This window comes from Pseudomonas sp. DP-17, from assembly GCF_022380625.1.
GTDB lineage: Bacteria > Pseudomonadota > Gammaproteobacteria > Pseudomonadales > Pseudomonadaceae > Pseudomonas > Pseudomonas nitroreducens_A.
Map to the genome: position 1 here is coordinate 110797 of NZ_JAKSXG010000002.1, position 57671 is coordinate 168467.

The 57671-nt window shown below is 64.7% G+C and carries 49 protein-coding genes and 2 pseudogenes (2 of these 51 only partly in view); 35 read left to right on the plus strand and 16 right to left on the minus strand.

The genetic code is table 11. From position 1 onward, the window contains the following. From MJ122_RS06225 to MJ122_RS06265, 9 genes are all read left to right on the plus strand, one after another. A protein-coding gene (locus MJ122_RS06225; protein WP_239743014.1) for a spermidine/putrescine ABC transporter substrate-binding protein crosses the window boundary here: on the plus strand, positions 1-40 show its 3' portion. It extends 1010 nt beyond the left edge of the window; 40 of the gene's 1050 nt are visible here — the last part of the coding sequence; the start codon falls outside the window, past its left edge; the stop codon is at positions 38-40. A 91-nt stretch (positions 41-131) separates the two neighbouring features. After that, entirely contained in the window at positions 132-1004 is an 873-nt protein-coding gene (locus tag MJ122_RS06230) for an ABC transporter permease (RefSeq protein WP_239743016.1), read from the plus strand. Continuing rightward, positions 997-1800 carry an ABC transporter permease gene (locus tag MJ122_RS06235; RefSeq protein WP_017519224.1) on the plus strand — a complete coding sequence of 268 codons (804 nt, stop codon included), beginning with the start codon at positions 997-999 and terminating at the stop codon, positions 1798-1800. Before MJ122_RS06230 ends, MJ122_RS06235 begins: the two co-directional genes overlap by 8 nt. Then, entirely contained in the window at positions 1793-2872 is a 1080-nt protein-coding gene (locus MJ122_RS06240) for an ABC transporter ATP-binding protein (RefSeq protein WP_088421105.1), read from the plus strand. The genes MJ122_RS06235 and MJ122_RS06240 overlap by 8 nt, the downstream gene beginning before the upstream one ends. Before the next feature lie 33 nt (positions 2873-2905). Then, positions 2906-4210 (plus strand): glycosyltransferase, encoded by a 1305-nt coding sequence (locus tag MJ122_RS06245; RefSeq protein WP_088421106.1) that lies wholly within the window; start codon positions 2906-2908, stop codon positions 4208-4210. After that, positions 4203-4583, plus strand: coding sequence for a cupin domain-containing protein (locus MJ122_RS06250; protein WP_239743018.1), 381 nt, complete (start codon positions 4203-4205; stop codon positions 4581-4583). Before MJ122_RS06245 ends, MJ122_RS06250 begins: the two co-directional genes overlap by 8 nt. 137 nt (positions 4584-4720) lie before the next feature. Continuing rightward, entirely contained in the window at positions 4721-5065 is a 345-nt protein-coding gene (locus MJ122_RS06255) for a cupin domain-containing protein (RefSeq protein ID WP_081518261.1), read from the plus strand. A gap of 4 nt (positions 5066-5069) precedes the next feature. Continuing rightward, on the plus strand, positions 5070-6122 hold the full coding sequence (locus MJ122_RS06260; RefSeq protein WP_239743020.1) for a phosphotransferase: 1053 nt from the start codon (positions 5070-5072) through the stop codon (positions 6120-6122). Beyond that, complete coding sequence (locus MJ122_RS06265; protein ID WP_239743022.1) at positions 6119-7621, plus strand: aldehyde dehydrogenase family protein; 1503 nt, start codon at positions 6119-6121, stop codon at positions 7619-7621. Before MJ122_RS06260 ends, MJ122_RS06265 begins: the two co-directional genes overlap by 4 nt. 7 nt (positions 7622-7628) lie before the next feature. Here MJ122_RS06265 and MJ122_RS06270 read toward each other — a convergent pair whose 3' ends face one another. From MJ122_RS06270 to MJ122_RS06280, 3 genes are all read right to left on the minus strand, one after another. Beyond that, on the minus strand, positions 7629-8198 hold the full coding sequence (locus MJ122_RS06270; protein WP_239743024.1) for a GNAT family protein: 570 nt from the start codon (positions 8196-8198) through the stop codon (positions 7629-7631). A 253-nt stretch (positions 8199-8451) separates the two neighbouring features. Continuing rightward, the gene (locus MJ122_RS06275; protein WP_239743026.1) at positions 8452-9126 is read right to left on the minus strand and encodes a polysaccharide lyase family 7 protein; all 675 of its coding nucleotides are present in this window, start codon (positions 9124-9126) and stop codon (positions 8452-8454) included. A 242-nt stretch (positions 9127-9368) separates the two neighbouring features. Continuing rightward, positions 9369-10691, minus strand: a complete 1323-nt coding sequence (locus MJ122_RS06280; RefSeq protein ID WP_239743028.1) for a CapA family protein — start codon at positions 10689-10691, stop codon at positions 9369-9371. A gap of 273 nt (positions 10692-10964) precedes the next feature. Here MJ122_RS06280 and MJ122_RS06285 point away from each other — a divergent pair, with 273 nt between their 5' ends. The 6 genes from MJ122_RS06285 to MJ122_RS06310 all read left to right on the plus strand — a co-directional run bounded on the left by MJ122_RS06285 (position 10965) and on the right by MJ122_RS06310 (position 19223). Next, on the plus strand, positions 10965-12818 hold the full coding sequence (locus MJ122_RS06285; protein WP_239743030.1) for a DUF1302 domain-containing protein: 1854 nt from the start codon (positions 10965-10967) through the stop codon (positions 12816-12818). Between the two features lie 26 nt (positions 12819-12844). Further along, positions 12845-14203 (plus strand): DUF1329 domain-containing protein, encoded by a 1359-nt coding sequence (locus tag MJ122_RS06290; protein WP_239743032.1) that lies wholly within the window; start codon positions 12845-12847, stop codon positions 14201-14203. A gap of 334 nt (positions 14204-14537) precedes the next feature. Beyond that, on the plus strand, positions 14538-15443 hold the full coding sequence (locus MJ122_RS06295) for a LysR substrate-binding domain-containing protein (RefSeq protein ID WP_088418276.1): 906 nt from the start codon (positions 14538-14540) through the stop codon (positions 15441-15443). Between the two features lie 132 nt (positions 15444-15575). After that, a complete protein-coding gene (locus tag MJ122_RS06300; RefSeq protein WP_239743034.1) occupies positions 15576-16784 on the plus strand; it encodes a M20 aminoacylase family protein in 1209 nt (402 codons plus the stop codon). Beyond that, the gene (locus tag MJ122_RS06305; protein WP_239743036.1) at positions 16781-18055 is read left to right on the plus strand and encodes an MFS transporter; all 1275 of its coding nucleotides are present in this window, start codon (positions 16781-16783) and stop codon (positions 18053-18055) included. The genes MJ122_RS06300 and MJ122_RS06305 overlap by 4 nt, the downstream gene beginning before the upstream one ends. Positions 18056-18113: 58 nt before the next feature. Next, positions 18114-19223, plus strand: a complete 1110-nt coding sequence (locus tag MJ122_RS06310) for a M14 family metallopeptidase (protein WP_239743037.1) — start codon at positions 18114-18116, stop codon at positions 19221-19223. Positions 19224-19257: 34 nt separating this feature from the next. Here MJ122_RS06310 and MJ122_RS06315 read toward each other — a convergent pair whose 3' ends face one another. The 5 genes and pseudogenes from MJ122_RS06315 to MJ122_RS06335 form a co-directional block, all read right to left on the minus strand. Next, positions 19258-19437 (minus strand): hypothetical protein, encoded by a 180-nt coding sequence (locus tag MJ122_RS06315; RefSeq protein ID WP_024762799.1) that lies wholly within the window; start codon positions 19435-19437, stop codon positions 19258-19260. A gap of 165 nt (positions 19438-19602) precedes the next feature. Then, positions 19603-20049, minus strand: a complete 447-nt coding sequence (locus tag MJ122_RS06320; protein ID WP_017519242.1) for a hypothetical protein — start codon at positions 20047-20049, stop codon at positions 19603-19605. An 847-nt stretch (positions 20050-20896) separates the two neighbouring features. Further along, entirely contained in the window at positions 20897-22690 is a 1794-nt protein-coding gene (locus MJ122_RS06325) for an acyl-CoA dehydrogenase (protein ID WP_239743039.1), read from the minus strand. A 128-nt stretch (positions 22691-22818) separates the two neighbouring features. After that, positions 22819-24178: pseudogene (locus MJ122_RS06330) on the minus strand (DUF1329 domain-containing protein). Positions 24179-24203: 25 nt separating this feature from the next. After that, on the minus strand, positions 24204-26060 hold the full coding sequence (locus tag MJ122_RS06335) for a DUF1302 domain-containing protein (protein WP_239743041.1): 1857 nt from the start codon (positions 26058-26060) through the stop codon (positions 24204-24206). Positions 26061-26320: 260 nt separating this feature from the next. Between MJ122_RS06335 and MJ122_RS06340 the strand changes: the two genes are divergently transcribed. Beyond that, on the plus strand, positions 26321-28738 hold the full coding sequence (locus MJ122_RS06340; protein WP_239743043.1) for a LuxR C-terminal-related transcriptional regulator: 2418 nt from the start codon (positions 26321-26323) through the stop codon (positions 28736-28738). On the opposite strand, the gene MJ122_RS06345 is transcribed toward MJ122_RS06340, so the two are convergent. Beyond that, the gene (locus tag MJ122_RS06345) at positions 28735-31446 is read right to left on the minus strand and encodes a LuxR C-terminal-related transcriptional regulator (protein WP_239743046.1); all 2712 of its coding nucleotides are present in this window, start codon (positions 31444-31446) and stop codon (positions 28735-28737) included. The two genes, MJ122_RS06340 and MJ122_RS06345, sit on opposite strands and share 4 nt — an antisense overlap. Positions 31447-31649: 203 nt before the next feature. Here MJ122_RS06345 and MJ122_RS06350 point away from each other — a divergent pair, with 203 nt between their 5' ends. The 8 genes from MJ122_RS06350 to MJ122_RS06385 all read left to right on the plus strand — a co-directional run bounded on the left by MJ122_RS06350 (position 31650) and on the right by MJ122_RS06385 (position 39286). Next, a complete protein-coding gene (locus tag MJ122_RS06350; RefSeq protein ID WP_239743048.1) occupies positions 31650-32777 on the plus strand; it encodes a CaiB/BaiF CoA-transferase family protein in 1128 nt (375 codons plus the stop codon). A gap of 129 nt (positions 32778-32906) precedes the next feature. Continuing rightward, positions 32907-34094, plus strand: coding sequence for a lipid-transfer protein (locus tag MJ122_RS06355; RefSeq protein WP_239743050.1), 1188 nt, complete (start codon positions 32907-32909; stop codon positions 34092-34094). Positions 34095-34104: 10 nt separating this feature from the next. Next, positions 34105-34545, plus strand: a complete 441-nt coding sequence (locus MJ122_RS06360) for a MaoC family dehydratase N-terminal domain-containing protein (protein ID WP_239743051.1) — start codon at positions 34105-34107, stop codon at positions 34543-34545. A 10-nt stretch (positions 34546-34555) separates the two neighbouring features. Further along, a complete protein-coding gene (locus MJ122_RS06365; RefSeq protein ID WP_239743053.1) occupies positions 34556-34975 on the plus strand; it encodes a MaoC family dehydratase in 420 nt (139 codons plus the stop codon). 33 nt (positions 34976-35008) lie between these two features. Continuing rightward, a complete protein-coding gene (locus tag MJ122_RS06370) occupies positions 35009-35839 on the plus strand; it encodes an SDR family NAD(P)-dependent oxidoreductase (RefSeq protein ID WP_239743055.1) in 831 nt (276 codons plus the stop codon). Between the two features lie 18 nt (positions 35840-35857). Further along, the gene (locus MJ122_RS06375) at positions 35858-37009 is read left to right on the plus strand and encodes an acyl-CoA dehydrogenase family protein (RefSeq protein ID WP_239743057.1); all 1152 of its coding nucleotides are present in this window, start codon (positions 35858-35860) and stop codon (positions 37007-37009) included. An 86-nt stretch (positions 37010-37095) separates the two neighbouring features. Beyond that, positions 37096-37632: a DUF2889 domain-containing protein gene (locus MJ122_RS06380; protein WP_239743059.1), complete on the plus strand. Its 537-nt coding sequence runs from the start codon at positions 37096-37098 to the stop codon at positions 37630-37632. Positions 37633-37717: 85 nt separating this feature from the next. Continuing rightward, positions 37718-39286, plus strand: coding sequence for a long-chain fatty acid--CoA ligase (locus MJ122_RS06385; protein WP_239743061.1), 1569 nt, complete (start codon positions 37718-37720; stop codon positions 39284-39286). A gap of 188 nt (positions 39287-39474) precedes the next feature. Here MJ122_RS06385 and MJ122_RS06390 read toward each other — a convergent pair whose 3' ends face one another. The 4 genes from MJ122_RS06390 to MJ122_RS06405 form a co-directional block, all read right to left on the minus strand. Further along, entirely contained in the window at positions 39475-40071 is a 597-nt protein-coding gene (locus MJ122_RS06390; RefSeq protein ID WP_239743063.1) for a GNAT family N-acetyltransferase, read from the minus strand. Beyond that, positions 40068-41135 (minus strand): alpha/beta fold hydrolase, encoded by a 1068-nt coding sequence (locus MJ122_RS06395; protein WP_239743065.1) that lies wholly within the window; start codon positions 41133-41135, stop codon positions 40068-40070. Before MJ122_RS06395 ends, MJ122_RS06390 begins: the two co-directional genes overlap by 4 nt. Before the next feature lie 3 nt (positions 41136-41138). Next, entirely contained in the window at positions 41139-41552 is a 414-nt protein-coding gene (locus MJ122_RS06400) for a hypothetical protein (protein ID WP_239743067.1), read from the minus strand. A 215-nt stretch (positions 41553-41767) separates the two neighbouring features. Continuing rightward, positions 41768-42835, minus strand: coding sequence for an alpha/beta hydrolase (locus MJ122_RS06405; protein WP_239743069.1), 1068 nt, complete (start codon positions 42833-42835; stop codon positions 41768-41770). A gap of 378 nt (positions 42836-43213) precedes the next feature. Between MJ122_RS06405 and MJ122_RS06410 the strand changes: the two genes are divergently transcribed. The 4 genes from MJ122_RS06410 (at position 43214) to MJ122_RS06425 (ending at position 49827) form a co-directional block, all read left to right on the plus strand. Further along, positions 43214-45859: a LuxR C-terminal-related transcriptional regulator gene (locus tag MJ122_RS06410; protein WP_239743072.1), complete on the plus strand. Its 2646-nt coding sequence runs from the start codon at positions 43214-43216 to the stop codon at positions 45857-45859. A gap of 229 nt (positions 45860-46088) precedes the next feature. Continuing rightward, positions 46089-48068, plus strand: a complete 1980-nt coding sequence (locus MJ122_RS06415; protein WP_239743074.1) for an alkyl sulfatase dimerization domain-containing protein — start codon at positions 46089-46091, stop codon at positions 48066-48068. 176 nt (positions 48069-48244) lie between these two features. After that, entirely contained in the window at positions 48245-49393 is a 1149-nt protein-coding gene (locus MJ122_RS06420) for an iron-containing alcohol dehydrogenase (RefSeq protein WP_239743078.1), read from the plus strand. Continuing rightward, positions 49390-49827 (plus strand): thioesterase family protein, encoded by a 438-nt coding sequence (locus MJ122_RS06425; RefSeq protein WP_239743080.1) that lies wholly within the window; start codon positions 49390-49392, stop codon positions 49825-49827. The genes MJ122_RS06420 and MJ122_RS06425 overlap by 4 nt, the downstream gene beginning before the upstream one ends. Positions 49828-49915: 88 nt before the next feature. Here MJ122_RS06425 and MJ122_RS06430 read toward each other — a convergent pair whose 3' ends face one another. Next, positions 49916-50248: a hypothetical protein gene (locus MJ122_RS06430; RefSeq protein ID WP_017519243.1), complete on the minus strand. Its 333-nt coding sequence runs from the start codon at positions 50246-50248 to the stop codon at positions 49916-49918. A 129-nt stretch (positions 50249-50377) separates the two neighbouring features. Between MJ122_RS06430 and MJ122_RS06435 the strand changes: the two genes are divergently transcribed. Continuing rightward, positions 50378-51151: an ATP-binding cassette domain-containing protein gene (locus MJ122_RS06435; RefSeq protein WP_239743082.1), complete on the plus strand. Its 774-nt coding sequence runs from the start codon at positions 50378-50380 to the stop codon at positions 51149-51151. A gap of 107 nt (positions 51152-51258) precedes the next feature. Here the strand turns inward: MJ122_RS06435 and MJ122_RS06440 are convergent, their stop codons facing one another. Next, positions 51259-52458, minus strand: coding sequence for an MFS transporter (locus MJ122_RS06440; protein WP_239743084.1), 1200 nt, complete (start codon positions 52456-52458; stop codon positions 51259-51261). Positions 52459-53032: 574 nt separating this feature from the next. On the opposite strand from MJ122_RS06440, the gene tssB reads away from it, so the two are divergent. The 6 genes and pseudogenes from tssB (at position 53033) to MJ122_RS06470 (ending at position 57331) form a co-directional block, all read left to right on the plus strand. Continuing rightward, the gene (tssB, locus tag MJ122_RS06445) at positions 53033-53542 is read left to right on the plus strand and encodes a type VI secretion system contractile sheath small subunit (RefSeq protein WP_088418349.1); all 510 of its coding nucleotides are present in this window, start codon (positions 53033-53035) and stop codon (positions 53540-53542) included. Positions 53543-53553: 11 nt separating this feature from the next. Beyond that, positions 53554-55092 (plus strand): type VI secretion system contractile sheath large subunit, encoded by a 1539-nt coding sequence (gene tssC, locus MJ122_RS06450; RefSeq protein WP_088418351.1) that lies wholly within the window; start codon positions 53554-53556, stop codon positions 55090-55092. A gap of 21 nt (positions 55093-55113) precedes the next feature. Further along, a pseudogene (gene tssK / locus MJ122_RS06455) lies at positions 55114-55323 on the plus strand (type VI secretion system baseplate subunit TssK); the annotation flags it as partial. Positions 55324-55327: 4 nt separating this feature from the next. Continuing rightward, the gene (locus MJ122_RS06460) at positions 55328-55621 is read left to right on the plus strand and encodes a DotU family type IV/VI secretion system protein (RefSeq protein ID WP_239743085.1); all 294 of its coding nucleotides are present in this window, start codon (positions 55328-55330) and stop codon (positions 55619-55621) included. Positions 55622-55628: 7 nt separating this feature from the next. Then, a complete protein-coding gene (gene tssE, locus MJ122_RS06465; protein ID WP_239743087.1) occupies positions 55629-56030 on the plus strand; it encodes a type VI secretion system baseplate subunit TssE in 402 nt (133 codons plus the stop codon). A 23-nt stretch (positions 56031-56053) separates the two neighbouring features. Then, the gene (locus MJ122_RS06470; protein WP_239743089.1) at positions 56054-57331 is read left to right on the plus strand and encodes an OmpA family protein; all 1278 of its coding nucleotides are present in this window, start codon (positions 56054-56056) and stop codon (positions 57329-57331) included. Between the two features lie 63 nt (positions 57332-57394). On the opposite strand, the gene MJ122_RS06475 is transcribed toward MJ122_RS06470, so the two are convergent. Beyond that, a protein-coding gene (locus tag MJ122_RS06475) for a gamma-glutamyltransferase family protein (RefSeq protein ID WP_239743091.1) crosses the window boundary here: on the minus strand, positions 57395-57671 show its 3' end. 1340 nt of this gene lie beyond the right edge of the window; the window shows 277 of its 1617 coding nt (coding positions 1341-1617); the start codon falls outside the window, past its right edge; its stop codon occupies positions 57395-57397.

Consider the following 57671-nt stretch of genomic DNA (forward strand, 5'->3'; position numbering starts at 1 on the left):
CTATACCCGCGCCGTGACCGAGATCATGGCGGCCCAGTAAGGCTGCGGAGGGGCGTCGCGCCGGCGCCCCGCAACGCTCTCCGGAATAACCCTGAAGCACCCCGCCTGGCGCGGGGTTGGGGGAACTACGCATGACCGCTTTATCCGCCGACCGCAAATTGTCGGCCTGGCTGCTCGCGCCCGGCCTGGGCTGGCTGGCCCTGTTCCTGTTGCTGCCGTGCCTGCTGGTGCTGGTCTACAGCTTCCTCGAGCGCGGCGCCTATGGCGGCATCGACTACGTGTTCACCTGGGAGAACTATCGCCGCGCGGTGGACCCGCTGTACCTCGACATCCTCCTGCGTTCGGCAAAGATCGCCGGCCTGGCCATGTTGTTCGCGGTGCTCATCGGCTATCCGGCGGCCTACGCGATCACCCGCTGCACGCCGCGTCGGCAGGCGGTGTACCTGTTCCTGGTGATGCTGCCGTTCTGGAGCAACTACCTGATCCGCACCTACGCCTGGATCGTGCTGCTCAACCGCGAGGGCCTGCTCAACCGCCTGTTCAGCCTGCTGGGCTACAGCGGCGAACCGATCAACCTGCTCTACACCGATGCCACCGTGGTGCTGGGGCTGGTCTACAACTACATCCCCTTCGTCATCCTCGCCATCTACAGCTCGCTGTCGCGCATCGACAACGAACTCTGGGAAGCCTCGCGCGACCTCGGCGCCTCCGGCTGGACCACCTTCCGCCGGGTGATACTGCCGCTATCGGTGCCGGGCGTGGCAGCCGGCGCGGTGTTCGTCTTCGTGCTTTCCATCGGCAACTTCATCACCGCCGACCTGCTCGGCGGCAAGCAGGTGCAGATGGTCGGCAACCTGATCTACGCGCAGTTCCTCACCGCGCGGGACTGGCCGTTCGGCGCGGCGCTGAGCTTCTTCCTGATCGGCATCATGATGCTGCTGCTGTTCATCCAGGCCATGGTCTCGCGCCGGGCCCAGGGCGCGGAGGGCGAACGCCATGCGTAACCCGTCCGGACTCGCCCTCGGCACGCACCTGTGGCTGGTGTACGCCTTCCTCTATGTGCCGATCCTGGTACTGATCCTGCTGTCGTTCAACGCCAGCGGCCTGCCCACTGCGTGGGGCGGCGCCTCGCTGAAATGGTACGCCAAGCTGCTGGCCAATGCCTCGATCCAGCACGCGGCGCTGAACACCCTGATCGTCGCACTGACCTCCACCTTCATCGCCTGCGTGCTCGGCACCTTGCTAGCGCTGGGCGTGGAAATGCGCGCACGCAACAGCGGCAAGAAAGGCAGCAACATTGCCGACACCCTGCTGATGGCGCCGATGATCATTCCCGACATCGTCCTGGCCATCGCGCTGCTGAGCTTCTTCAACCTGCTGAAGATGAGCCTGGGACTGCACTCGATCATCCTCAGCCACGTGGTGTTCAACATCGCCTTCGTCTGCGCGGTGGTACGCACGCGGCTCAAGCACTTCGACTACTCGATCCTCGAAGCCAGCATCGACCTGGGTGCCGGCTGGTTCACCACCGCGCGCCGCGTACTGCTGCCGGCGATCTTCCCCGGCGTGCTGGCCGGCGGGCTGCTGGCGTTCACCCTGTCGGTGGACGAATTCATCATCGCCTTCTTCAACGCAGGCTCCGGCAGCGCCTCCACCACCTTGCCGATGCAGATCTATTCGATGATCCGCTTCGGCGTGACCCCGGAAATCAACGCCCTCGCGACCCTGGTGATGCTGGTCAGCTTCACCGCGCTGTTCGCCTCCCAACGTCTGAACAAGGTGCCCAAAGCCCATGACTAAGTCATCCGACCTGCTGGTGCTGGAGCAGGTGAGCAAATCCTACGGCGAGGGCCTGACGGCGGTGGACCAGGTGTCGCTGAGCATCCGCCAGAACGAGTTCTTCGCGCTGCTCGGCCCCTCCGGCTGCGGCAAGACCACCCTGATGCGGATGATCGCCGGCTTCGAGACGCCCAGCGCCGGCGCGATCTACCTGGATGGCCAGGACATCTCGCCGCTGCCACCGAACAAGCGCCCGCTGAACCTGATGTTCCAGTCCTACGCGCTGTTCCCCAACATGACTGTGCGCGGCAACATCGCCTACGGCCTGGAGATGGAGAAGTTGCCGGCCGGCGAAATCCGCCAGCGGGTCGACGCGGTGCTGGAGACCGCGCAGCTCGGTCAGCTCGCCAACCGCCGCCCGGACCAGCTCTCCGGCGGCCAGCGCCAGCGCGTCGCCCTGGCCCGAGCGCTGGTCAAGCGCCCGCGTGTGCTGCTGCTGGACGAACCCCTCGGTGCGCTGGACAAGAAGCTGCGCGAGAAGATGCAGCTGGAACTCAAGCGCCTGCAGCACGAGAGCGGTATCACTTTCATCATGGTCACCCACGACCAGGAAGAAGCCCTGGTCATGTCCGACCGCATGGCCGTGCTGCGCGACGGCAAGGTCTGCCAGTGCGGCAGCCCCAGCGAACTCTATGAGAACCCTGGCAGCCGCTTCGTCGCCGACTTCATCGGCGTCAGCAACCTGATCGAGGGCCGCCGCGTCGGCACCAACCGCCTGCAGGCCGGCGACCAGGTGCTGAACATCGAGACCACCGCCGAGGCGAGCCCGGAGAGCGTGACCCTCGCGCTGCGCCCGGAGCGCCTGCGCGTGCTCACTGACTCGACGCCGGCCACCGACAACCAGATCCAGGGCGAGGTGGCGGAGGTCGCCTACCACGGCCTGGACACCAACCTGCACGTGAACACGGCGTTGTCCAGCAAGCCGCTGATCGTCCGCGTGCCGTCCTCTGACTACGACTTCTTGCGCCTCGCCGCCGGCATGCCGGTGCGCCTGGGCTGGGATGCGCGGCACGGCCGCGTGCTGACTCACTGATTGCTTCAAGAACAAGATCGACAGGAGAGCACCATGAGTAGTGAACGCAAGGTCATCGCATTCTTCCCCGAGGCCGCCTACGGCCCGGCCCTCAATTCGGTCGGCATCGCCCAGGCCTGCGAGGCGCTGGGGCACAAGGCGGTGTTCCTCACCGATCCAGGCATGACCGGCGTGTACGCCGCCTATGGCTTCGAGGAACACTACGTGAACATGTCCGAGCCGATGCCGGCCGAGGAGATGGCGCGCTACTGGACCGACTTCATCAACGGCCACATCCCCAACTTCCGCAAGGCGCCCATCGACCAGCTCGACAACTACGTGAAGGAGTGCTGGGAGGCCATCGTCTCCACCGCCAAGTGGGCGCAGAAGGAGCTGCCGGCGATCCTCGACCGCATCAAGCCGGACCTGATCTGCGTGGACAACGTGATCCTCTTCCCGGCCATCAAGCACTACGGCAAGCCCTGGGTGCGGATCATCTCCTGCTCGGAGAACGAGGTGCACGACCCGGACATCCCGCCGTACCTGTCGGGCATGAGCGTGGACGACAAGGACGGCCACGCGCGCTTCCAGAAGCGCTTCGAGGAAGTGATCGCGCCGATCCATGCCGACTTCAACGACTTCCTCGCGCAATGCGGCGAGCGGCCGTATCCGCTGGGTACCTTCTTCGAAGAGTCGCCCTACATGAACCTGCTGCTGTACCCGGACCCGGTGAAGTTCCAGCGCCGCCACCCGCTGCCGGCGCGGCAGTTCCACTACCTGCAGGGCTGCGTGCGTACCGACAAGCCCTACGAGATCCCGCAGTTCAAGGCGCACAACGACAAGCCGCTGCTGTACGTCAGCTTCGGCAGCCTCGGCTCGGGCGACGTCGAGCTGCTCAAGCGCCTGGTCACCACCATCGGCAAGCTGCCGTACCGCGCGCTGTTCAATGTCGGCGAGCACGTGGAGAAGTACACCGACCTGCCGGACAACGTGATCGTCTCCAACTGGTACCCGCAGCCCTCGGTGATCGCCCAGGTCGACGGGGTGATCCACCATGGCGGCAACAACAGCTTCACCGAGTGCCTGTTCTTCGGTAAGCCGGCCATCGTCATGCCCTACGTCTGGGACGGCCACGACAACGCCATGCGCGCCCAGGAAAGCGGCCACGGCCTGCGCATGGACCGCTACGACTGGAGCGAGGAAGACCTGGCGCGCAACATCGCCCAGCTGCTGGGCGATGAGCTGATGCAGGAGCGCCTGGCGCGCACCAGCGACTACATGCGCTCGCGCAAGGGGCCGGAAGACGCCGCGCGTATCCTCGACCAACTGATGGGCGGCAAGGCGGTGAACCATGCCTGAGTTCAAGGCCGCCTCTTTTAATGGAGAAAGCACTGCGCCGCACATCCGCGGCGCCCGCGACTACGACGACCTGGTGGATTGGGGCGTGCAATCCGATGCGCTGGAGGGTGTGTCGCACTCCAGCGGCCGCCTGTTGTTCAAGGGCCCGAACAACAGCCCCGAAACCGGCCTGTGGGTCTGCACCCCCGGCCGCTGGCGGCTGTCGATCCCGCGTGACGAGCTCTGCCACTTCGTTGCCGGGCGCGCCACCTATCGCTCCGACGAGGGCGAGGTGATCGAGGTCGAGCCCGACACCCTGGTGCTGTTCCCGGCCGGCTGGACCGGCGAGTGCACCGTGCACACCACCATTCGCAACCTCTACATGCTGGCGTGATTTCGTAGGGCGGATAACGCCGCAGGCGTTATCCGCCATCGACCTTGCGCCGAACCCATCGGCGGATAACCGCAAGCGGTCATTCGCCCTATGCCTTACCCGGTCGCCCGTACGGGTTGCCATCGAAGGAGATGTCCATGAAGACCCCCGTTATCTACCGCCCGCTGCAGGTCACCGAACTCAAGGACTGGGGCGTGATCCCGACCATGCTCGAGGGTGAGTCCCACGTCAGCGGCGTGGTCCTGCACAAGGGGCCCGAAGGCCAGTCCGAATGCGGCATCTGGCACTGCACGCCGGGCAAGTGGTTCTGCCACGTGACCAGCGACGAGTTCTGCCATTTCCTCGAAGGCCGCTGCACCTACGTGCACGAGTCCGGCGAGGTGATCGAGATCGAGCCGGACACCGCGGCCTTCTTCCCCAAGGATTGGAAGGGCGTGTGCACCGTGCACGAGACCATCAAGAAGGTCTACATGATCCGGTGATGCCATGAACCTGCCCTGCGAAACCACCCGCGCCGCCGCCCGCGAGACCTTCCTTGCCGGCAGCGGCATGGCCGGCGCGGCGCTCACCGCGCTGCCGGCCGATGCCTCGATGCGGCGCTACTTCCGCCTGGACGGTAAAGCGCTGCTGCTGATGGACTCGCCACCCGGTGCCGAGCCGTTGGCGCCGTACCTGCGGGTGGCGCAGTTGCTGCGCGATTGTGGGCTGTCGGCCCCGGGCGTGCTGGCCGCCGACCGCGAGCTGGGCCTGGCGTTGATCGAGGACTTCGGCGACGCCACCTACACCCGGTTGCTCGCCGCCGGCCACAGCGAGACGGAGCTATACCGACTCGCCGTGGACGCCCTGGTACGCCTGCACCGTGCCGGCCCGCAAGCAGCAGAAGGCGTGCCGGCCTACGACGGGCAGAAGCTGGCGGACGAGGCGGCGTTGTTCATCGACTGGTACGCGCCATTGCTGGTGGGCGAAAAGGCTGCCGCGCAGATTCGCGAGCGCTACCTGGCGGAGTTCGCCGCGCTCTGGCGCGACGTCTCGATGCGCCGTGAAGTGCTGGTGCTGCGCGACTACCACGTCGACAACCTGATGCTGCTGGAGGGCAGGGCGGGCGTGGCGGCGTGCGGCCTGCTGGACTTCCAGGACGCACTGTTCGGCGCGCCGGCCTATGACCTCATGTCCCTGCTCGAAGACGCGCGCCGCGACATCCCCGAAACCCTGCGCGTGACCCTGCTCACCCATTACCTCAGCCAGCGCCCGGAAGTGGACGGCCGGCGCTTCATGGCCGACTTCCAGGTGCTTGCCGCACAGCGCCACGCCAAGGTGCTGGGCATCTTCGTGCGCCTGGCCAGGCGCGATGGCAAGCACGGTTACCTCAAGCACCTGCCGCGCGTGCTGCGGCTGTTCCAGCGCGCGCTTGACAACGAGCACCTGCGCCCGCTGGCAGCGCTGCTCGACGCTCATCTACCGAACTGGCGCCAGGGGCTGGAGGGCGACGTGATCGCCCAGCGCCTGGCCTCTTCTGAATCCCTGCGGAGCCTTCCATGACCGACTTTCACAGCGACGTGCCCCTGCGCTTCATCGGCCCCCACTATCAGGGCGTGGCGACGCAGCGCCTGCGCGACATCATCAATCCCGCCGATCTCACCCAGGTAGGCCGCATCGCCCTGTGCGACGCCGAGGATGTGGACGCCGCCATCGACGCGGCCAACGCCGCCCAGCGCGAATGGAAGCGCGTGGATGCGAAATCCCGCGCGGCGATCCTGCACCAACTGGCCAACGCCCTCGAGACCGACCAGGCCACCCAGCGCGAAGTGGCGCGGCTGATGACCCTGGAAATGGGCAAGCCATTCCCCGAAGCCATGGGCGAGCTGGCCAACTGTGCGCCGATCTTCCGCTACTACGCCGAGATGGCCCGCGACGAGGCCGGCAAGGTGGCTGGCACCACGCAGCTCGGCTCCTTCCAGCACGTGCGCTACGAGCCTTACGGCGTCAGCGTGCACATCATGCCGTTCAACTTCCCCATCCTGCTGATGTGCTGGACCCTGGCTGCCTCGCTGGCGGCGGGTAACGCCTGTATCGTCAAGCCGGCGGAAAGCACCACGCTGTGCACGCTGAAATTCATGCAGCACTTCAAGGGGCTGCCGGCGGGGATGGTCAGCTGTGTGCCGGGCGATGCCAGCACCGCGCAGCGCCTGGTGCAGTCCGAGCGCACCCATGCCGTGGCCTTCACCGGCAGCGTCGCCGCCGGCAAGGCGGTAGCTGTTGCGTGTGCCGAGCGGATGAAACCGGCGGTGATCGAGGCCGGCGGCAGCGACCCGATGATCATTTCCCGCCATGCGCCGCTGGATGTCGCAGCTGCCGGCGCAGTGACGGCTGCCTTCCACCTGACCGGGCAGATCTGCACTTCGGCTGAGCGCTTCTTCGTGGTCGATGAGATCCACGACGAGTTCGTCGCACGCTTTGCCGAACGTACCCGCGCACTGCGCATCGGCCATGGCCTGGAGCGTTCGGAGATCGGCCCGCTGGTCAGCGAGGCGGCGCGCGCCAAGGTCATCCGTCTGGTGGACGACGCAGTCGCCAAGGGGGCGACGCTGGTCTGTGGCGGGAAGGTTCCGGCGCACCTGCCGGTTGGCTGGTACTACGAACCGACAATCCTCACCGACGTCACCCCGGCCATGGCGATCTTTCACGAGGAATGCTTCGGCCCGGTGGCGGCGATCTGCAAGGTAAAGGACTTCGACGAGGGCGTGCGCCTGGCCAATGACTCGCCGTTCGGCCTGGGCGCCTCGCTGTTCTCCACGGACCTCGCCGAAGCGATGGAGGCGGCGGACCGCCTGGAGGCGGGCATGGTCTGGGTGAACAACCCGCTGATCGACAACGATGCGCTGCCGTTTGGCGGCTGGAAGATGTCCGGCATGGGCCGCGAACTGGGCCGCCAGGGTCTGGACGCGTTCCGCCGCTCGAAGATGGTGATCATCGATCACCAGCCGCAGATCCACTCCTGGTGGTACCCGTACAGCGACGAGGTGTTCTACCAGGGCTGAGCGGCTCTCAGACCGGGGTGCGGCCGAGCCTTTGCAGCAGCCGCGCCTTCACCTCGGGCCACTCGCTGTCGATGATGCTGAAGCGCACCGAATTGCGCTTGCGGCCATCGGGCATGATGCGTTCATGCCGGACTATGCCTTCCTGCACTGCGCCCAGGCGCAGGATGGCGGCGCGGGATTTCTCGTTCAGCTCGTCGGTGGTGAACTGCACGCGCACGCAGCCCATTTCCTCGAAGGCGTGGGTGAGCAGCAGGAGCTTGGCCTCGGTGTTGATCGGCGTGCGCTGCGCCGACAGGGCAAGCCAGGTGCGGTCGACCTTCCAGAAGCGGGTGCTGCCGACGATCTTGCCTGTGCGCCGGTCGAGGATGGCGAAGGGCAGGACAGTGCCGTCCTCCTGGCCCTTTTCGGCCTTGGCGATGTAGCTGTCTACGGTATCCGGGCCGGGCACCACGGTGACCTTCAGGTTCCACAGCTCGCCGTCGGCGGCGGCATCGAGGAGGGCCTGAGCGTGTTCGGCGCGCAGGGGCAGGAGTTCGACGTGCTGGCCGGTCAGGTGCGGGCAGGTAAGCGCGGGCATGCGGGTGGGCTCTGGGTGGAGTGCCATCGCAGCCTAGCGGATGCCGGCGCATTTCTGTAGGGGTGGGCCACGCCCGCGATCGCGCGCATGGCGCGCTCCTCCAAATGGGCGCTGCGCAACGGTGTGTGCCGGTGAGTATGGATTCCACCGCGTTGGATTTCGCGGACAGAGCCCGCTCCTACGAAAGCTCGTACCTGCGTAGGAGCGGACTTCGTCCGCGATCGGGTCGGACTTGCGCCAGGGTTACCTGTTCTCACGCGTGCCTGATCTGCAGATCCTTGATCACGCACACCGAGGCATCGGTGGCGAGCGTCGTCGCACTGAAGTCGATCTGGTTGTAGACCCCGCCATGGAAGTCGAAGATCCGTGCCGCCCAACTGGCATCCAGGGTCATGGGCGCCACGTTGGAGGTGCGACCGTTGCAGCTGGCCTGGACCGTCAGCGTCAGGTTGGACGTGGCGCGGATCAGGAAGTCGAAATCCGCCCCCAGGGGCACGCTGTCCAGCACCGTGCTATTCACCGGCGTTTCCTGGTTGAAGGTCTGGCGAAAGCCCATGGTCAGCTTGCCTTTCTGCCAGAACACCTTGAGCAATGGGCTGTCATCGTCCTTCACATGCATCTGCGCGATCACCACCTTCTGCGCCGAGTTGACCTGGGTGACGGCCATCAGTTGGTGGTTGACGTGTTCGGTCGCGCTGCTCAGCGCCCAGTAGATCGGCTCCTTCCACTCGCAGCGGGTGCGGTGCACGCTCTTGCTGGCTGCGCCCAGGGTCGGCGCGGTGAGGCGCAGGCTGCCGTCGGGCAATCGCTTCACCAGCTCGGGGTATTGCTCCAGCGCTTGCGGGCCGGGCAGCTCGATGGCGAGGGTGTCGGTGGGCGTCTTGCCAACGGGCAGGGCGATGTTCAGGTTGTCGATGTTCACGGTCATACCAGGCACTCCTACTGCGGTTGGGTGCTGGGTTTGACTCGGTGGTGTTTCAAGCTGGCCGAAATTTCTGCTGAGCGGTCGCCCCGTCAGTGCCGGAGCAGAACCCTTGCCGTAGGACCGAGGCGGCGCCCGGTCCTTGCTCGCGAACCGCCTGGCAGCATGGTGGACGGGAAAAGCTGTTCGCGAGCAGGCTCGCTCCTGGAAGGGGCTTGGGGGCTTGGACACCAGCGCTTGGCGCCTGATCAAAGGCAGACGCGCGCTACCGGGCCATCCACCGACAGCCGAGTTCCGTACGGCTCCGACAGTGCGGCAAAGCGCTGCAGGATGGCTTGTGCCTGTTCGCCTTCGGCCAGGCGCGGGCGGCCTCGGCGGTGTACCGCTTCGCCCAGGCCCAGGCTCACCGGGTGCAGCTCGATGCCGACGAGGCGGCGCCCGTCGAACTGGCAGACCGGCACCAGGCTTTCCCAGAAGCGTGCATCGGAAGGGAAGCTGCGGGTGTCGTTCTGGGTGCGCTGCAGGAACACCTTCGACGGCGTCTGGTTGCGGTCCACGCGGAACTGCTCGTAGCTGTCCGCCGGCAGGCGCTCCACCAGCTCGTTCTGGCCGATGAAGTTGCCCAGGCTGTAGAAGATCGGTTTGCCGTTGTAGATCTCCATGCCGCGCAGCAGATGCGGGCCGTGGCCGACGACGATGTCGACGCCGGCATCGATCATGCGCCGCGCCACCGGCTGGATGAATTCGGCGGCCACTTCCAGGTTCCATTCCCCGGTCGCATCGTGGCCCAGTTCATGGGCATGGATACTCAGCACCACCAGGTCGGACAGCGTCCGCGCTTCCTCGACCCAGCGCAGGATGTCGTCCATGTCCTTCTTGCGCGGCAGGGTGCGCAGGCGTGAGCTCTCGCCCTGGCGGAACAGCAGCGGGGTGAAGGGGCCGAACACCGCCAGCGACGGGTCGGGGATCGGGTGGGCGAAGCCCAGGTCCACTGCGCCCTGGTAGAGGCGGTCCAGGCCGAGGCTGGCGATGATGCCGCGCATGGCCTCCATCTGTGCGCCGTCAAGCTGGTGCACGGTGTCGTAGCGCAGGGGGTTGAGCCCCGGACGGCCGGGCATTTCGCGGGTCTGCTCGCTGGCTTCCTGACCCTTGCCGAAGGTGGAGGTACAGGCCAGCAGCGAGACGGTGCCGGCGGGCTTGGTGCAGTACACCGGGCGGCGGGCTTCTTCCAGGTTGCGGCCGGTGCCGGCGAACAGCAGTTCGCGTTTTTCCAACTGGGCGTGGGCGGCGTGCAGGCCGGCGATGCCGTAGTCCAGGCTGTGATTGTTGGCCGTGGAGAACAGGTCGAAGCCGCCTTCCACCAGCTCATCGAGAATCCAGGATGGCGCGCCGAAGTGCGAGCCGCCGCTTTCCAGCACGGCGTCGCCCTGGAAGTCGTTGGGCAGTACTTCCAGGTTGGTGAAGCTGACGTCGGCGCCGCGCAGCAGGTCGAACAGCGGGCGCAGGGTTTCGTCTTCGCGGCTGTTCAGGCGGCGCTGCAGGATGCTGTCGCCGGTCAACGCAATCTTCATGGTCCACCTCATCGTTGGGGAGTCACTGATGGCGGCGGACTTTAGGGCAATGCGCGGCGGCGGTCGGCTGAATCCTGGGTATTGCAATAGCCGTCGGTTATCACCCACGGGGAGTACCTCGCCGGCGCTTCCATTCTGGCTATGGGCATCACTTTTTTTCAGAAGTCAGCGTTGTGACCGGGCTCTTACCATGCGACCGCCTCCCGGCCCTCGAGCCGCGGAGCAGGGGTGGCACGGCTTGCCGTGACCAGCACGATCCAGGCGGAGAGCAGCATGAGAAAAACAATAACCGGCGCCGCAGGCTTCAGGCCGCACGCGCTGGCGCTGGCTACCAGCATGGCCCTTGGCGGGGCATCTTCGGCTTTGGCCGCAAGCTTCAACGTGGGGGAAATCGAGGGTCGCTTCGACTCGACCCTGTCCATTGGCGCCAGCTGGGCGATGGACAGCCCGGACAAGAAGTTCATCGGTACCCGCAACGGCGGTACGGCGTCCAGCCAGACCTCCGATGACGGCCGCCTGAACTTCAAGAAGGGCGAGACCTTCTCCAAGATCTTCAAGGGCCTGCACGACCTGGAGTTGAAATACGGCGACAGCGGCCTGTTCCTGCGTGGCAAGTACTGGTACGACTTCGAACTGAAGGACGAGCACCGCCCCCTCTACGACATCGACGACAGCGGCCGCGATACCGCCGCCCAGTCCTCGGGTGCCGAGCTGCTCGATGCCTTCCTCTACCACAACTACAACATCCGCGACCTGCCGGGCACCGTGCGCCTGGGGCGCCAGGTGGTGAGCTGGGGCGAGAGCACCTTCATCCAGAACGGCATCAACTCGATCAACCCGGCGGACGTCGCCGCGCTGCGCCGCCCCGGTTCCGAGGTGAAGGAAGCGCTGATCCCGGTGAGCATGCTGTATTTCAACCAGGGGCTCACCGACACCCTGTCCATGGAGGCCTTTTACCAGCTGGAGTGGGAGAAGACCGTGCCGGACAACTGCGGCACCTTCTTCGGCAGCGACGTGGCGGCCAAGGGCTGCGACATCAACATGGCGGTGAACGGCAGCGATTTTGATCGCGACATCGACGGCACTGGCATCAAGGGTGGTTACGGCTACGTGCCGCGCGGCAAGGACCACGACGCCCGCGACGGCGGCCAGTTCGGCGTGGCGCTTCGTTGGATGGTTAACGACACCGAGTTCTCCGCCTATGCGATGAACTACCACAGCCGCACGCCGACCAGTAACTGGGTGGTGGGCAAGGGCGCGCTGGCCGACCCGGTGGGCGGGCTGATCGGGCAGGGTGGCGTGAGCACCGCGCGCTGGTACCTGGACTACCCCGAGGACATCCGCCTCTACGGCCTGGGCTTCAACACCACCTGGGGCAGCACCGCGGTGCAGGGCGAGATCAGCTACCGGCCGAACATGCCCCTGGGCATCAACTCCAGCGACGTTTCCGGCGCCGCTACGCTCGGCTCCGCAGCGACCAGCCCGCTGGTCAACGGCGGCCTGCCGATCTTCTCCAGCGGCTGGGCGGATTCGAGCTACGGCTCGCTCATCCAGGGCTACAAGCGAATGCCCTATACCCAGGCGCAGATGACCTTCACCAACACCTTCGACCAGATCCCGCTGATTGCCGCCGAACGCCTGACCCTGGTCGGCGAGATCGGCTTCGGCCATATCGGCGACCTGGGTTCCACCGATGGCTCGGACCTGCGCTTCGGCCGCAGCAGCGTGTACGGCAACGGCGAGCTGGCCAGCGCTGGCAGCTCGGCGCTGCTGGGGCTGTCGGGCAACGCAATCTGCCAGAAGGTGGTCAACACCGCCAACCCTGGCCAGTGCGACGACAAGGGCTTCTACACCCAGAACTCCTGGGGTTACCGGGTGCGCGCGGGGCTGGAATACAACGACCTGATCGGTGGCGTCTCGCTGCGTCCGAACCTGGCCTTCTCCCATGACGTGGAAGGCTACGGCCCGACCTTCAACGAGGGCGACAAGTCGGTCAGCGTCGGCGTCGATGCCGAGTACCTGAGCCGCTACACCGCCAGTATCAGTTACACCGACTACTTCGGCGGCGATTACAACGTCAACACCGACCGCGACTTCCTCGCCGTCAGCCTGGGCGTCAGCTTCTGATGCCTATCCGTCCCAGAGGTACAAGCATGAACAACAAGCAATGGTTGCAGGCGGGCTGCCTGACGCTGAGCCTGCTCGCCGGGCAGGTCATGGCCGCGGTCGGTGCCGACCAGGCCGCGCGCCTGGGCAATGAACTCACGCCCATCGGCGCGGAAAAGGCAGGCAACGCCGACGGCAGCATCCCGGCCTGGAGCGGCGGGCTGCCGTTGAACGCCGGCAAGGCCGATGCCGGCGGCTTCCTCGCCGACCCCTATGCTGCGGACAAGCCGCTGTTCACCATCACCGCGCAGAACGCCAGCCAGTATCAGGACAAGCTGACGCCGGGGCAACTGGCGATGTTCCAGCGTTTCCCCGAGACGTACCGCATCCCGGTCTACCCGAGCCACCGCAGCGCCAGCTACCCGCGGGCGGTGATCGACGCGGCGAAGAAGAACGCCACCGCCACCTCGCTGGCCGAGGGCGGCAACGGGCTGAACAACTTCAGCATGACCGTGCCGTTCCCGATCCCGCAGAACGGCCTGGAAGTCATCTGGAACCATGTCACCCGCTACCGTGGCAACGCGATGCTGCGCACCACCGCGCAAATGAACCCCCAAGCCAACGGCGCCTACACCATCAGCTACATGAAGGAGCAGTTCGCCTTCCCGTTCGGGCTCAAGGATTACGACCCGGCGAAAATGGACAACATCCTCTACTACTTCCGCCAGGAGATTCTTTCGCCGCCGCGCCGGGCGGGCAGCGTGATGCTGGTGCTGGAGACCATCGACCAGGTCAAGGAACCGCGCATGGCATGGATGTACAACGCCGGCCAGCGCCGCGTGCGCCGCGCCCCGCAGGTGGGCTACGACAGCCCCGGCGCGGAAGGCATGCGTACCTACGACGACTTCGACATGTTCAACGGCGCACCGGATCGCTACGACTGGAAACTGGTGGGCAAGAAGGAGCTGTACATTCCCTACAACAGCTTCGCCCTCGACTCGCCGACGCTGAAGTACGACGACATCGTCAAACCCGGCCACCTGAACCCGGACCACACCCGCTACGAACTGCACCGCGTTTGGCACGTGGTAGCGACCCTGAAGCCGGGCCAGCGCCACATCTACAGCAAGCGTGACCTGTACATCGACGAGGACAGCTGGCAGATCGCCGAGGCTGACGCCTACGACGGCCGCGGCAGCCTCTGGCGGGTTTCCGAAGGCCATGCGCGGCCGTTCTATGACCAGCAGTTCACCTGGCTGACGGCGGAGACGCACTATGACGTGCTGTCCGGCCGCTACACGGTGTCCGGCCTGCGCAACGAGGAGAAGAGCAGCTACGACTTCGCCGTGCAGTCGAGCAGCAACGACTTCACTCCCAACGCGTTGCGCGCCACGGGTATCCGCTGAGGGCGGGCTTTACTGGCGCTCACCGGCGCTCCTTGTGTTCATTCGGCGGCCTTCGGGCCGCTTTTTTTATTCGATCCTGAATGGCGGATAACGCTGGCGCGTTATGCGCCCTGCGAACTGCCAGGAAACCTCGACTGTAGGATGGGTGGAGCGCAGCGATACCGATGCTGTCGTCGCTCGGGATCGATGGGTATCGCTGCACTCCACGCCATCCTACGAAAAGCATGCTGCGCGACCCGCCGGTCTGTCTCCGTTTACCAACCGTTACTCACGCCGGCCCCGATTTTGCTTTATGGTCCGAGCTGTTACCGATCCACGAGCCGACGACCACTCCATGAAGTTGCATCAACTGCGCGCCATCGTCGCGATCTGCGAGAGCGGAAGCATCCAGGAAGCTTCACGCCTGCTGCACATCTCCCAGCCCGCCCTGTCCAAGAGCATCAAGGAGCTGGAGGCCGAGTTGGGCGTGCCGCTGCTGGTGCGCTCCAACCGCGGCATCACCGCGACCGAATACGGCGAGCGCCTGGTGCGCCGTGCCCGCCTGGTGGTGGAAGAAGTGCGTCGCGCGCGGGACGAGATCGAGACACTGAAGGGCGCCATGGACGGTCGGGTGGCCATCGGCGTGTCACCGGTAACGCCCAGCCAGCAATTCGCCGCCAGCCTGCTGCGTTACCGCAAGCGCTACCCCAAGGTGCAGTTGCAGATCAGTGAGCTGCGCCCGGCCAAGTTGCTCGAAGGTCTGCGCGAAGGCCAGCTGGACCTCGTGCTGACCTCGCAGCCGGCCTCGCGCAATGTCGACGGCTTTCACTGGCAGGAGCTCTACGCCCAGCCCACCACACTGGCAGTGCGCAAGGGCCACCCGCTGCGCCACGCGCGCTCGTTGCACGAGTTGCTCGATGAGGAATGGCTGGTGCCCGATTCGCTGGATGTCTCCCTCGCCGGGCAGATGTTCGAGCAGTACCAGGTACGCCACCCCGAGCGCGTCATCGAGTGCGCCTCGGTGGTGCTCTACGCGGAACTGGCAGCCAACACCGATGCGGTGAGCTTCTGGTCGCGGCGAGTGTTCGACCTGCCCATCGTCTCGGGCACCCTCGATGCGCTGGATATCGCCGAGACGGTACCCGGCACCGATATCTCCCTGGTCTGCCGCCCGCCGGAGCTGATGACGCGTGAGGCGCAGACCCTGGTGGATGAGCTGGTCTACGCCTTCAAGGGGCCGCACCTGCGCAAGGCCGACTGATCCGGGGAGCGGTCCCACCTTGCGAGCAGGCGTCGATAACCAGCCTTGATAAGCATGCGCGAAGGTCATTATTCAGCGTATCGCGCGTGGGGCATCCTGCCGGCCACAACAGAACAATGAGCAGGATGCGGCATGAGTCAGCAGCCCCTTTCGCAGCACCCGACAGTCGAAAGACTGTTCGCTTCCCAGGAAGCTTTCGCCCGGATTCGCCGGGACCTTCACCAGCATCCCGAGCTGGGCTTCGAGGAAGCGCGCACCGCCTCCATCGTCGCCGGCTACCTGCGCGAGTGGGGGTATGAAGTCCATGAAGGTGTGGGCGGCACCGGCGTGGTCGGCGTCCTGCGCCAGGGCAACAGCGCGCGCAGCATCGGCATCCGCGCCGACATGGATGCACTGCCCATCGACGAAGCCAGCGGCGTGCCCTACGCCAGCCAGTACGCCGGCCGCATGCACGCCTGCGGGCACGATGGTCACACCGCCATCCTGCTCTGCGCCGCCCGCGACCTGGCTGAGCAGCGCAACTTCGACGGCACGCTCAACCTGATCTTCCAGCCTGCCGAGGAAACCCTGGGCGGCGCCGTGGCGATGATGGACGACGGCTTGTTCGAGCGCTTCCCCTGCGATGCGGTGTACGCGCTGCACAACGCGCCGGGCCTGCCGGTGGGCTGCTTCCTGACTCGCGAAGGCGCGCTGACCGCATCGTCGGACCGCGTATCGATCCGCCTGACCGGTGTCGGCGGCCATGGTGCCATGCCACACCTGACCCGTGACCCGATAGTTGCTGCCGCCGAACTGGTGCTGGCGCTGCAGAGCATCGTCGCGCGCAACGTGCCGTCTACCGAAGTGGGGGTGGTGACCGTGGGCATGCTCAAGGCGGGGGAGGCGGCCAACGTCATTCCCGACCATGCTGACCTGCGTCTGAGCGTGCGTGCTACCAAGCCTGAGGTGCGTGAGTTGCTCAAGCGGCGTATCGGCGAAATCACTCGTGGCGTCGCCGCTGCGCACGGCATGGAGCTGCAGTACGAATACGAGGAACTGGTGCCGGTGCTGGTCAATACGCCGGAAGAAACCCGCCTCGCGCGCCAGGTGCTGGCCGAGCTGGTCGGCCAGCAGCGGCTGCTCTCCGAGATCCCCTCGGGCTTCCTTGGCAGCGAGGATTTCGCCTGGATGCTGGAGCGCCGCCCCGGCTGCTACATCGCCCTGGGCAACGGCAACAGCGGCCCCAGCGGCTGCATGGTCCACAACCCCGGCTACGACTTCAACGACGGCGCCATCCCCTTCGGCGCCGCGCTCTGGGTGCGACTGGTGGAGACTTCGCTGTCGACAGGGGGGCAGGCATGAAACAGCGCACCGTAGTCCTCATTCTGCTGATGCTGGTGATGGTCATCAGCGTACTGGACAAGACCATCTTCGCCTTCGCTGGCGCGCAGATCATTGACGAGCTGAAGCTCTCGCCGACCGAGTTCGGCTTCATCGGCAGCGCGTTCTTCTTCCTCTACTCGATCTCCGGCGTGCTGGTGGGCTTCCTCGCCAACCGCTTCCCGACTCGCTGGATTCTCGCCGGCATGTCAGTGGTGTGGATGGCCTCGCAACTGCTGGTAGCGCTGTCCAGCGGCTTCGCCGCACTGGTCGCCGGGCGCCTGTTGCTGGGAGCCGGCACCGGACCGGGCACGGCGGTGACGCAACACGCCTGCTTCAAGTGGTTCGGCCCGAAGGAGCGGGTGCTGCCCTCGGCGCTGATCCAGGTATCGATCATGCTCGGCGCGGTGCTCGGCGCGCTGAGCCTGCCGCTGGCGATCCAGCACGTCGGCTGGCGCACGGCGTATTTCCTGCTGGCGGTACTCGGACTGGCCTGGCTCGTCGTCTGGCTGATCCTTGGCCGCGAAGGGCAGCAGACCGAGGAGGAGGGGCCGGGTTCGTCGCTGCGCCTGCCATACAGCCGGCTGCTGCTCAACCGCAGCTTCCTCTGGATCACCCTGATGGGCTTTCTCAGCTACCTGACCACCGCGCTGGTGTACAGCTGGGTGCCGGTCTACCTGCAGAAAGGCCAGGGCATGACGCCCATGCAGTCGGGCTACACCGTGATGGTGGTGACGGTCGGTGTGATCCTCGCCAACCTCCTGCTCTCCACGCTGTCGCAACGGGCAATGAAACGTGGCGCCTCGGTGCAGCGCGCCATGGTGCTGCCGCCGATGGCCTGCGCGGCGGTCGCTGGCGTTGCCTTCTGCGCGCTGACCCTGCTGCACGGCGAGCGCCTGGCGATCCTGGTGCTCTACGCCCTGGGTGCGATCCTGGTGAACGTCCTGCCGACCTTCTGCAACACCCTGGTCGCCTACATCGCCCCGAGCGCCCAGCGCGGCTCGATGCTGGCGATCCATATCGGCGGCATGACCAGCGCCGGCATGCTTGCGCCCTGGATCGTCGGCCAACTGGTCGAGTTGCGCGGCGGCGACATCGCCCACGGCTTCGAGACCGCACTCGGCCTGTTCGGCGTGCTCACCGTGGTCTGCGCCATCCTCGGCTGCCGGATCATTGCCCCCGAGCGAACCCGCCAGGCCTTGCAGGGCGAGCACAGCGAAGCCCCGCTGCCCGGCGCTGTCGGCCATGCCTGATATCCCCCGAAGGGCCCGCACAGCGGGCCCCGCAAAAACCTGATCATCCGGAGTGGTGATGACCCCGTCTGCCTGCTTTTCCCAGAGCTACGCCGAAGCGCGTGGCAAGTTTCTCGCTGCCTGCCTGTCCGCCGGCCTGGTCGTCGAATCCCACCGTCATCCGTTGACCGGCCGGGATGGCGAACCGCTCGCCCTGGACGTGGCGCGCAGTGGACCGCGCGATGCGCAGAACCTGCTGATCATCAGCAGCGGCTGCCACGGCGTGGAAGGCTTCTGCGGTTCGGCGGTGCAGGTCGCGCTGCTCAGTGATCCCGATTGGCTGGAGCAATGTGCCCAGGCGGATTGCGCGGTGCTCTACCTGCATGCGGCAAATCCCTACGGTTTTTCCTGGTGGCGGCGCTGGACCCATGAGAACGTCGACCTCAACCGCAACTTCATCGATTTCTCCCAGCCGCGCCAGCGCAACCAGGCCTACGAGGCGCTCGACCCGATCCTTGTTCCGCGCCGCTGGCCTTCCCTTGCCAGCCACTTGCGCCTGCTGCGCTACGCCATGCGCCACGGCCGCAAACAGTTGCAGGCGGCGATCGCCAGCGGTCAGGACAGTCATCCCAAGGGCCTGTTCTATATCGGTGATCAACCGACCTGGAGCAACCGGGCGGTGCGCCAGGTGTTGCGCCAGCATGGCAGGAACTGTTCGCGGATCGGCTGGATCGACCTGCATACCGGCCTTGGCCCCAAGGGCCACGGAGAACGCATCTACGTGGGCGCGAACGATGCACAATCGCTGGCGCGCACCCGCCGCTGGTGGGGCGACGAGGTCACGTCGTCGTACAAGGGCGAGTCGGTGTCGGTCCCGCTCAAGGGGCTGATGGTCCTTGCCGCCGCCAGCGAATGCCCGCAGGCGGAGTTGACCGCCATTACCCTGGAGTACGGCACGCTGTCCGGGCTGCGGGTACTCAAGGCGCTACGCGCGGACCAGTGGCTGGCAAACAACCCAGGGGTATCGAAGCAGAAAGTCCTGCGTATCCGCCGCCAGTTGCGCGATGCCTTTTACGTGGATGAGGACGGCTGGAAACGTCGGGTGCTGGAGCAGGCCGGCGAAGCGGCGCGACAAGCCCTCGCCGGGTTGGGCGAGGCTCAGGCGGCGCCGGCTCGCGCATCCAGGTAGCACATCGTGTGGCGCGGCTGCCCGTTGAGCCGGATCAGCGGCCGGGCAGCATCGGCGTCAGGTGCAGGATGTTCAGCAGGTGCGGAACGCGCAGCGGGTAGCAGGCCTGCAGGCGCACGCGCGCCTCGGAGAGGGTCATCTGGCGGGAAAACGAGCGCAGCACGGTCTTGCCCAGGCAGTGACCGTCCTGAAAATGCACGAGGAATTCATTCATGGCGAAGCGACAACGAGGAAACACGCACGAGGTGGCGCACAGGGCGCGAATAATAGCGACTTCGATGCGTTCATCGTTGCCATAAGTCATCCTTTGCAGGAACTGTCCGACGGAACGCTCGTTCCGCCACCGGCCGTACCGACGACCGGCGGCGTCGGAAAAAGCCTATAGCCCAGAAGCATGCTCGTAAGAGTAGTCCAGGCGCAGCACGTTGTAGTCCAGCCGCATGCCGAAGGCGTGCATGAAGAAGGCTTCCAGCTGCAGCTCCAGCGAGCGCGAAGTCAGCGTCGCCAGACGCGCGCCCTGGCGGCGCGTGCGGCGGTTCACTGCGGTGAATTCTTCGTGGACTATGCCCTGGGAGGACGGGTCGGCAATCAGCCGATAGCAACTGTCCGGCAGGTCATCGCGCTGGGTGGCGCTAAGGCTGAGTTCGGGGTGGCCGTCAGCGTTGGTGATCAGCTCCACGCTGCAGCGCAGGCCTCGGTCGCGGGCGAAGCGCGAGGCCTCTTCGAAGGCCGGCAGGGCCTTCTGCAGGACCTGGATCTCGAAGGCGAGGAGGAATTGCTCGTCGAATTCGACGTCCTGGGTATTCCGGGGTGCCTGGTTCAACATCGCCGGCATCTCCTGTGTCGATGAAACGAGAAAACTTTCGAAAGCGACCGTCGGGATCGCCAAAGCTTCGTCATCGCGACATTGCGGAGACAACGCACACAGTCAACCGGCAATGCCATTTGCCTGAACGAAAGGCCATCACACTGAAGCGCCGTTAGCCTGTCAATGATCATTCCGGCATAACGTGCCTCGGTTTAAATAGCCAGGCAACCGATTTCTGGCAGCAGGCTTGGCAGGACGCGAGCGGCAAGCCTGGGGCGGGGTGTAATGAACTCTTTACGCTGATGGCGTCGGCCTATGGGTTTCAGATGAGTGGAGCCGGGGTAAGCACGGTTCGATCAGACCCTCACAAGGTGAGGTCTGATCGAACCAGCGAACGACCTTATTCGGCCATCACAGTAAATTCGATGCGGCGATTCTTCGCGCGACCTTCCTCGGTGGCGTTGTCCGCCCTTCACGCTTCGCCGGACGAGCGTCCTGCAACAGGACGCTGAGGGAGGGCGGCAGAGACACCGGTGTCCTGTTGTCGGTGGTCAGCAGGCCAACCCGTTTGGGCAGTGCTTCGGCACCGGCCATGTTGAAGGCTCCCACTGGTACGCCCAGGCTTTGGGCGATGCGGTTGCACTCCTCAGGTCCCATGCCGAGGTTGAACTGGTCGGGTTCCAGGACATTGTCGGCCGGCTGTCCGGTACGAGGTGCCGGAAGTCCGGCGATTGTCGAGATCAGATCGACACGAGGCAGTCGGTGAATTCCTAAACGAAGGCCGTTACTGGCTGTTCATGCCGTTGTGGGGTCGCCGGCTCAGCAGGCCGGCGGGAGAGTCGCCGAATCGGGCTGGAACCCGGAATCAGAAGGCTTCGTCGGTCATGGCAAGCGCTGCGTCGCCGCCATCCAGGATGCTCTGTACCAGACCCGGCGCTTCCGTCAGAACATGTCCTGCATAGAACTGGGCAGTGTGCAGCTTGGCGCGATAGAAGCCGAGGTCGACGCCGGCCTGGTCCAGAGAGCGCCGAGCGACATGCGCCGAACGCGCCAATTGCCAACCGCCAGCCACGATGCCGAAGAGCTTCAACAAAGGTGCCGAGCCCAAGGCGACGAGGGTGGGCTGCTGATCGAAGTGGCGAAGGACAAAGCCAACGGCATCTTCCAGGGCATTGATGCCGATGAACAGGCGATGGCGGATCGCCGCAAGCAGAGGATCGTCGTCCGCTAGTGCCAGTTGCGTTTCGCGCATCTGAGCGATCAGTGCCTGGGCGGCAATCCCTTTGTCGCGGGCAATCTTGCGGCCGACCAGGTCCAGCGCCTGGATGCCCGTCGTGCCCTCGTAGATCGGGGTGATCCGCGCATCGCGCAGATGCTGGGCGGCGCCGGTTTCCTCGATGAAGCCCATGCCGCCGTGGACCTGCACGCCCATCGAGGCGATATCCACGGCGTTTTCGGTGCACCAGCCCTTGATCACCGGGATCATCAGGTCGACAAAGGCCTGCCGTTCGCGGCGTATTGATTCGTCGGGATGGCCATGGGCCTGATCGGTTGCCAGCGCCACTTCGCAGGCCAGAGCGCGCATGGCTTCCACCCGCGAGCGCATGGACATGAGCAGACGGCGCACGTCGGGGTGACGGATGATCGCCACCTTTTCCCGAGTCGGCCCGCCCATCTCGGTGCCCTGGATGCGCTGCCGGGCATAGGCTACGGCCCGCTGGTAGGCGCGCTCGGCCAGGCCGATGCCTTCGATGCCGACGGAAAAGCGCGCTGCATTCATCATGATGAACATGTACTCCAGGCCGCGATTCTCCTCGCCCACCAGCCAGCCAGTGGCACCACCCTGGTCGCCGAAGGCCAGCACGGCGGTGGGGCTGCCGTGGATGCCAAGCTTGTGTTCGATGGACACGCAGCGTACGTCGTTGCGCTCGCCCAGCCCGCCCTCGGCGTCGAGCAGTACCTTCGGCACCACGAACAGCGAGATGCCCTTTACCCCTTCCGGCGCGCCCGGTATGCGGGCCAGCACCAGGTGGACGATGTTGTCGGTGAGGTCGTGCTCGCCGTAAGTGATGAAGATCTTCTGTCCGAAGACCCGGTAGGTACCGTCCGGCTGTGGCTCGGCACGCGCGCGCACAGCGGCAAGGTCCGAGCCAGCCTGGGGTTCGGTCAGGTTCATGGTGCCGGTCCACTCGCCACTGACCAGCTTCGGCACCCAGATCCGCTTCAGCTCATCCGAACCGCGAAGCTCAATGGCCTCGATGGCGCCACGGGTCAGCATCGGGCACAGAGCGAAGGCGACGTTGGCGGCGTTCCACAGTTCTTCCACCAGTGCCGATACCAGTCGTGGCGCGCCCTGGCCTCCGAATTCCGGCGGGCAGGAGAGGGCGTTCCAGCCATTGGCGGCGAACTGTTCGTAAGCTTCGCGCCAGCCCTCGGCGGTCTGTACTTCGCCGGCGTGCCAACGAGCCCCCTGGCGGTCCCCGATGACGTTCAGGGGTGCCAAGGTGCCTTGGGCAAAACGTGCCGCCTCGTTGAGGATGGCCTCCACCAGGTCTTCGCTCATCTCGTCATGCCCCGGCAGTTGGGCAACCTGCTGACGCAGCCCCCTGTCGGCAAGGAGGAATTGCATGTCACGCAAGGGGGCGGAGTAGGAAGGCATGGTCGGTGTTCTCCGAAGGCTCGACGCTGTTCTGTCTGTTTGGACGGGTGATCCGCCACGCGAGTTCGACCCGGGTAACGGCAGAAAAGACAAGGCCGGCCCCAGGGCCGGCCTTGGGGCGGGATGCTTCAGCGAATGCCGGAGTTGCGCAGGGCCGCCGGGGTGAAGTCGTTGGTGGTGTACTTCATGTCGTACTGCGTGCCGCGCTTGGCCTCGTTGATGAGGTTCATCACCAGGTAGCGGCCGGCGATCAGGTCATACAGGGCCTGGGCGGAGTAAAGACCGATGCCGTGCTCGTAGTCGTTGGCCTGGTGACCTTCGGCGACTCGCCAGAGCTGGCCGCGGCTGTCGTAATGATCGACTTCGGCCAGCATCCAGGTGTCCTCGTCGAAGTACATGTGCCGCTTGGCATAGACGTGGCGGGCTCCCGGCTTGAGGGTGCCGACGACTTCCCAGACACGGTGCAGTTCGTAGCGCGTGTGCTCCGGATTGATATGGCCGGGGCGCACGATATCGGTGAGCTTGAGTTTGGGCGACATGAGCCGGTAGCTGTTGTAGGGGATATACAGCTCCCGCTTGCCCACGAGTTTCCAGTCATAGCGATCGGGCGAGCCGTTGTAGATGTCGGAATTGTCGGCGGTGCGCATGCCATCCGCGGCGCTGCCCGGTCCGTCGTAGGCCACTTCCGGTGCGCGGCGCACACGGCGCTGGCCGGCGTTGTAGGTCCAGGCCTGGCGCGGGTCCTTGAGCTGGTCGATGGTTTCGTAGGCGAGGTTCACCGTGCCGGTGAGGCGCGACGGCGCAATGATGTCCTGCTTGTAGTAATACAGGATGTTGGCAGTCTTGCCGGGATCGTTGTCGCTCATGAACTGGGGGAAGCCGACCGCTTCCTTGAAGCCGACGGCAGTGAAGTCGCCGTTGACCTGGGGAACGACCTGGGCGCTATAGCGCTCCAGGTTGGTGCCGCGATAGCGGGTTTCATGGTTCCACACGACTTCCACACCGCTCTTGGGGATAGGGAAGGGCGTGTAGTGGGTTTCGAAGTTGGACAGGCCGTTACCGTCGTTGATCAGCTGGACCTGGGTCGCCCCTTTCTTGATGGCGTCATAGATGCCTTGTGGCGCCGACGCGGTTCGATGAGACGGGTAGACAGGGATCTGGTAGCTGTCCGGGTAGCGCTTGAACAGCGCCAGTTGGCCGGGAGTCAGCTTGTCCTTGTACTGCTCGGCATTGCCTGATGACGAACAGCGGCTTTTCACTGGCGAACGGGTCACCCAGGAAGTTGTTCTGCACGGGTGCTGCGCCGGCTTTCAGGCCACCGGTCCAGGCAGGGATGCTGTTATCGGCATTGCCGCCTTTCTCTGCCCCCATGGGCGTAAGCTGAGTGCCCAGCTTGTCTGCCTCCTGCGGGGATATCGCGGCAATGGCCGTGCCGGCGATCAGCGAAAGCGCCAGGGCGCCTCCACGCAAAATGAGGTCGTTCTTCATGATGGTGCGTCTCCGCGGTTACGAATCAGAAGTTCACGCCGAGGCTCAGCGAAACGAAGTCGCGGTCGGTCATGGTGTTGTACTTGCCGTCGAAGTAGTTCGTGTAGCTGAGGGCGGCGGTGTAGGTATTCTGGTAGTCGGCGTTCAGGCCGAGGCTGACGGCCTTGGCGCCTTCCTCGAAGTTGGGACCCGTTCCTTCCACGTCGTGGGACCAGGCAAGGTTCGGCGCGAGGTTGATGCCGGCGAATACGTTCGGGTAGTCGAGCTGCCCGCGGACGCGATAGCCCCAGGAGTCGGCGGTGTAGAAGCCGTGGCTGTTGCACTGTTGCGCGGGGTTGGAAGCGTTGGCCAAGCCGACGTTGGTGCCACGGCAGGTCGCCTCGCCGGTCGCGCCGGGCAGGATGCCGGAGCCGAAGGCCGGGCTGCGGCCGAAGCGCAGGTCGGTGCCGTCGGTATCGCCCAGGCCGTTGATACGGTTGTAGCCGATCTCACCCACCAGTGTCAGGCGGTCTGCTCCCCAGACCTGGTTGAACAACTTCGTTACCGTGGTCTGCAATTGCAGTACCGGTTTACGGTCATAGCCATTGACCACGCCACCGGCCGGTACGTTGCTGGAAAATCCTGTGGTGTAGAGGGGGGAGAGTGAAGCTCTTCCCACCGGAGTCAGAGTGGCGCTGAGCAGGTCGGCGGTATTCAGCTGCAGAGGCATGTTCGGCCGGTAGCTGGCTTCACCGCCCCAGGAAACGCCCGCCAGGTTGGTGGCAAAGCTCAGACCATACAGACGGATGTCCTCGGGGTAATCGATGAAGTACTTGGCGCCGCGAATGGACGCCAATTGGTTGGCCGCTCCAGCGGCGGGGTTGCCCGTGCGTACGGTGCTGAGAAACGGGTTGCGGCTGTGGTACTTCATCGCATAGGCGCCGAACTCGGTTTCATTCAGTTCGGGCACGAACCAGCGCAGGGCCACGCCATACTGGCCGCTGTCGCGGGCGTCGTTGTCCTTGGCGCGGGGAATGTAGGCGTCGTCCAGACCGCCAGCCAATGCGGCGGCACCACCGATGTTTCGCGCATCGCCCGGCGCCAGGTCATAACCCGCGGCGACCAGGCGGTCGTTACAGCCCTTCGCTATGCCATCGTTACCGAAGAACGTGCCGCAGTTGTCGGTGACCGTCTTGTCCCATTTGACCTGGTAGAAGGCTTCTGCGGTGATGTTCTCGGTAAGGCCCTGGGAGAGGTAGAACAGCTGCACCGGCACCAGGCCTTCTTTGACTTCAGAGCCCGGACGGCGCAGGGCGGCGACGTCCAGCGGGTTGATCGAACTGATGCCGTTCTGGATGAAGGTGCTTTCCCCCCAGTTGACCACCTGCTTGCCGAAGCGGACGTTGCCCGGCAGGTCGCCGAGGTTGTAGTTGTGGTAGACGAAGGCGTCCATGAACATCGCGCCCGAGCTCTTGGCGGCCTGGTCGCGGCCGTGATCGTCGATGTCATAGAAGTGCTGGTGGCCGTCCTTGAGTTCGAAGTCGTACCAGTACTTGCCGCGCAGGAACGCGCCGCTGTCCTTGTACTTGAGCTCGAGGTCATGGATGCCCTTGACGACGGTGGAGATGTTGTCGCCGCTCTTGAAGTTCAGACGGCCGTCGTCGGTGGTGCGCGACGAGGATTTGCCGCCATGGACCCCCATGGAGTTGAAGTTCGAAATGAACTGCTTGTCCGGCGAGCTGGTGGCCCAGCTGGTTCCGAAGGTCAGCGAAGAGTCCAGCTTGCCCTCGATTTCCCCGATATTGAAGTCGACTGCGTTGGCCTGCGCACCGCAGGTCATGGCGACGGCGATGGCCAGCAAACGCGGCTGGAACGTGCCGTTCTTTGTTGTTCTTGTAGTCATGCGGTACTCCAGTGAAACGCTCGATGAGTCAGTGGAGTGGCCATGCTATGAAGTCGTACTTCAGCCCTGAATTGCCTGTTCAGGTAATTTCGCGCATTACCCGAGCCCTCGTTGGGAGATGTTTTGGGGCACCGGGCATCGGCGGGGAGAAGAAAGGTAACCCGAGCTGTAACCGTTCGGATCGAATACCTCGAATGGCTGATGGTGAAGTGCTTCACCGAGCGCAAGGATCTACTCACGCCCATCCCGGTATCCAGTCCATGACGTCCTCCCAGCTGTCGCCCATGGTGTCCTGTCCGGCCATTCATCTGCCGCGCGAGCGCCTGAGCAGCCAGATCGTCGCCGCGCCCCGTCTCTGTCTGCTGGCGGCACCCGCGGGCTTCGGCAAGACGGCGCTGCTGCGCGAAAGCCTGGCGCAGATGCCGGCGGAAACGGGGCATGCCTGGATTGCCCTGCATGGGCGTTGTCCGGATGTCGAGGCGTTTTCCGGCTTGCTGGCGGAACGCCTTGGCCTTGTGCCGGGGATGACGCCGGAAGCCTTGAGAATGCGGCTGTGCCAGTCGAACACTCCCCTCTGCCTGATCCTCGACGACTACCCGGCTGGCGCCGGCGAACTGGACGACTGGTTACTGCGACTGCTGCAGGATTGTGGCCCACGCATACGCCTGTGGATCAGTGCCCGGCAACGGCCGCGCTGGCAGCTGGCGCGGCTGGCGCTGGAGGGCGGTGTAGTGGAGCTGGACGCGGCGTGCCTGGCGTTCGTCCGGAATGAGTTCGACCGACTGGTGGCTCTGGCCGCTGCCGGACGGCACGACGACACTTTCGCCGAAGAGTTGTGGGAAGCGACGCAGGGTTGGCCCGCGATGGTTGGTCTTGGCTTGCGCAACCAGGGGGAACGCGGACGATCGCTGGCCCTGCTGCAGCGGGAGTACGCCCGCGAGACCGTGTTGGCGCGCCTGAGCGCGGCACAACGCACCATGCTGCACGGCGCCGCCCACCTGCCCAGGTTGTCGTCGGCGCTATGCACTGAACTCTGGCCCGAGCTGGAGGCCAGTCGGGATTTTGCCGGGCAGCTGCTGCCGCTGGGATTGTTGCAGCCGCTGGATGCCGAGGCACGCTGGTGGCAATTGCAGCCGCTGCTTGCCAAGGCGCTGGAGGACGAGCTGCCGCCGCGTGAGGCGACCCGGCTGCGCCTGCAGGGGTGCCGTCTGCTGCGCGAAGCGGGGTTCGTGGGGGAGGCGGTGGAGCTGGCGCTCAAGGAGGGGCAGGTGGAAACCGCCGCCTGCTACATGGAGCGGGTTCCCCTGGCCTGGTTGTATGCCGGCAGGAACCTGGACAGCTGGTTGCGCTGGCGCGAGCGGCTTTCCTGCGGGCTGCTGGAGAGCACGCCGTTCCTGATCTACCTCAATGCCCAGGCGTTACTGATCAGTTGGCGCCTGGAGGAAGCCGAGGCATGCATCGGCCGGCTGGCCTGGCAACTGCCCCAGCCCAGTGCCGGACGCCAGCGTCGCATGCTGGCCAACTGGCAGGCGCTTCAGGGCTCGCTGCTGGGGCTGCGAGGCGACTCCGAGCGGGCGAGGGAGCATTGCCTTTCAGCGCTGCGAGACCTGGATGCGCGGGACTGGCAATCCTTGCACCTGTGTTATTCGACCCTGGCGCGCATCGCCATGTCCGAAGGGCAGGTCGCCCAGTCCGCAGAGCTGCTCGATCAGGCGGTGCGGCTGGCGCGCCGTCAGGGCTGCCTGGCGAGTGAAGTGCTGATCGACGCCGACCACATCCGATTGCTGATCATGACCGGCGAATGGAGCCTGGCGGCGGATCTGCTGCGCCATGATTTCGAATTGCTGGAAGCCCAGGGCATGGAGCACCCGCTGCTGGCCGGGCGCCTGCACCTGCTCCAGGCGGAACTCGGCCTGTTGCGCGGTGACCTGGAGGATGCGGAAGCGAAGTTCCGTCGTGGCTATCAGTATGCGCGGGGATGCAGTGATCCCTTCCTCCTGCATGCCGGCATAGGCCTGTCCGAGACGGCATCCCGCGGCGACGAAGTCGAACGGGCGACCGCTCATCTGCGCGAGGTACGGCGCCATCTGCAATGCATGCGCGCTGAAGCGCTGTGCTACGAGCCGGTGCTCGCCTTGCAGGAGCTGCGCCTGGGCGTACGTCGGCAGCGTTGGGCGGAGATTCTGGAGCCTGCCCGCCGGCTCGTGGAACGCTTGTCCGAACCGGGAGTCCTGCCGCCCTTGAATACACCGTCCCTTCGCTACCGGGCCCAGCAGGTACTGGCACTGACGCTGGAGGGAACAGGGCGCAGGGAGGCGGCGCTGGCGGCCTCGCGCGCCTGGCGGGAGGCCTGCGAAAGAAGAGGACTGATCGGGCTGACTCGTTCCCGTGGGGATACCCTGGTCTTCTGCTCACAAGAGGGCGGTGAGGAGGGGGCGTGGCTACCGAGCGTCAGCGAAGATCTGTCGGATGTGACGCTGACACGCGTCTTGACCCGTCGGGAAATGGGGGTGCTGCAATTGATGGCCGAGGGACTGACCAACCAGGAGATCAGCGGCCGGTTGTTCATTTCGCTGAACACGGTCAAGGCCCACACCATTCACATCAACCATAAACTCGGCGTCAAGCGCCGCACCCAGGCGGTAAGGCGCGCACGGGAGCTCGGACTGCTGGCCTAGTCGATCAGTTGCCGGGCGCGGGCGATGGCGATGACTTCGGTGCGCCCTTCGGCGCCGAGCTTGCTGCTGATGTTCCGCAAATGGGTTTTCACCGTATGCAGGGACAGGCAGAGCCGGTCGGCGATGGACTGGTTGCGGTTGCCGCCGGCAAGCAGGCGCAGGACATCCAGCTCGCGTGGACTGAGCTGCTGTACCTCGGTGTCGCTGGCGCTGCCCGTGCCGCCGATCCTCTGTACCAGGTGGTGGACGAAGTCGGGGGAAATCTCCAGGCTGCTGCAGGAGGGACCGACCTTCACCAGCCATTCCCGCAATAACTGCCCAAGGCGTTCGCCTTCCTCGACGAATATCTGGATGAATCCCTCACGGCTGGCCCATTGCAGCGCTGGCACCAGTGCGTCGAAGGCCTCGTCCTGGTGGCCGCCGGCTTTTTCCGCCATGGACAGAAGCAACCGCAGCTTCAGCGCTCGGCGCCAATGCTCACACCGCTCGGCCTCAGCGAGTGCATCGCGCAGATCCCCGGACGCCTGAGCGTGCTCGCCACGGGCGATGCGCCAGCGCTGCCGGGCGATGAACAGGGTGTCGACGTCGTTCCCGTACAGCAGCAGGCCAGGGCGCTCCCAGCCGTTGTTGAACTCTGCCGAGCGCAGCGCCTGGGCCGCCTGATCCAGATGGCCTTCCAGGGTGGCGATGCGTGCGCGCTCCAGCCAGACCGCGCAGAGCAAGCGGCAGGGTCCTCCCTGACGTCCCAATTGCTCCAACGTTGCCAGCTGATTCATCCAGCCGGCCCTCTGGCCCTGCAGATAGGCAATGCGCGCGAGCAGTATATGGCTGCAGATCAGGACATCCGGGCCCGCGCTGAGGGTGGAGAAGGCGGGGGCGTTGAGCAGGATGTGTTGGGCCTGGTCGAGCTCGCCCGCTTCATAACGCACCTGTGCGCGCATGGCATCGATCGACATGCGTCCGGCCAGCCATTGCTCCTCGGAGTCACGCATGCGCTGGTGTGCGACGGCCTCCACGCGGGCGCGGGCCGCGGTCAGATTGCCTTGCACCAGCTCGATGACACTCTCGATGCCGTCGGTGACGGATTCCACCACGACCAGGGAGCTCTGCCCGGAGGGACGAGACAGACTGGCCAGCACCTCGCGCGCCTTCTCGGTATGACCGCTTGCAAACAGGCAGTAAGCCAGGCAGGTGCCGAGCAGGCCGCGTTGTTGTATTTCCGTTTCCGGCAGGCGTGCGAACAAGGACGCGCCGAGATCGCAGGTCGCCTCGATCTGGTCGCTGAAGGCCAACAGCACGCACTGGATGACTTTGCTCTCGGAAGTGCTCGGATTTCGCTCTACCACCTGCAGGGCCTGCTGGTAGCGACGTGCCAGAAGCAGGGTCCAGGCATGCACCAGCGCCAGCCGCGGATGTCGGTCGACCAGCGCGACCGGAAGCTGATCGAGGCAACGCAGGAGCGCGCGAAAACGCCCGCTGTTGAGCAGGGCATCCAGGTGCTGATCGAGTTGCTCGACGGCCGCGCTGGCATCGTCGATCTTCAGCAGGTGCTCGATGGCCTCCAGCGGGATGCCATGCTGCAGATGCCATTTGGCGGCGGTACGATGCAGGGTTCTGAGCTCCTGCTCGGGGCGGCGTGCAAGCACGTGGCGGAGAAAGCCGGCGAAGAGCCGATGGTAGCGGAACCATTGGCCGTGGTTGTCCAGCGGAATCAGGAACAATCCCAGGCGCTGGACCTGCTCCAGCCGCTCGGCGGCATCGCTGCCTTCGGTCAAGGCATTGCAGAGCGGGGCGCAGAAACGCTCCAGCACGCTGGTCTTGAGCAGGAAGTCGCGAAGAGGGTCGGGCAGGTGGGCCAGGATGTCCTCGGTGAGGTACTCCGCCGGCTCGTGCTGTGAGCCGCTGAAGGTGGCGACGAAGGCGCCCGGATCGCGACGGTCCTGCAGCGACAGGGCCGCCAGGTGCAGTGCGGCCACCCATCCTTCGCTGCGTGACTGCAGGGTTTCGACCGCACTTTCCGAGAGGGCGGGCCCCAGTCGTTCATGCAGGAAGCGGCGGGTTTCATCCAATTCGAAGCGCAAGGCGTCGGCGGTGAGCTCCAGCAGTTGGCCCTGGGCCCGCAACTGGCCAAGCTTCAGGTTGGGGGTGCTGCGGCTGGCGATGACCAACTGGCCACCGGGAGGAAAAGCTTCCCACAACTCACGGAGCAGCTCCAGGGACCCTGTCGATTGCAGCACCTCGAATTCGTCCAGGAACAGGGTGAACGGCTGGCGTGTGGTTTCCAGGGCCGACAGCAGATGACTCACTCCGGCGCTCGCGGAGGTCGGCGCCGCTGTCGTTGAGCCGGTCTCCCCGATGAGTGCCCCCAGGCTCAATGCCAGCGCCTGGGCGAGCCATTGCGGATCATTGTCGGCACTCTCGAGACAAAGCCAGGCGCATCCTTCGCGGGTCGCGTGCAACTGTGCCATCAGGGTGGACTTGCCGAACCCGGCGGGGGCACGGATCAGTACCAGGCGAGCTTCACGGTGTGCCTCGATCCTGGCGAGCAGGCCCGCTCTTGGCAGGAGCGACTTGCCTGGCCGTGGGGCCTGCGTCCTGCCTTGCAGCAGGTCCGCCGCCATGCCCGATTCGGCGGGGCTTTCGCTGGCCTTGCCGGGATCTTCCGGCGTGCGCGCCAGGCGCTCCAGGAGGGACTGCCGATCAGCCATGACGCATGGGCTCCTTCTCGTCGGTTACGGGATTGTCCTGCCCACATATTGCCATGCCGGTCGATTCCTGCCAGTGCGACCCGCCACTCAACCATTCGAGCGATTGCGCCCGTGTTCACGCCATTTAGTGTCTCTTGTCACAGCGCGCAACCGCCGCTGCTCGTTCGGCATCGCCGAGCGAACCTAGAACAAGAGGAAAAGGCATGGCGGGACCATTGGCGGGAATCAAGGTGGTGGAGATGAATGCGATCGGCCCCGCGCCGTTCGCGGTGATGCTGCTGGCCGACATGGGCGCCGAAGTCATCCGCGTGGACAGGCTGCAGTCGGGGTTTCTGAACGGCGATGGCAGTGTCATCGGCCGGGGACGTCGCAGCATTGGCATCGATCCGCGCAAGCCGGGGGCGGCCGAGGTGCTGCTGGCGCTGATCGATGGCGCCGACGTGCTGATCGAGGGGTTCCGCCCGGGCGTCATGGAGCGCCTGGGGCTGGGGCCCGAGGTCTGCCTGCAGCGCAATCCGAGGCTGGTGTACGGGCGCATGACCGGTTGGGGGCAGAGCGGCAGCCTGGCGCCGGTGGCCGGCCACGATCTGAATTACATCGCCCTGACCGGCGCCCTGCATGCCATGGGACACTCCGACCGGGAACCGACGCCGCCGCTGCATCTGGTGGGGGACATGGGCGGTGGCGCGCTGTTCCTGGTGACAGGAGTGCTGGCGGCGCTGTTCGAAGCGCAGCGCTCGGGAAAGGGGCAGGTGGTGGATGCGGCGATCACCGATGGCGTAGCCCTGATGTCGACGATGTACTACGAGTTCCGGCAGCGCGGCGAGTGGCGGGATCGGGGCGCCAACCTCTTCGATGGCGGGGCGCCTTTCTATGGCTGTTACACCTGCTCCGACGGCGGAATGATCTCGATCGGCTCCATCGAACCGCAGTTCTACCGCCAGTTGCTGGAACTCTGCGAGATCGACGACCCCGCCTTCGAGCGGCAATGGGATCGCGATCAGTGGCCGGCCCTGCGCAGCAAGCTGGAGGCGGTGTTCCGCACGCGTACCCGTGAGCAATGGTGCCACCTGCTGGAGGGCACTGACGTGTGCTTCGCGCCGGTGCTGGATTTCGACGAGGCGCCGAACCATCCGCATCTGCGCTCGCGCGGCACCTTCATTCACGATGCCGACGGCGTCTACCCGGCGCCTGCGCCCCGCTTCAGCCGAACGCCCGCTGCACCGGGATCGCGGGTGCAGAACGGTGCGCAAACCACGGAGATCCTCCATGAACTGGGCCTGGACGAGGCGTCGGTCGCGGCTTTGCGCGCCGCGGGCGCCATTGCTTGATCGATGAGGGGAGGGAGGGGTGACCCCACTCCTCCCGGGCGGGATACAGGTCGGCGCGGTTGCCTGACGATGCTGGAAGGGCGCGCCGGTCCGGACGCGCCGACCAACCAATGATCACTGGAGATCGCGATGTCGCAGAAAACCTATGTTGCCGGTGTGGGCATGATTCCGTTCGCCAAGCCCGGCGCCAGCGGCTCCTACATCGAGATGGGCGCCGAAGCCGTGCGTCTTGCGTTGAAGGATGCCGGTCTGAGCTTTGACCTGGTTCAACAGGCCTACGCCGGTTACGTCTATGGCGACTCCACCTGCGGCCAGTCGGCGCTTTACGAGGTCGGCATGACGGGTATCCCCGTCATCAACGTCAACAACAACTGCGCCAGCGGCTCGACCGCACTCTACCTGGCACGCCAGACCGTCGAAAGCGGCGCTGTGGATTGCGCCCTGGCCTTCGGCTTCGAGCAGATGCAGCCCGGCGCGCTGAAGAATTTCTGGACGGACCGTCCGACCACCATGGGCAAGGGCTTCGAATCGGCGGCGGAAGTCTTCCCCGAAGGCGTGGGCATGCCCGGAGCGCTGATGTTCTTCGGCGGCGCCGGCAAGGAGCACATGCAGAAATACGGCACGCGCATGGAAACCTTCGCGGCGATCCGCGCCAAGGCCAGCCGCCACGCGGCGAACAATCCGCTGTCGGTGTTCCGCAAGGTGGTCACCACCGAGGAAGTCATGGCTGATCAGGTGGTCTGGGAGGGCGTGATGACCCGCCTGATGGCGTGCCCGCCGACCTGTGGCGGCGCCGCGGCGATCATCGTTTCCGAGCGTTTCGCCAGGAAGCACGGCCTGCGTACTGACGTGAGCATCCTGGCGCAGGCCATGGCCACCGATAAGCCTGCTGCATTCGACCCTCCGTCGATGATCAGCATCGTCGGCGTCGGCATGACCCACGACGCCGCCCGGGAAGTCTACGAAAAGGCCGGCGTCGGTCCGGAGGACATCCGCGTCTGCGAACTGCACGACTGCTTCGCCCATAACGAGCTGCTGACCTACGAGGGCCTGGGCTTCTGCAAGGTCGGCGAGGGCGAGAAGTTCGTCATGGATGGCAACAACACCTATGGCGGGCAGGTCGTGGTCAACCCGTCCGGCGGTCTTCTGTCCAAGGGGCATCCGCTGGGTGCCACCGGCCTGGCCCAGTGCTACGAGCTGACCCATCAGCTGCGCGGGACCGCCGACAAGCGCCAGGTGGAGGGCCTGCAGCACGCGCTGCAGCACAACCTGGGCCTGGGCGGCGCCGGCGTCGTGACCCTCTACGGGCGCGGCTGAGGAAGCGGACATGGCAGACAAATCCCTGATCGGCCGTTCCACCGGGGTCACCACCACCGAGGTGGAGAAGGGCCGCCTGCGCTTTTTCGCCAAGGCGATCGGCGAGACCGATCCGGTGTATTTCGATGAAGAGGTGGCGCGCGCTGCCGGCTATCGAACATTGCCGGTGCCGCCAACCTTCCTCATGTGCCTGGAAAGTGAAGGCCGCAACCCACAGGCCATCGTCGAGGAGGTGATGGGCTTCGACCTTGGCCGCATCCTGCATGCGGAACAGGAGTTCATCTATTACCGCATGGCTTTCGCCGGCGACGTGCTGACCTTCGATACGCGCATCGCCGATGTGTACGAGAAGAAGGGCGGGGCACTGCAGTTCGTGGTCCAGGAAACCCGTGTCAGCAACCAGGATGGCGAGCATGTGGCCGACATCCGCTCCTCGCTCGTGCAGCGCTGAGGTCACTCCGATGAACATTCCTCTCTACAGCGACGTACAGGTTGGCGACGAGCTGCCGCTGCTGAAACTGCGCCCGATCAACCGCACCATGCTGGCGCTCTACGCCGGCGCCTCGGGCGACCATAACCAGATCCATATCGACATCGACTTCGCCCGCAAGGCGCGCCAGCCCGACGTGTTCGCCCACGGCATGCTGTCCGCCGCCTACCTGGGACGCCTGGTCACCCAGTGGGTGCCGCAGCCGCAGCTGCGCCGGCTGGCGGTGCGCTTCGTCGGCATCACCCAGCTGGGGCATATCCCGCATCTCACCGGGCGTATCGCCGAGAAGTTCGAGCAGGCCGGCGAGAAGCGCGTGCGCCTGGAAATCCAGTGCGCCAACCAGTACGGCGAACCCAAGATCGTCGGCGAAGCCGTCGTGGCGCTGGCCTGATCCCATCGAATCCAACAACAGGAACACAAGAACATGCAAAAGCTCGAAGGAAAAGTAGCCCTGGTGACCGGTTCCGGCCGTGGCATCGGCCGGAGCGTCGCACTGAAACTGGCCTCCGAAGGCGCCCGCGTAGTGATCAACGATCTGGACGCGGCGCCCGCCGAGGAAGTGGTGGCAGAAATCCGCGCGGCCGGCGGCGACGCCGTAGCCTGCATCGGCAGCGTCACCGCGGTGGATTTCGCCGACCGCTTCGTCAAGACCGCGGTCGACAACTACGGCGGCATCGACATCATCGTCAACAATGCGGGCTACACCTGGGACAACGTCATCCAGAAGATGACCGACGAGCAGTGGTACGCCATCATGGATTGCCACCTCACCGCACCGTTCCGCATCCTCCGCGCCGCCTATCCGGTGATCAGCGCAGCGGCCAAGCAGGAAGCGGCCGAGGGCCGTGTGGTCAACCGCAAGGTCGTGAACATCTCCTCGGTATCGGCCAGCGGCAACGCCGGGCAGGTCAACTACTCCACCGCCAAGGCCGGCGTGATGGGGCTGACCAAGGCGCTGGCGAAGGAGTGGGGTCGCCACAAGGTCAACGTCAACGCCGTGGCCTACGGCCATATCGAAACCCGCATGACCGTACCGGTCGAGGGTGAAGTGAAGACCGTCAAGATCGAAGGTCGAGACATTCGCGTCGGTATCAGCCCGCAACTGGTCGAGCAATCCAGGCACATGACCCCGCTGGGCCGCCCGGGCACTCCGGACGAAGCCGCCGGCGCGGTATACCTGTTCTGCATTCCCGAGTCCGACTACGTCACCGGCCAGGTCCTGGTCTGCGGCGGCGGTCTGGGCACTGTCGTTTGATCGGCGGAGACTCCTGACATGCGCGTGGAAAACTATCGTTCCCCCTGGATGGATCCCGACCTGGATGCCTTCCGTGACAGCATCCGTCGTTTCGTCCGCGAGCAACTGGTGCCCCATGACGATAAATGGCGTGCCCAGCACCACTCTGACCGTGCGGCCTGGCTGGCTTGCGGCGAGATGGGCATGATCCTGCCGGATATTCCTTCCGAGTATGGAGGTGTTGACGGTTCGCCCGCCCATTACACGGTGGCCATGGAGGAGCTGACCTATGCCGGCGTCATGAGCATTGCGCTGAGCATCAACCACATCGTCGGCCACTACATCCTCGCCAGCGGCACCGAGGAGCAGAAGCGCCAGTGGTTGCCCGGCATCGCCTCCGGGAAGGTCATCACCTCCATCGCCATGACCGAGCCGGGGACGGGGTCCGACCTGCAGGGCGTGAAGACCCGCGCGGTGAAAAAAGGCGATCGCTATGTAATCAACGGCTCCAAGACCTTCATCAGCAATGGCCAGAACAGCGATGTGGTCATCGTCGTTGCCAAGACCGATCTGGAGGCCAAGGGCTCCCGTGGCATTTCGCTGTTCATCGTGGACACCTCGACGCCCGGCTTCCATCGTGGCAAGTGCCTGGACAAGATCGGCCTGCCGGGCCAGGACACCTCGGAGATGTTCTTCCAGGACTGCGAGGTGCCGGCCCATTGCCTGCTCGGCGACGTGGAAGGCCAGGGCTTCGTCCAGTTGATGCAGCAATTGCCCTACGAGCGTGCGGAAATTGCGCTTCAGGCTGCCGCCGGCATGGAGCGCGCGTTGTCTCTGACCCTGGAGTACACCCGCGAGCGCAAGGCCTTCGGCAAGTCGATTCTGGACTTCCAGAACACCCGGTTCACCCTGGCCGAAGTGAAAACCACCGTTCTCGCTTCGCGCACCCTGGCCGACCTGATCGTCCAGCGCTGGGTTGATGGCACGCTGGATACCACGCTGGCGTCGATGGGCAAGTTCTGGCTGACTGATCGTCAGGGCGAAGTCATCGATACGTGCCTGCAGTTCTTCGGTGGCTTCGGCTACATGAACGAATATCCCATCGCCCGCATGTTCGCCGACGCCCGTGTGTCGCGAATCTATGGTGGGGCCAATGAGATCCAGCGCGAGCTGGTAGGCCGTTCGTTGTAATGGTGGCCGGCACCCGGTTGCCGGCCACAGCGAGCGACGCCAGGGGGCTTGCCGCCCCTGGCGTCATTGTCGATGCGAGGATGCCGATGCCGATTGAACTGGAACGCTATCCGCTGCATACCCGGCAAGTGGTGTGCGAGGGATTTCGCCGCAGCGATGGGTATTACGAGTTCGAAGGGCGCCTGCTGGACCGCAAGGCCCATGATCTGCATCTGCTGTTCAAGCAGGTGCCGGCCGGACAGCCGGTTCACCAGATGCAGGTCGTGCTGGTCGTTGATCAGGATTGGCGGGTGCGGGAGGCCCGGGCGAGCAGCGATGCTGCGCCGACACCCTATTGCAGAGAAATCGCGGCGGCCTATTCGAACCTCCAGGGCTTGACGATCGGCCGTGGTTTCAAGCGCGAGCTGCTTCGACTGCTGGGTGGTGAGCGGGGCTGTACGCATCTCACCGATCTTGTGGAAGCCCTGGCGACCACGGTATTCCAGACGCTCATGACCTTGCGTTACGACGGCCGGCAAGCGCTTGGTGCCGCCACCGACGACAATCCGCTCCGCCACGTGCTGGGCACCTGCCACGCCTATCGGTGGGACGGACCGGCTGCCCGGAAGTTATCCGGTCCATGAGGATTCATCAGTAAGCAACGAGCACCAGCGCAGTGCATCCAGGTGCCGAGTGTGTTCCCCGATAACAAGAACACTGGAGAACGACATGTACATCACCCAAGGTCTACACCGCCACATGCAGCAACGGCCCCATGCGACGGCGATTCGCTGCCAGGGGCGCGGCATGACCTTCTCACAACTGGGCGGACGCGTCGCACGTCTCGCCGGGGCGCTCAAAGCGCTCGGACTGCAAAGCGGCGACTGCGTGGCCATGCTGTCACGCAACTCTCCCCAGTACATCGAATACAGCCTGGGCGTGCCCTGGGCCGACGGCATCCTCAACCCGGTCAATACTCGCTGGAGCGTGGCGGAGGTGGTCTATTCGCTGGATGACTCCGGCACCTCGATCCTCATCGTCGACGACAGCTTCAAGGACATGGGCCTGGCGATCATGCGGCAGGCCAGGACGCTGCGCCACGTGATCCACGTTGGCGAGCAGGGGACTCCGGAAGGCATGCTCGACTACGAGGCGCTGCTGGCCGGGGCCGAGCCGGTGGCCGACGTGCGCCGGCATGGCGACGCGCTTCTTGGGATTTTCTATACCGGCGGCACCACCGGTTTCCCCAAGGGGGTGATGATCAGTCATAACAATCTGGCCTTTGCCGCCATGGCCTCCGCCAGCAAAGGCTTCTTCGGACGTGACGCCCGCTTCCTGCATGCCATGCCGATGTTCCACCTGGCGGATTTCTCGGCGATGTACTGCCTGATCATGTCCGGCGGCGTGCACGTGATACTCCCGGCGTTCAGCGGAGAGGCGGCGATCCGCACGGTGGCGGAGGAGCAGCTCACCGACCTGATGCTCGCGCCGACCATGATCCAGATGATGCTGCAGGCCCGCGAAACCCATCCAGAACTGGCGGAGCTGCAGCTGACCAGCATCCGCAACGTCATCTATGGCGCCTCGCCCATTTCCCCGGCACTGCTTGACCGCGCCTGCATCGTGTTTCCCAAGGCGCGGTTCTTCCAGGGCTACGGGATGACCGAGCTGACCACCGGCGGCACCATGCTCGACGCCGAATACCACTGCGCCGAGCACCAGGCCAGCGGCAAGATGTATTCGGCGGGACGGGCGATCAGCTGCGTGGAGCTGCGTATCGTCGACGAGAACGACCAGGAAGTGCCGCGCGGTAGCGTGGGCGAGATCGTGGTGCGTGGCCCGAATGTGATGGTTGGCTATCTCAACCAGCCGGAATTGACCGCTGAGGCGCTCCAGGGGGGCTGGATGCATACCGGCGATGGCGGTTACATGGACGAGGAAGGCTTCGTCTACATCGTTGACCGGCTGAAGGACATGATCGTCAGCGGTGGCGAAAACGTCTATTCCGCCGAGGTCGAGAGCGCCGTGGCCAGCCATCCCGCGGTGGCGCAGTGCGCGGCCATCGGGATTCCTTCGGAAAAATGGGGGGAGAGCGTGCATGTGGTGATCGTCCTCAAGCCCGGTGCAGCGCTGGTGGAGGAGGAGATCATTGCCCACTGCCGTGAGCGGATCGCCGGCTACAAGTGCCCGCGCAGCCTTGAAGTTCGCGACAGCCTTCCATTGTCCAGTGTCGGCAAGATCCTCAAGGGCGAACTTCGCAAGCCTTACTGGGAAAAACACGCGCGCAATATCGCCTGACGCCGCTCGAGCTCGACGCAATCACGTTGACCAGGACCGGCCTGGGGCGACCAGCCCACTCCCGAGGAAGCCCGGGCCATTGCCCGGGAAGCCTATGTCTATGGCTTCCCGCTGGTAGACAGCTACCGTATCCAGTACACCTTCTTGCAAGGTGGAAGGGGGCAGGTCGAGCTGCCCCCTTTTTTCATCTACTCATTCAGCGCAGTGGTCATGCCCTTGCCGGTGGCTCGAACCGCCAGCTCGCTGACTTCAAGGCTGAGGATGGCCAGGTCGTAGGTGCGACCGTCATGGTCCTTGACGTGATTGCGCAGCACCGATTCCGCCTGGAAGCCGAGCTCCTGGAAGGCGTTGATGGCGGCGCTCTGGTCCACCGTCATGTGCACGGTCAGCTTCTCCAGGCCGAGGCTGACGGCCAGGTTGACGCACTCCTTGATCAGCGCCCGTCCCAGGCCTACGCCACGCCAGGCCGGCGCCACCAGGACGCGCAGGTCGCCGACATGGGACGACCAGGACCATACGTCGACCGCCACGGCGGTGCAGCCCACCATCTGGTCGTCGGCATAGGCCACCAGGCTGGTGACCTCCTTGCCCAGGGCGCCCAGCCAGGCGGCGATGACCTTGGGGTGGCTGATATCGCGGCGAACGAACAGCAGGTCGCGCATCGGCAGCCCGGCGATGAACTCGGTGAGGGGTGGCCCGTCCTCCATGCGCATCAGGCGGAACTCCACCTGGGTGCCGTTGAGTGCGAGGTGACGAGGGTAGTTTCGTTGCGTGGGCTTCTTCATACGGAGCGTTTCCCCAACCAGTGATCCAGTGATGGCCACATGCGCTTGATGGCCGCGGGCCCGGCGACCAGGCTGACGTGCCCGCCGGGAATGATCAGTTCTTCCTTGTCGACGGAGCTCACCTTGTGCAGCAACGGTTGCGCGCTGGCCGGAGGCACCAGGGTGTCGTGCTCGGCGATGACGTGCAGCAGCGGCACCTTGATCGCATCGAGCCGGACGGCGCGTCCGCCGATGCGCAGGCTGTCCTTGAACAAGCCGTTCTGCCAGACCAGCTCCTTGACGATCTGCCGGTAGTAGTCGCCCGCCAGCGGCAGGGTATCGGCGCCCCAGCCGGTCATCATGCGGTAGCCCTTGACGTACTGGTCGTTCCACAGGTTGTCCCACAGGCGCAGCTGGCCGGCGATGCGGCCGGCCGGGCGGAGCAGGTCGAAGGCGTTCTGGATCATCTTCGAGGGAATGATCCCCAGGCGGTCCGCCAGTTCGTCGACGTCGAAGTAGTCCGGGTTCGCCACGGCGCGCGTCCAGTGCACCTGGCTCCAGTCCACCGGCGTGGTGAAGCACACCAGGTTCTTCAGCGGGCCTTGCGGGTGCAGCGCCGCATAGATGCAGGAGAGAATGCCGGCCATGCAGTAACCGACCAGGGTGACTTCCTCAACACCCGAGTCCTGCTGCACGCGGCGCAGGCAGTCGGGGAGGAAGTCGAGCACGTAGTTTTCGATCTTCAGGTGCTGTTCGGCCCGGGTCGGCGGGTTCCAGTCGATCACGTAGATGTCGTATCCGCGGTGCAGGAGGAACTCGATCAGGCTCTGCCCCTTGGCCAGGTCGAACAGGTAGGCGCGGTTGGTGGTGGCCATCACCAGCAGCAACGGGACGCGATACACCTCATCGGCCGTGGACTGGTAGTGGTACAGGCTCAGCGTGCCGCGGCGGTGCAGGAGGCGCTTGGGCGTTTCTCCCACCTTCGGGCCAGGGGAGCTGATGTAGTCCAGGGCGTTGAGCCTGCGCTTGAGCATGCGCCGGGCTTCGCTTTTCAGGCGTCCCGTGAAGGTCTTTTCGAATGGCATGGCTCAGGGTTTCCTCTTGGCTTTGGCCGCGGGCTCCTTGGCCCGCTGCCGCGCTTTGCTCAAGGCCTGTTCCGGTTGCAGGTCCAGGGGGCGGCGGCTGCGGGGCGGGCGGGGCACCATGGCGCTGGGCGCCACGTCGGGGAGCAACTGGTCGAGCTTGTCCTCGATGCGGCGTACCGCATCGGCCAGTTCCCGGACCTCGCCCCGGCTGGGCAGGTCCAGCTGTTCCAGCAGGCGGGCGATGGAGCGCTCCGCCAGGTAGCGGGCGCCGGTGGAGGCGCGCGTGCACGCGGTCATGGCCTGGGCGAATTCAGTGGAGTCCATCTTCCGGGCGGCAAAACCGTTGATGCCGTTTTCGAGCTTGTTCAGGGCCTCGCGGCACAGTTGCAGCGGGTCGGGAAAGCGTGAAGCGGTCATGCTGGACTCTCCTGCTTCAGGATGATGAGGGGTAGGTCTGAAGTGCTTTCAGCGAATCGGGGCCTTGGATGCATCGACGCAGAAGGCGGGCGGTAGTCGAATAGGGCTGCAGAGTCCAGCGGGTACCACGGGCCAGCCGGGGAGCGAAGCGGGTCAGGAGCGCGTCGCGCCAGCCGTCGGTCGCGCTCCACAGTGTCAGCGCGGTACTTCGAAGCTCACTGCCTGCTTCGCGGCCCTGCATGACATCGGCGATTTCCAGCGTGGTGTCGGCATGCCGCCCTTCGAAAGCCGCCCTCAGTGCCTCGCTGATGCGCTGCAACGCGTCGCTGCCGGCGCCATTGATGGCGTCGAAATTGAGGAAACCGTGAAACTGTCCCGGATAGTGCAGCAGTCGTACCGGCACACCGGCGTTGCGTAGGCGCGCCGCATAATCCAGGCCATCGATCGCGGATCGGATCGAGCCCTGCGCTGATGATCAGCGCGGGTGCGACGCCGCGCAGGTTGCGTTGACGGCGGGGCGATAGCCGAGGTGAGCTGAGGTCCAGATGTTCGGCGGAGCGCGCGATGGTGCGCTGGATGTAACCCAGCATGTGTTGGGTAACCATGTAGCCATCGGCGTTCTCCGTCAGGGACGGGAAGGCCTGCAGCAGTTCGGTGGCGGGGTAGGCGAGGACCTGCAACGCCAGCTTCAAACCCTGGCTCCGCGACTCCTGGGCGATGACCGCCGTGAGATTGCCGCCGGCCGAGTCGCCGCCGATGGCCAGACGCTCGGTATCGATCCCCAGTTCCTGTGCGTGATCGACGATCCAGCTCAGCGCCGCCAGACAATCGTCGCGGCTTGCATTGAGGTCATGTTCCGGAGCCAGCCGGTAGCTGATGGCGACGGTGATGCAGTTGGCCGCCTGGGCGATGTTGCGGCAGATCGACTCCGCCGTATCCAGGCATCCCACCATGAAGCCGCCGCCATGGATCCAGACGAACGCCGGACGAAGTGTGTCCTGACGCGAGGGCGTGTAGATACGCAGGCTCAGCTCGCCGTCCGGCCCCTGGATGTCGAACTGACGTACGCTGGCAAGGGGCGGCCGGGTGCCCAGCGCGAGCGCGGTGAGGCGCCACAGTTCGCGGATTTCGCCCAGGGAATAAGCTTCGATGGGTTTGAGCTGTGTCGCCAGGTTCAGCATCCGCAGGAAAGAACGTGCGTCGCGGTCGGGAACGGGGGCGCGCCAGTTGATGGGAAGGCCCTTGCCGGACGGGCGTGGCGCATGGGCAGAGTGAGTGGTCACGGCAGGACTCCTGATAGTCGCGAAAAGACGAACCATGCTATTGAGCCGGCCACTCCGGTGTCCCCCCTCCTCTAGGCCGGGACAGTGGGTGGAATTCTGCGGTTGCCACGTGTTGTCCAGGGGCATGGGGCGTCGGCGGACGGGGTTGCAGACCCCACCCCCCGGGAGTGGGGTGGGAGAGGGCGGAGGGTGCTTGAATGGCTGTCCGGGAGCCGCAGATGGATGCCGCGCCTGTGCGGTAATTCTGCTCTTGGATGTGCTCGCGATTTGGACCAATAGCCTGTGTGGACAGCTCCGGTGCCCTTCATCACTATACGGAAGCTGTTCCATCCATCCGTCTCGGCGGTCGAGCCGAAGAACAATACCCAGATGACGGCCATGCCCATGCTCAGTACCAAGTTTGCCCCGCCCCGGGTGAGCCCCGGCGCGGTGATCCGCGAGGATCTGCTCAGCCGACTGCAGTCTGCCGGCGAGAGCCGCCTGTTTCTGGTCATCGGCGGGGCGGGGTTCGGCAAGTCGACCCTGCTGGCGCAATGGCGGCAGGCGCTCGTCAAGGATGGGGCCACGGTAGCCTGGATGTCGGTGACCCCCGACGATGGTGAAGCGGAGACCTTCGTTGCCCACCTGGGTGGCGCCTTGCGCCATGCCGGGGTGAGCATGCTGGCGGAGTCCGGAAGTGGCATCGATGGCGATCCGCATTTCCTCGTGGCGCCGCTGATCAACGCCGTGATGGAGTGGGGCGACGAGGTCTATCTGTTGCTCGATGATTTCCACCAGGCGGAAACGGCCTCCGTATTGCCCGTCGTCCAGACGCTGATCGACCACGCGCCCGCCAACCTGCACCTGGTCGTGGCCTCGCGGCGTGACCCGCCCCTGTTGCTCGGCCGCTGGCGTGCCATGGGCGAGCTCTGTGAGATCGGCAGCGACGAACTGGGTTTCGACCTCCGCGAGGCTCATGCTTTCCTCAAGGCCTACCTGGACCCGGCGATAGCCATGGACACCGCGCATCGCCTGCACGGCCAGGCAGATGGCTGGCCCATCGGGCTGCAACTGCTCTCCTTGTCGATGAAAGCCAATCCCCGGCGCAGGGACCACGCCGTCGCACTGCATCCCGGAGCTCCCGGGCTGTCGGAATACCTCGCCGAAGACGTACTGGCGGGATTGCCTGCTGACTTGCTGGATTTCCTCCAGCAGATTTCCATCCTGCGCCGCTATAACCTCGATGTGGCCCGGCACCTCACCCGGTCGGACGAGGCCGAGCGATTCATCCGATACATCGAAGAGAGCAATCTCTTCGTGCAGGCGGTGGACGCACCCGGCGAGTCCCAGTGGTATCGCTTTCACCCGATGTTCCAGGAATTCCTGGCGCAGCGCCTGCGAACCTCTGGCGCTGACCTTGCCTGTCTGCACGAGCGCGCCTCGGCCTGGTTCGAGAAACGCGGACTGCTGGGCGACGCTGTGCAACATGCACTGGCCATGGATGACCTGGACTACCTGGTGGCGTTGCTGGAGCGCGTCCAGCCACCGCAGAAGAATGTCAGCCACCTGAGCCAGTTCGTTCGCTGGCTGCAGCGCGTCCCTCTGGAGCGGCTCTCTCAGCATCCCTCTTTACTGCTGCTCGGTGCCTGGGGAGCGGTGATGACGGTACGTACCGCGCAGGCCGAGGAATGGCTGGCGCGTTTCGAGCTGTTGCCCGATGCCGTGGCGCACCGGGACCAGGTGCTGCTCCTGTGGGCGGCCCTGGCCACCCAGCGGGACGATGCAGCCCTGTGCGCTCAGTGGCTGGCCCCGATTGCCGAAGCGCCGCTGAACAACCTCTTCCTCGAACAGGTGCGCACCAGTCTCTACGTGCCCGCCTTGAGCAGCCTGGGCCAGCATATGGCTGCCCGGCGTTACCTGAATTCCGCTGCTGCCCGTGCCTCTCGTGGCAGCACCCATGAGATGGCGCTCATCGGCGCGCTGTCCACTGCGCTCGTGGCGCTGTTCGAAGGGCAGTTGCTGGAGCTGGAACAGATCGCCTCCACCACGCTGGCCAAGGCCGAGCAGAGCCATGGCCGGCGCTCGGTCAGCGCCTGTCACTGCGCCGCTCTGCTGGCGTTTGCCTACTGTGAGTTCGGCCGCAACGAGGCAGCCCATGAGGCCTTGGCCAATCGCCTGGATATCCTGCATTTCTCGGTGCCGGAATTCATGATCGTTGCGGCCTTGGCCCATGCGCGCCTGCAACCGCGAGCGGCGGCGATGGACTACCTGCGCGAGCGGGAAGAGTATTTCCGCGAACGTGATCTGGACCGCTGCGCGGCCAATATGCTCGCCGAGCGTATCCGCCTGTTGCTGCTGGACGCCGATTGGCGGCGGGCGGAAGGCCCCCTGGTGGCCCTGGAGGACCTGCGTCAGGCCCATGTCACGACGCCGCAGCATGCTGAAGTGAGCGTACTGGCGGCCCTGGCCAAGGCCCGACTGGTGCTGGCACGGGGGCAGCCGGAACTGGCGATCCAGGTGCTCGACTCCATCCAGGGGCTGATCCGCGAATACGGCCGGGGTACCTGGACAACAAGCAGCGCCATCCTCCGTTGCCTGGCCCTGGATCACCTGGGGCGAGACGAGGAGGCGCAGGACTGTCTGCGCGAAGCTGTCCTGCAGGGCTACCGGATGGGCCTGTCGCGTACCTTTCTTGACGAAGGCGAACCCTTGCGCCGCCTGCTGGCGAAACTGGGCAGCCTTGGCAGGGAAGAGCTCGACCGTTACCGCATTGCCTTGCTATCGCATGTCGCCAACGCGCCGCTCGATCAGGATGCCGGTCCGGAACGGGGAGCGTTGGTCATCGATGCACCGACGCTGACGCCTCGCGAGGTGGAAATCCTCGCCTTGCTGGAGCAATCGATGTCCAACAAGCGCATCGCCCTGGCGCTGAACCTCAGCTTGCAGACGGTGAAATGGAACCTGCGCAACATCTTCGCCAAGCTGGGCATCTCCAGCCGATACGAAGCCATCCTGTTCGCCCGGAGGCATGGAGGGTATCGCTGAGCGTCGGTGCCTTCATCAGGACACCGGACACGGCTCTTCCGCAAAGGCGGCGCGTAGGTTGTGGCACTGGCTTTGCGCCTTCGATCGACTTCCCCCTCCAGAGGAGTGGGGGCCAGCTGCCGATAAATGCCTATCGTAGCCGCGCAGGGCAGGGCGTCTCATGCAGCGCGCCTGCCCAGACTCCGCTCGTTGGAATAGTTCGCCTTCACCCGTCACTGGAGATTCTTCGATGATTCGTCGTACCAGCCTCGCGTTCGTCATCGGTCTTTTCCCTGGCTTGTCGGCAATTGCCGACGTTGCGCCAAAAGATCCGTCCGCCGTCACGGTCGCCGCCCAGGCCAAGGTTCTTCAGTCATTGCCATTCAGTGATCGCAGCGATTTCGAGCGGGTGGAGAAGGGCCTGATCAAGCGCCCGGAGAACCTGGTGATCAAGAATGAGGACGGCAGTGTCGCCTGGCAGCTGGCCAATTACGACTTCCTCAAATCCGACCAGCAGTCGGACAGCATCAATCCCAGTCTGTTGCGACAGGCCCGGCTGAACATGAGCTACGGCCTGTTCAAGGTTGTCGATGGGGTCTACCAGGTGCGCGGCTATGACCTGGCCAACATCACCTTCATCGAAGGCAAGACCGGCTGGATCGTCATCGACACGCTGACCACGCCCGCGACATCCAAGGCTGCCTATGCCCTGGTGAGCCAGGAACTGGGGCAGAAGCCGATTCGCGCGATCATCTACAGCCATGCTCACGCCGACCATTTCGGCGGAGTCAAAGGGTTGGTGAGCCAGGAGCAGGTCGACAAGGGCGAGGTCCAGATCTATGCGCCCAAGGGCTTCATGGACGCGGCGATCAAGGAGAACGTGCTGGCAGGCAACGCCATGCTGCGCCGCGCCATCTTCCAATACGGCACACTGCTGCCCAGAGGCGAACGCGGGCTGGTTGACATGGCTATTGGCAAGGCCGCCGCGCGGGGACCGTTGACCCTGATTGCACCCACGCGCCTGATCGAGGGCGATCTGCAGGAGCTGGAAATCGACGGCGTGCCGGTTACTTTCCAGAATACGCCGGGCACCGAATCGCCGGCCGAGATGAACGTCTGGTTGCCACAGCAGAAAGCCCTGCTGATGGCCGAGAACGTCACCGCCACTCTGCACAACCTCTACACCCTGCGCGGTGCCGAAGTTCGCGATGCACTGGGCTGGAGCAAGTACATCAACGAAGCGCTGCATCGGTTCGGCGACCAGGCCGAGGTGCTGTTTGCCGTGCACAACTGGCCGCGCTGGGGGCATGAGGACATCGTCCGTACCCTGGAGAAGCAGCGCGATATGTACGGCTACCTCAACGACCAGACCCTGCACCTGGCCAACCAGGGTGTGACCATCAACCAGATTCACGAGCGTCTGAAAGTTCCGCCGGCGCTGGCCAACGAATGGTTCAACCGGGGCTACCACGGCAGCGTCAGCCACAACGTGCGGGCGGTGGTGAACAAATACCTGGGCTACTACGACGGCAACCCGGCCAACCTGGACCCGTTGGCGCCAGAGGACTCGGCGAAGAAGTACGTCGAGTACATGGGCGGCGCCGACCACATGCTGCAGCTGGCGAAGCAGTCCTATGACAAGGGCGAGTACCGCTGGGTGGTGGAGGTGGTCAACAAGCTGGTCTTTGCCGATCCATCCAACCAGGCTGCGCGCAACCTGCAGGCCGACGCCCTGGAGCAGCTCGGCTACCAGGCCGAGAACGCCGGCTGGCGCAACAGCTACCTGGAAGCGGCGCAAGAGCTGCGCAGAGGCGTCCCGCGCAAGGCGCCAGGGGCGAAGATTGCCAGTGCCGATGCTCTGGCGGCGATGGATACCGGCCTGCTGTTCGACTACCTCGGTGTGCGCATGAATGCCGACAAGGCTGAAGGCAAGGACCTGAGCATCAACCTGATACTGCCGGACAGGAACGAGAAGTACCTGCTTGAACTGAAGAACTCGCACCTGAACAACATCAAGGATGTGCAGAGCGATAAGGCGGGCCAGACGGTGACGATCGATCGTGCCGACCTGGATCGTCTGATCCTCAAACAGGTCACCGGGGCTGACCTCGCCGCCCAGGGCCGCCTTAAGGTGTCAGGCGATCCCGGCCTCCTCAAGCAGCTGTTCGAAATGGCGGATGAGTTCGACTTCTGGTTCGACATCGTGACGCCGGCGGGCCGCAACGGCTGATCCCCCGCGCCTGGCAAGGGGGGCGCCGACCTTCGGGCCGCCCCCTTGAGCGTAACCCACTCCCCTGGAGGGGGAGACCTGGACCCTGCAATCGTCGGACAGTCTGCCTGGTACCGGGCGGCTGGACCTTTCGCGTCGAGCCGCTCCTTCTATCCAGGCATTGCGCGAGGGCTTCCATGCTGACCATGACGTTCAATACCACCCGTTCGATTCTCATCGAACCGGGCGCTTCCCGGCGGCTTGCCGAACATGTCCGCGGGCTGGGAGGGCGCAAGGCCCTGCTGGTGACGGATGCCGGCGTGGTTGCGGCAGGCCTGCTGGATGCCACGCTCGCCGGCTTCCAGGGCAGCGGCGTCGAAATCGAGCTGTTCGCCGAGGTCGTGGCGGACCCGCCGGAAGCAGTGATCCTGGCCGCCGTGCGGACGGCGCGGGCATGTGCCGCCGACTGCGTGATCGGCTTCGGCGGCGGCAGTTCCCTGGACGCCGCCAAACTCGCCGCGCTGCTGGCCTGCAGCGGCGAGTCGCTGGCCGAGGTCTATGGCGCCAATCTCTGCAAGGGTCCGCGCCTGCCGCTGATTCTTGTGCCGACCACGGCTGGCACCGGCTCCGAAGTCACCGCCGTCTCGGTGGTGACGACCGACACCGGCAAGAACGTGGTGGTCTCTCCGTTGCTGCTGCCTGACCTGGCACTGCTCGACGCCGAACTCACGTTGAACCTGCCCGCTGCTGTAACCGCGGCCACCGGTATCGACGCCATGGTCCATGCGGTCGAGGCGTATACCACCCGTCACCTGAAGAATCCGATCTCCGACTGCCTGGCGCGAGAGGCGTTGCGCCTGCTTTCCAGCGACCTGCAGCGTGTCTGCGACAACGGTCATGACGTCGAGGCGCGCGGCCGCATGCTGCTCGGTGCCTGCCTTGCCGGCATGGCGTTCGCCAATGCCCCGGTGGCGGCAGTTCATGCGCTGGCCTATCCGCTGGGTGCACGCTTCCACATCCCGCATGGCCTGTCCAACGCATTGGTGCTGGGGCCGGTGCTGCGCTTCAACCTGTCCGTGGCCGCTCCGCTCTATGCCGAACTGGCGGACATCGTGCTGCCGGGGATTGTCGGCGATGCCCAGACCAAGGCCCGCGCCCTGGCCGATTACCTGGGTGCTCTGGCCGGCAAGTCGCGGTTGCCGACCCGCTTGAGCCAACTGGGCATCGCCGAGCGAGACATCGAATCCCTCGCACAGGACGGTTTCAAGCAGCAGCGGCTGCTGGGCAACAACCCCCGGGAAATGGCGCTGGCCGACATTCGTGCGATCTATGAGGAAATCCTGTGAGCGAGAAGGCACGGCGCCCCCGGCGGAGCGATTTCCGCCGCTTCTATCCGATCACCACCCGCTGGGGTGACCACGACTCCTACGGCCACGTGAACAATGTGGTCTACCACTCCTACTACGAATCGGCGGTGAGCCGCTTCCTGGTGGAGGAGGGGACGCTGGATATCGCCAGCAGCCCGGTAATCGGGCTGATCGCCGAGAACTGTTGCACTTATTTCTCCTCGCTCAACTTTCCCGACCGCATCAGTGTCGGCGTCCGCATCGCACGACTGGGCAACAGCAGCTTGCGATACGAACTGGCGGTATTCCGTGACGAGGAGGAGGAGGCTTCGGCGGCCGGCTATATCGTCTATGTCTACGTGGATCGCGCAAGCAACCGGCCTTCTCCGATTCCGGAAGCGGTCCGCAGGGTGTTCCTGCAATTGCTCGACTGAACCGTTACTGCTCATGGCGCAATCAGACAGGGAATGTATGACCGTCACGCCACACACCAGCCGGAGTACCTCCGGCTGGTGTGTGGGCTCATGTGGTGGTTACGGCCCAGGTGATGGCGCCGGCGTTGATCGCCGTGAACGCCAGGGCGATGAGGAAGACCGTGTCGGCGATGTGCATCATTACCCGGCCGCGCCGCGTGCGGTGAGCACGCAGGCTCCAGTAGGAACAGAACGCGGATGTCAGATAGAACATCAGGTTGACCGCGACCAGGTCGTCGATGATCAGGTCCTCCTGACGCAGTGTGATGACTACACGGATGATCCCGATGACCGTCAGACAGACACCGACCATGGTGGCCGAGACGGAGAAGATGTGGACACAGATGTCATCGTCCAGCGAGGGTGTTTCCGGGTCGATCATGGCAGGGTACCCCTGGATGCGAGGCAGGCGGGCGTTACGCTAGCCATTTCATGTTAGGGCGCACTTAAGACAGCGTGGCACAGCTCATGGTAGAACTGACGCCCCGCTGACCGTCGATGAATGACCCGCATGATCGAATTCAACAACGTCACCGCCTACCAGCAGCAGACCCGCGTGCTGGATGGGTTTTCCCTGCACATTGGCGAAGGCGAGAAAGTCGCCATCCTCGGCCCCAACGGCGCTGGCAAGAGCACGCTGCTCAAGCTGATCAGCCGTGAACTCTATCCGGTGGACCGGCCCGACAGCTCGTTGAACCTGTTCGGCCTGCAGAACGTCACCCTTTGGGATCTGCGCAGCCGCATCGGCTTCGTCTCACAGGACCTGCAGGAGGACTACACGCCCTTCACCCAGGCGCTGGACGTGGTGATCTCCGGCTTCTTCGGCGCCATCGGCAGCCATGGCCATCTGCAACCCACCCCGGAACAGGTCGCGAAGGCGCGCGAACTGCTCGCTACCGTTGAAATGGACGATTATGCGGATTGCATGTTCCAGCGTTTGTCCACCGGGCAGAAACGCCGCCTGCTACTGGCCCGGGCGCTGATTCACGAGCCCCGCGCGCTGATCCTCGACGAGCCGGCCAATGGCCTGGACATGGGCGCCAGCCTGCAGATGCTCAAGCTGCTGCGGCGCTTCTGCGGCCCTGAGCACGCGATGATCATCACTACCCACCATCTCGACGAGATCATTCCTGAGATCGAGCGCGTGGTGCTGATCGCCAACGGCAAGGTGGTGGCGGACGGGCCCAAGGCCGAGATTCTCACCAGCGAGCATCTGTCGGCGCTGTACCAGGCACCGCTGAAAGTGACCGAGCAGGATGGCTGGTATCGCTGCTGGCACGCCTGATCCACAGCTCGCAAGCCTGGCTTTCTCCTGCCGCAGCGTCCCCCTGAACTTGCGTCTACGCGGAGTTTTATCTGGCGATAGCTGCCAGCAACGCTGGGTTCGCCAGTTCACATGCCATTCAGCCTCTTGCGCGGCAGCGCTGCCCAGGCGACTGCGAGCAGTAGCAATGCGGCGACCAGCAGATAAGGGGCGCGGCTGTCGACCTGATGCAGCAGGGTGCCCAGCAGCGGGCCGCTGGTCATGCCCATGCCGTGCACTGCCACCAGGCTGCCGGCCGCGGCGCCTTGCTCGTCGGCTTCCACCGCGTTGGCATTGAGCGCCGAAACGGCGGGGAAGACCCAACCCATGCCGGCGGCAGCAACGAAGCAGGAGGCGTAGAGCATCCACGGAACCATGGCGAAGCACACGGTGGCGAAGCCCAGCGCGGAGACGCTGCCACCTACGACAATCAGGCGCAGCGGTGCCCAGTTCAGCTTGCGTACCAGCATCTGCGCGCAGATCAGCGCCACACCCACCGAGGTCAGCGCGATGCCAGCGACGCGGGCAGCATCTGCCGGGGGTAACTGCAGGCGGTCAAGGGCGAAGAAGCCCACGGTCATCTGCGCCACCGTCACGCAAACCATGGCGATGAAGCCCAGGGTCAGCGAGCGGCGCAGGCGCCTGTCGCCGATCGCCAGCGCTGGTCCCTTGCGTTCGTGCGCGCGTTCGTGATGTGGCAGCCACTTCCACAGCATGCACAGCGCCAGCAGCGGTAGCAGGCAGGTGAGCAGCAGTGGCAGGGCCAGCCCTAGCATGGCCAGCAGCCCGGCGAAACTTGGACCGACCACCATGCCCACGGCGCTGGCCGCCCCCAGCCCGGCCATGGCTGCAGCGCGCTTTTCCGCACTCACGTGGTCTGCCACCAGTGCCGCCGAACAGGCCGGTACGGCGGCATAGAACCCGCCTGCCAGTCCGCGAAGCGCGACCATGCCGATGAAGGCAGGCAGCGGCGGCATCGACGTATTGAGCGCCAGCGCCATGAACGCGCAGAGCAAGGCGTAGGTCACTGCAAAGCCGGCCAGACCGCTGAGCAGCACGCGACGGCGGCCGAGGCGGTCACTGGCGATGCCCCAGGCCCGTGCCATCAGCATCCAGGCAATGCCACCGACGGTCACCGTCATTCCTGCCTGCCAGGGAGCCAGGCCCAGGGTGCGAGCCACCGGACCGATCAGCGCGACGAAGGACATCACCGCCACCGTGCAGACGAAGGTCTCGAACATCAACGGGCGCAGGTCGAGGATGGGCGCCTGGGGTGGCATCGCAGTCATGTTTTGGTGTGTTCCTTGGGGACGACGGGACATTCTTTCCTTACAAGGACGAACGGCGGCGACAGAACACCAGCAATTCCGTGACTTCATCTCGACCCTGCTTTGCCCGGCAGCGAAGTGAACGACCCGCTGCTCGCAGGCAAGACCGATGGACGGGTGATCGAGAGGTGGCGGTCGAGAATCCTTCAAAAGGCACAGGGCAGCCTGTTGATTGATAAATGAACAGTGTTGATTTTTCTTGCGGCAACTTGTTTCTCTGAAGTTTGAATTTTGAGTTATTTAAGTCGAATTCTGATTGAAGTGTGTAGGGCGTTTCCTGAATTTAGTTAGCCCTATGGGTTGGGGTTGAATTACGAAAAGTGCGTGGCAGGCTTGAACGGTTTTCGCCACGAACGATTGCCTGTATGGATTTCGAAGAACCAGGTACGTCAGAAAACTCATAGATAAACACCGGGTTAGATGGATCAGGCAGTTGGCGTAAATAATATTTCCAACTCGTCGCATGCTTTGGGCGCGTTTCAGTGCGTTCGCGGTATGTGCTTGCATTAACAAAGGGACTGTAAGGCAGGTAATCATGGCGTCCGATAGTTTTCAGAATGAAGTTCCAAAAGCTCGGGTCAATATAAGACTGGACCTGCACACGGGTGGGGCCCAGAAGAAAGTCGAGTTGCCGCTGAAACTGCTGATGATGGGTGACTACAGCAATGGGCGCGAGAACCGGCCGTTGTCGGAACGCAGCAAGGTCAACATCAACAAGAACAACTTCAATAGCGTACTGAGCGAATTCCACCCCAGCCTGAAACTGGCGGTACCCAATACGCTGGTGGAGGACGGTGCCGATACCAGTGTCGAGCTCACCTTCCGCCACATGAAGGACTTCGAGCCCGAGCAGGTAGCCCGCCAACTGCCGGAGCTGCGTGCGCTGCTGGCCATGCGCAACCTCCTGCGCGATCTCAAGTCGAACCTCCTGGACAACGTCACTTTCCGGCGGGAGCTGGAGCGCATCCTCAAGAACGATGCACTCAGCGATGAACTGCGTGCCGAGCTGGCCGCATTGGCTCCGCACGACGACGCAGCGCACTAAGGAGAGATGACATGTCCGTGGAAACCAATACCGCCCCCGCCGCCGGAAATACCGTACTGACTCGTGAGGGACAGGGCGTCTATGCCGCACTGTTCGACAAGATCAACCTGAACCCGGTTTCGTCGCTGACCGGCATCGAGGTCTACCAGAACACTGACGCGCTTTCGGATGTTTCCGCCGATGAGCGCGTCACCGCTGCCGTCAGCGTTTTCCTCGATCTGCTCAAACGCTCCTCGCAGAAGGTCGAGCGCCTCGACAAGACGCTGCTGGACGAACATATCGCCCAACTGGACGAGCAGATCAGCCGCCAGCTGGATGCGATCATGCATCACCCTGATTTCCAACGAGTCGAATCCACCTGGCGCGGCGTGAAGTCTCTGATCGACCAGACCGACTTCCGGCGGAACGTACGCATCGAACTGCTGGACATCAGCAAGGACCACCTGGTGCAGGATTTCGAGGACGCTCCCGAGATCGCCCAGAGCGGCCTGTACACCCAGACCTATACCCAGGAATACGACACCCCCGGCGGCGAGCCCATCGCAGCGGCCATTTCCAATTATGAGTTCGATCGCGGACCGCGGGACATTTCCCTGCTGCGCAATATCTCAAAGGTGGCCGCGGCAGCCCACATGCCCTTCATCGGTGCCGTCGGGCCGGCTTTCTTCGGCAAGGAAACGATGGAAGAGGTGGCCGCGATCAAGGATATCGGTAACTACTTCGACCGTGCCGAATACCTGAAGTGGAAATCCTTCCGCGACTCCGACGACGCCCGCTACATCGGCCTGACCATGCCGAGGGTGCTGGGGCGCCTGCCGTATGGGCCCGACACCGTGCCGGTACGCAGCTTCAACTACATCGAAAGCGTCAAGGGGCCGGACCACGAGAAGTACCTCTGGACCAATGCCTCCTTCGCCTTCGCCGCCAACATGGTGAAGAGCTTCATCAACAACGGCTGGTGCGTGCAGATCCGCGGTCCGCAGGCGGGCGGGGCGGTCACCGACCTGCCGATCCATTTGTATGACCTGGGCACCGGCAACCAGGTGAAGATCCCGTCGGAAGTGATGATTCCGGAAACCCGCGAATTCGAATTCGCCAATCTGGGCTTCATTCCACTCTCGTACTACAAGAACCGCGATTACGCCTGTTTCTTCTCTGCCAACTCGGCGCAGAAACCCGCGTTGTACGAGACCGCCGACGCGACTGCCAACAGCCGCATTAACGCGCGTCTGCCCTACATCTTCCTGCTCTCGCGCATCGCTCATTACCTCAAGCTGATCCAGCGCGAAAACATCGGAACCACCAAGGATCGCCGTGTCCTGGAGTTGGAACTGAACAACTGGATCCGTGGCCTTGTCACCGAGATGACAGACCCCAGTGACGACCTGCAGGCCTCGCACCCGTTGCGCGATGCCAAGGTGACGGTGGAGGACATCGAGGACAACCCCGGCTTCTTCCGCGTGAAGCTCTATGCCATCCCGCATTTCCAGGTGGAAGGCATGGACGTCAACCTGTCTCTGGTCTCGCAGATGCCCAAAGCGAAAGCCTAAGCATCGTCACGGAAGCCATTCATGAAGATCGACCGCCCCTTATGGGCTGCGGGGGCTTTGCTTTCCCCGCAGCAATTCCAGCAACAGGCACGCTGGGAGGCCTGGACCAACGAATGCGTTGCGAGAATGTCGTGGGTCCACCCCTGGGGGGTTCTGGCTGCGCAGTTCGACCAGGACGCACTACGGTTGGGCAAGCTTAAAGCTGTCCTGCTGCGGGTGCGGCTTCCGGATGCTGGTGGTGGAGTTGCAGCAGGGCGCCATGACGCTGGACGGCGATGCACTCTGGAAGCATTGCACAGCGCAGATCGAGCACTGCCGCAACAGCCTCATCGAGGCCGGAATGAGCCAGCGCGGGATCAACCAGATCTGCTATGCGCAATGCGCGTTGCTTGACGAGATGGTGATGCGCAGGGCCAGCCGACCATCGTACGACGTCTGGTCCGCCAAACCCCTGCAGGCGCATTTCTTCAATCGTCACCAGGCTGGCGAACAGCTCTACGAGGACATGCGCGAATCCGTCACTCTATGAACTGCTGTTGCAGAACTTCAGCGGTGAGCTCGACCTGCACCAGGTGCGCGAGGAGGACCAGCCGATGCTGTCGGTGCTGGATAACCTGCAGCGTATCCTCAACTGCCGGGCCGGCACCCTCAGCCACTTGCCCGACTACGGCCTGCCGGACATGAGCCAGATCCTGCATGGCATGCCGGGCAGCGCCCATGGGCTGATGGCGACCATGAGCACCATGCTGCTCAAGTACGAGCCGCGTCTGGCCTCGGTGCAGATCGTGCTCCTGCCGCAGGTACTGCCGGGGCACCTGGAGTACAGCCTCGAGGTGGAGTTGCTCGACGGGGCCCGCGCGACCTTCGGCACCACGCTCGAGCCGCAAGGCAAGGTGCTGGTGCGCCATCTGAAACAGCGCGACATTCTGGCGCGCTGATGGCCGGGGAGCGTGACGAAGGGATGAGTGCGATCGAGGAAAAGCTGCGCCTGGGCGGTGACCCGCAAGGGAGCGAGCCGTCTGCGGCGTTGGGAAGGGAGCTGGCGAAGCTCAGCCACCCGGCGCGACCGGATATGGACTGGGCGCGTGTGGAGCGGCTGTGTCTGGCGCAGTTCCGCGAGCACGGAATGGAGCTGCAAGCGGTCGCGGCCTTTGTCCTGGCGCGAGCGCAGTTGCGTGGCCCGGCAGGGCTGGACGACGGATTGGGGTTGCTCGAACGCCTGCTCCAGCGTGACTGGGAGCGTCTTTGGCCGCCGGCCTTGTCGGTTCGCCTGGAGATTCTCGGCTGGTTGTTGACCGAGTTGCGGCCCTGGTTGCGTGGCTTGCAGCTCTCGGCGGAGGACCTGCCCGAGCTACTGCGGCTGGACGATCAGCTCCAGCGGCTGGAGCAATCGCTGGGGCGTCACGAAGCTGAGCCCTTGCCTCCATTGCAGGCGTTGCGCGGTCAGCTGCAGGGCCTGCTCCGACGCCTGGCCCCGAATGCTGCAACTGAAGCCGTGGTTGCGCCGAGAGCTGCGGCAGACGAGGAAACGACAGCGGCTGCGCCGAACCCTGTTGCCGCCAAGGCTCTACCGCCCGTCTCGCCGACTCGCCGCCGAACCCCGCGCAAGCCACGCAGCGAGGCGCCTGCCGTGGTCGTGCTGAAATTGGACAGTGCACAGCCGCCGGTGGAGCAGCCGCCAGCCCGCAAGCGTCGGCCATTCCGGGCCTGGCTGCTTCTGCTGGGCGCGTTGGTTGCCTTGACCGGCCTGTTCATCTGGGCCCATAGCCATTGGCAAGGGGCGAAAGGACTGGGCGACCCGTTTCAGCCGGCGGCATCGAGTCCGGTGACCGGGCCCGCCTCGGAAGAACGTGTGCGTTCTGCTCCCGTCGCGCCGATTCGCCTGGACGGCCAGTTGCTGTTCCCGCCCGGCAAGGCTGAACTCAAGCCGGACTCGACCAAGGTGCTGGTGAACAGCCTGATCAACATCAAGGCGCAACCCGGCTGGTTGATCGTCATCACCGGTCACAGCGATTCCACCGGCGATCCCCAGCGCAACCTGGAGCTGTCGCGCAATCGCGCGGCGGCCGTGCGCGACTGGATGCAGCGCATGGGCGATATTCCCGATGACTGCTTCGTCGTGCGGGGCGCAGGGGCCAGCGAGCCGGTTGCTGCCGAGGACAGCGAAGAGGGCCGCAATGCCAATCGACGCGTGGAGATCACCCTGACGCCGGAAGGCGGTGCTTGCGAGAAGCGCTAGAGGCTGGTCGGGGCAGTGCGACCTTCTCCTCGCCAGCGGCCGCCGGCGAGGAGAAGCAAGGCGTCAGCACACTGCGATATGCGAATCCGCGCGCGGCTCGGTACCGCCGCAGAGCACGCCGGTCTGCGGATCGCGGACGATGATCTGGCCGCGCCCGTAGTCGGTCAGGTCGCAGGCGATCTCCACCTCGTGGCCGCGCCGGGCGAGGCCGAACGCCAGGTCGCGGTTGGCGTGCTGCTCGATGCCGACCTTCATGCCGCCCAGCCACTGCCAGCGCGGGGCGTCCAGCGCGGCCTGCGGGTTGAGGCCGAAGTCGACCAGGTTCATCACCATCTGCACG

Coding starts and splice junctions, on each gene's coding strand:
- MJ122_RS06335 (WP_239743041.1), bottom strand. CDS start 26,060: ATGACTACAAGAACAACAAAGAACGGCACGTTCCAGCCGCGTTTGCTG.
- MJ122_RS06250 (WP_239743018.1), top strand. CDS start 4,203: ATGCCTGAGTTCAAGGCCGCCTCTTTTAATGGAGAAAGCACTGCGCCG.
- MJ122_RS06380 (WP_239743059.1), top strand. CDS start 37,096: ATGCCGATTGAACTGGAACGCTATCCGCTGCATACCCGGCAAGTGGTG.
- MJ122_RS06320 (WP_017519242.1), bottom strand. CDS start 20,049: ATGTTGAACCAGGCACCCCGGAATACCCAGGACGTCGAATTCGACGAG.
- MJ122_RS06285 (WP_239743030.1), top strand. CDS start 10,965: ATGAGAAAAACAATAACCGGCGCCGCAGGCTTCAGGCCGCACGCGCTG.
- MJ122_RS06245 (WP_088421106.1), top strand. CDS start 2,906: ATGAGTAGTGAACGCAAGGTCATCGCATTCTTCCCCGAGGCCGCCTAC.
- MJ122_RS06230 (WP_239743016.1), top strand. CDS start 132: ATGACCGCTTTATCCGCCGACCGCAAATTGTCGGCCTGGCTGCTCGCG.
- MJ122_RS06395 (WP_239743065.1), bottom strand. CDS start 41,135: ATGCCATTCGAAAAGACCTTCACGGGACGCCTGAAAAGCGAAGCCCGG.
- tssB (WP_088418349.1), top strand. CDS start 53,033: ATGGCGTCCGATAGTTTTCAGAATGAAGTTCCAAAAGCTCGGGTCAAT.
- MJ122_RS06300 (WP_239743034.1), top strand. CDS start 15,576: ATGAGTCAGCAGCCCCTTTCGCAGCACCCGACAGTCGAAAGACTGTTC.
- MJ122_RS06305 (WP_239743036.1), top strand. CDS start 16,781: ATGAAACAGCGCACCGTAGTCCTCATTCTGCTGATGCTGGTGATGGTC.
- MJ122_RS06255 (WP_081518261.1), top strand. CDS start 4,721: ATGAAGACCCCCGTTATCTACCGCCCGCTGCAGGTCACCGAACTCAAG.
- MJ122_RS06360 (WP_239743051.1), top strand. CDS start 34,105: ATGGCAGACAAATCCCTGATCGGCCGTTCCACCGGGGTCACCACCACC.
- MJ122_RS06295 (WP_088418276.1), top strand. CDS start 14,538: ATGAAGTTGCATCAACTGCGCGCCATCGTCGCGATCTGCGAGAGCGGA.
- MJ122_RS06260 (WP_239743020.1), top strand. CDS start 5,070: ATGAACCTGCCCTGCGAAACCACCCGCGCCGCCGCCCGCGAGACCTTC.
- MJ122_RS06440 (WP_239743084.1), bottom strand. CDS start 52,458: ATGACTGCGATGCCACCCCAGGCGCCCATCCTCGACCTGCGCCCGTTG.
- MJ122_RS06400 (WP_239743067.1), bottom strand. CDS start 41,552: ATGACCGCTTCACGCTTTCCCGACCCGCTGCAACTGTGCCGCGAGGCC.
- MJ122_RS06275 (WP_239743026.1), bottom strand. CDS start 9,126: ATGACCGTGAACATCGACAACCTGAACATCGCCCTGCCCGTTGGCAAG.
- MJ122_RS06420 (WP_239743078.1), top strand. CDS start 48,245: ATGCTGACCATGACGTTCAATACCACCCGTTCGATTCTCATCGAACCG.
- MJ122_RS06470 (WP_239743089.1), top strand. CDS start 56,054: ATGAGTGCGATCGAGGAAAAGCTGCGCCTGGGCGGTGACCCGCAAGGG.
- MJ122_RS06390 (WP_239743063.1), bottom strand. CDS start 40,071: ATGAAGAAGCCCACGCAACGAAACTACCCTCGTCACCTCGCACTCAAC.
- MJ122_RS06435 (WP_239743082.1), top strand. CDS start 50,378: ATGATCGAATTCAACAACGTCACCGCCTACCAGCAGCAGACCCGCGTG.
- MJ122_RS06375 (WP_239743057.1), top strand. CDS start 35,858: ATGCGCGTGGAAAACTATCGTTCCCCCTGGATGGATCCCGACCTGGAT.
- MJ122_RS06430 (WP_017519243.1), bottom strand. CDS start 50,248: ATGATCGACCCGGAAACACCCTCGCTGGACGATGACATCTGTGTCCAC.
- MJ122_RS06340 (WP_239743043.1), top strand. CDS start 26,321: ATGACGTCCTCCCAGCTGTCGCCCATGGTGTCCTGTCCGGCCATTCAT.
- MJ122_RS06270 (WP_239743024.1), bottom strand. CDS start 8,198: ATGCCCGCGCTTACCTGCCCGCACCTGACCGGCCAGCACGTCGAACTC.
- MJ122_RS06240 (WP_088421105.1), top strand. CDS start 1,793: ATGACTAAGTCATCCGACCTGCTGGTGCTGGAGCAGGTGAGCAAATCC.
- MJ122_RS06265 (WP_239743022.1), top strand. CDS start 6,119: ATGACCGACTTTCACAGCGACGTGCCCCTGCGCTTCATCGGCCCCCAC.
- MJ122_RS06310 (WP_239743037.1), top strand. CDS start 18,114: ATGACCCCGTCTGCCTGCTTTTCCCAGAGCTACGCCGAAGCGCGTGGC.
- tssC (WP_088418351.1), top strand. CDS start 53,554: ATGTCCGTGGAAACCAATACCGCCCCCGCCGCCGGAAATACCGTACTG.
- MJ122_RS06385 (WP_239743061.1), top strand. CDS start 37,718: ATGTACATCACCCAAGGTCTACACCGCCACATGCAGCAACGGCCCCAT.
- MJ122_RS06280 (WP_239743028.1), bottom strand. CDS start 10,691: ATGAAGATTGCGTTGACCGGCGACAGCATCCTGCAGCGCCGCCTGAAC.
- MJ122_RS06350 (WP_239743048.1), top strand. CDS start 31,650: ATGGCGGGACCATTGGCGGGAATCAAGGTGGTGGAGATGAATGCGATC.
- MJ122_RS06345 (WP_239743046.1), bottom strand. CDS start 31,446: ATGGCTGATCGGCAGTCCCTCCTGGAGCGCCTGGCGCGCACGCCGGAA.
- MJ122_RS06365 (WP_239743053.1), top strand. CDS start 34,556: ATGAACATTCCTCTCTACAGCGACGTACAGGTTGGCGACGAGCTGCCG.
- MJ122_RS06325 (WP_239743039.1), bottom strand. CDS start 22,690: ATGCCTTCCTACTCCGCCCCCTTGCGTGACATGCAATTCCTCCTTGCC.
- MJ122_RS06235 (WP_017519224.1), top strand. CDS start 997: ATGCGTAACCCGTCCGGACTCGCCCTCGGCACGCACCTGTGGCTGGTG.
- MJ122_RS06290 (WP_239743032.1), top strand. CDS start 12,845: ATGAACAACAAGCAATGGTTGCAGGCGGGCTGCCTGACGCTGAGCCTG.
- MJ122_RS06315 (WP_024762799.1), bottom strand. CDS start 19,437: ATGAATGAATTCCTCGTGCATTTTCAGGACGGTCACTGCCTGGGCAAG.
- MJ122_RS06415 (WP_239743074.1), top strand. CDS start 46,089: ATGATTCGTCGTACCAGCCTCGCGTTCGTCATCGGTCTTTTCCCTGGC.
- MJ122_RS06355 (WP_239743050.1), top strand. CDS start 32,907: ATGTCGCAGAAAACCTATGTTGCCGGTGTGGGCATGATTCCGTTCGCC.
- MJ122_RS06410 (WP_239743072.1), top strand. CDS start 43,214: ATGCCCATGCTCAGTACCAAGTTTGCCCCGCCCCGGGTGAGCCCCGGC.
- MJ122_RS06370 (WP_239743055.1), top strand. CDS start 35,009: ATGCAAAAGCTCGAAGGAAAAGTAGCCCTGGTGACCGGTTCCGGCCGT.